The 57,671-nt window shown below is 56.5% G+C and carries 50 protein-coding genes and 1 pseudogene (1 of these 51 running past the window's edge); 19 read left to right on the plus strand and 32 right to left on the minus strand.

From position 1 onward, the window contains the following. Window positions 1-172, plus strand: a 172-nt coding sequence (locus BSF79_RS12595; RefSeq protein ID WP_175545323.1) for an ATP-binding protein, incomplete at its 5' end; no start/stop codon positions are given. A gap of 124 nt (window positions 173-296) precedes the next feature. On the opposite strand, the gene BSF79_RS12600 is transcribed toward BSF79_RS12595, so the two are convergent. The 5 genes from BSF79_RS12600 to BSF79_RS12620 all read right to left on the minus strand — a co-directional run bounded on the left by BSF79_RS12600 (window position 297) and on the right by BSF79_RS12620 (window position 5,650). Further along, window positions 297-1,616 carry a TRAP transporter large permease gene (locus BSF79_RS12600; protein WP_090270182.1) on the minus strand — a complete coding sequence of 440 codons (1,320 nt, stop codon included), beginning with the start codon at window positions 1,614-1,616 and terminating at the stop codon, window positions 297-299. A 2-nt stretch (window positions 1,617-1,618) separates the two neighbouring features. Further along, window positions 1,619-2,209: a TRAP transporter small permease gene (locus BSF79_RS12605; RefSeq protein ID WP_090270183.1), complete on the minus strand. Its 591-nt coding sequence runs from the start codon at window positions 2,207-2,209 to the stop codon at window positions 1,619-1,621. A gap of 70 nt (window positions 2,210-2,279) precedes the next feature. Further along, the gene (gene dctP, locus BSF79_RS12610; protein WP_139246438.1) at window positions 2,280-3,497 is read right to left on the minus strand and encodes a TRAP transporter substrate-binding protein DctP; all 1,218 of its coding nucleotides are present in this window, start codon (window positions 3,495-3,497) and stop codon (window positions 2,280-2,282) included. A gap of 25 nt (window positions 3,498-3,522) precedes the next feature. Beyond that, on the minus strand, window positions 3,523-4,722 hold the full coding sequence (locus BSF79_RS12615; RefSeq protein ID WP_090270185.1) for an acetyl-CoA C-acetyltransferase: 1,200 nt from the start codon (window positions 4,720-4,722) through the stop codon (window positions 3,523-3,525). Window positions 4,723-4,927: 205 nt separating this feature from the next. Further along, window positions 4,928-5,650, minus strand: a complete 723-nt coding sequence (locus BSF79_RS12620; RefSeq protein WP_090270186.1) for a response regulator — start codon at window positions 5,648-5,650, stop codon at window positions 4,928-4,930. Window positions 5,651-5,738: 88 nt separating this feature from the next. Between BSF79_RS12620 and BSF79_RS12625 the strand changes: the two genes are divergently transcribed. The 7 genes from BSF79_RS12625 to BSF79_RS12655 all read left to right on the plus strand — a co-directional run bounded on the left by BSF79_RS12625 (window position 5,739) and on the right by BSF79_RS12655 (window position 16,548). Then, on the plus strand, window positions 5,739-7,985 hold the full coding sequence (locus tag BSF79_RS12625; protein ID WP_175545324.1) for a hybrid sensor histidine kinase/response regulator: 2,247 nt from the start codon (window positions 5,739-5,741) through the stop codon (window positions 7,983-7,985). 220 nt (window positions 7,986-8,205) lie between these two features. After that, entirely contained in the window at window positions 8,206-9,279 is a 1,074-nt protein-coding gene (locus BSF79_RS12630; RefSeq protein WP_090270188.1) for a cytochrome-c peroxidase, read from the plus strand. 11 nt (window positions 9,280-9,290) lie between these two features. Beyond that, a complete protein-coding gene (locus tag BSF79_RS12635; RefSeq protein ID WP_090270189.1) occupies window positions 9,291-10,418 on the plus strand; it encodes a cytochrome-c peroxidase in 1,128 nt (375 codons plus the stop codon). Window positions 10,419-10,433: 15 nt separating this feature from the next. Beyond that, on the plus strand, window positions 10,434-11,021 hold the full coding sequence (locus BSF79_RS12640) for an arsenate reductase (azurin) small subunit (protein ID WP_090270190.1): 588 nt from the start codon (window positions 10,434-10,436) through the stop codon (window positions 11,019-11,021). A gap of 12 nt (window positions 11,022-11,033) precedes the next feature. Further along, the gene (locus BSF79_RS12645; protein WP_090270191.1) at window positions 11,034-13,709 is read left to right on the plus strand and encodes an arsenate reductase (azurin) large subunit; all 2,676 of its coding nucleotides are present in this window, start codon (window positions 11,034-11,036) and stop codon (window positions 13,707-13,709) included. 77 nt (window positions 13,710-13,786) lie between these two features. Then, window positions 13,787-15,955, plus strand: a complete 2,169-nt coding sequence (locus BSF79_RS12650; protein WP_090270192.1) for a hypothetical protein — start codon at window positions 13,787-13,789, stop codon at window positions 15,953-15,955. Then, a complete protein-coding gene (locus BSF79_RS12655) occupies window positions 15,952-16,548 on the plus strand; it encodes a DUF2478 domain-containing protein (protein ID WP_090270193.1) in 597 nt (198 codons plus the stop codon). The genes BSF79_RS12650 and BSF79_RS12655 overlap by 4 nt, the downstream gene beginning before the upstream one ends. A gap of 63 nt (window positions 16,549-16,611) precedes the next feature. Here the strand turns inward: BSF79_RS12655 and BSF79_RS12660 are convergent, their stop codons facing one another. The 11 genes from BSF79_RS12660 to BSF79_RS12710 form a co-directional block, all read right to left on the minus strand. Further along, window positions 16,612-18,066: a class I adenylate-forming enzyme family protein gene (locus BSF79_RS12660; RefSeq protein WP_090270194.1), complete on the minus strand. Its 1,455-nt coding sequence runs from the start codon at window positions 18,064-18,066 to the stop codon at window positions 16,612-16,614. Between the two features lie 58 nt (window positions 18,067-18,124). Further along, entirely contained in the window at window positions 18,125-18,946 is an 822-nt protein-coding gene (locus BSF79_RS12665; RefSeq protein ID WP_090270195.1) for an HTD2 family dehydratase, read from the minus strand. Further along, window positions 18,943-19,770: an HpcH/HpaI aldolase/citrate lyase family protein gene (locus BSF79_RS12670; protein WP_090270196.1), complete on the minus strand. Its 828-nt coding sequence runs from the start codon at window positions 19,768-19,770 to the stop codon at window positions 18,943-18,945. The genes BSF79_RS12665 and BSF79_RS12670 overlap by 4 nt, the downstream gene beginning before the upstream one ends. 7 nt (window positions 19,771-19,777) lie before the next feature. Next, on the minus strand, window positions 19,778-20,941 hold the full coding sequence (locus BSF79_RS12675; RefSeq protein WP_090270197.1) for an acyl-CoA dehydrogenase family protein: 1,164 nt from the start codon (window positions 20,939-20,941) through the stop codon (window positions 19,778-19,780). Between the two features lie 2 nt (window positions 20,942-20,943). Next, the gene (locus BSF79_RS12680) at window positions 20,944-22,140 is read right to left on the minus strand and encodes a CaiB/BaiF CoA transferase family protein (RefSeq protein WP_090270198.1); all 1,197 of its coding nucleotides are present in this window, start codon (window positions 22,138-22,140) and stop codon (window positions 20,944-20,946) included. Next, a complete protein-coding gene (locus tag BSF79_RS12685; RefSeq protein WP_090270199.1) occupies window positions 22,137-22,943 on the minus strand; it encodes a citryl-CoA lyase in 807 nt (268 codons plus the stop codon). Before BSF79_RS12685 ends, BSF79_RS12680 begins: the two co-directional genes overlap by 4 nt. Before the next feature lie 29 nt (window positions 22,944-22,972). Further along, window positions 22,973-23,878: an SDR family NAD(P)-dependent oxidoreductase gene (locus BSF79_RS12690; RefSeq protein ID WP_090270200.1), complete on the minus strand. Its 906-nt coding sequence runs from the start codon at window positions 23,876-23,878 to the stop codon at window positions 22,973-22,975. 53 nt (window positions 23,879-23,931) lie between these two features. Next, a complete protein-coding gene (locus tag BSF79_RS12695; RefSeq protein WP_090270201.1) occupies window positions 23,932-24,699 on the minus strand; it encodes an IclR family transcriptional regulator in 768 nt (255 codons plus the stop codon). Between the two features lie 80 nt (window positions 24,700-24,779). Continuing rightward, window positions 24,780-25,565 carry an enoyl-CoA hydratase/isomerase family protein gene (locus tag BSF79_RS12700; protein ID WP_090270202.1) on the minus strand — a complete coding sequence of 262 codons (786 nt, stop codon included), beginning with the start codon at window positions 25,563-25,565 and terminating at the stop codon, window positions 24,780-24,782. A 53-nt stretch (window positions 25,566-25,618) separates the two neighbouring features. Further along, on the minus strand, window positions 25,619-26,014 hold the full coding sequence (locus BSF79_RS12705) for a MaoC family dehydratase (RefSeq protein ID WP_090270203.1): 396 nt from the start codon (window positions 26,012-26,014) through the stop codon (window positions 25,619-25,621). A gap of 10 nt (window positions 26,015-26,024) precedes the next feature. After that, on the minus strand, window positions 26,025-26,435 hold the full coding sequence (locus tag BSF79_RS12710; RefSeq protein ID WP_090270204.1) for a hypothetical protein: 411 nt from the start codon (window positions 26,433-26,435) through the stop codon (window positions 26,025-26,027). 438 nt (window positions 26,436-26,873) lie between these two features. Here BSF79_RS12710 and BSF79_RS12715 point away from each other — a divergent pair, with 438 nt between their 5' ends. The 7 genes and pseudogenes from BSF79_RS12715 to BSF79_RS12745 all read left to right on the plus strand — a co-directional run bounded on the left by BSF79_RS12715 (window position 26,874) and on the right by BSF79_RS12745 (window position 34,541). Beyond that, the gene (locus tag BSF79_RS12715; protein WP_090270205.1) at window positions 26,874-27,494 is read left to right on the plus strand and encodes a TRAP transporter small permease subunit; all 621 of its coding nucleotides are present in this window, start codon (window positions 26,874-26,876) and stop codon (window positions 27,492-27,494) included. A gap of 110 nt (window positions 27,495-27,604) precedes the next feature. Next, window positions 27,605-28,876: a TRAP transporter large permease gene (locus BSF79_RS12720; protein WP_342741870.1), complete on the plus strand. Its 1,272-nt coding sequence runs from the start codon at window positions 27,605-27,607 to the stop codon at window positions 28,874-28,876. Window positions 28,877-28,983: 107 nt separating this feature from the next. Beyond that, window positions 28,984-30,102, plus strand: coding sequence for a C4-dicarboxylate TRAP transporter substrate-binding protein (locus BSF79_RS12725; RefSeq protein WP_090270207.1), 1,119 nt, complete (start codon window positions 28,984-28,986; stop codon window positions 30,100-30,102). A gap of 131 nt (window positions 30,103-30,233) precedes the next feature. Then, on the plus strand, window positions 30,234-31,496 hold the full coding sequence (locus BSF79_RS12730) for a CaiB/BaiF CoA transferase family protein (protein WP_217650064.1): 1,263 nt from the start codon (window positions 30,234-30,236) through the stop codon (window positions 31,494-31,496). A 98-nt stretch (window positions 31,497-31,594) separates the two neighbouring features. Then, window positions 31,595-32,740: pseudogene (locus BSF79_RS12735) on the plus strand (IS3 family transposase). Between the two features lie 255 nt (window positions 32,741-32,995). Continuing rightward, the gene (locus BSF79_RS12740; RefSeq protein ID WP_090270208.1) at window positions 32,996-33,601 is read left to right on the plus strand and encodes a TetR/AcrR family transcriptional regulator; all 606 of its coding nucleotides are present in this window, start codon (window positions 32,996-32,998) and stop codon (window positions 33,599-33,601) included. A 31-nt stretch (window positions 33,602-33,632) separates the two neighbouring features. Further along, on the plus strand, window positions 33,633-34,541 hold the full coding sequence (locus BSF79_RS12745) for an alpha/beta hydrolase (RefSeq protein ID WP_090270209.1): 909 nt from the start codon (window positions 33,633-33,635) through the stop codon (window positions 34,539-34,541). On the opposite strand, the gene BSF79_RS12750 is transcribed toward BSF79_RS12745, so the two are convergent. From BSF79_RS12750 to BSF79_RS12765, 4 genes are all read right to left on the minus strand, one after another. After that, window positions 34,538-35,245, minus strand: a complete 708-nt coding sequence (locus BSF79_RS12750; RefSeq protein ID WP_217650065.1) for an SDR family NAD(P)-dependent oxidoreductase — start codon at window positions 35,243-35,245, stop codon at window positions 34,538-34,540. The two genes, BSF79_RS12745 and BSF79_RS12750, sit on opposite strands and share 4 nt — an antisense overlap. 41 nt (window positions 35,246-35,286) lie before the next feature. Beyond that, window positions 35,287-36,108 (minus strand): enoyl-CoA hydratase/isomerase family protein, encoded by an 822-nt coding sequence (locus BSF79_RS12755; protein ID WP_090270211.1) that lies wholly within the window; start codon window positions 36,106-36,108, stop codon window positions 35,287-35,289. Window positions 36,109-36,184: 76 nt separating this feature from the next. Further along, window positions 36,185-36,742: an aromatic-ring-hydroxylating dioxygenase subunit beta gene (locus BSF79_RS12760; protein ID WP_090270212.1), complete on the minus strand. Its 558-nt coding sequence runs from the start codon at window positions 36,740-36,742 to the stop codon at window positions 36,185-36,187. Continuing rightward, complete coding sequence (locus BSF79_RS12765; protein ID WP_217650066.1) at window positions 36,743-38,083, minus strand: aromatic ring-hydroxylating oxygenase subunit alpha; 1,341 nt, start codon at window positions 38,081-38,083, stop codon at window positions 36,743-36,745. 308 nt (window positions 38,084-38,391) lie between these two features. Here BSF79_RS12765 and BSF79_RS12770 point away from each other — a divergent pair, with 308 nt between their 5' ends. Next, a complete protein-coding gene (locus BSF79_RS12770) occupies window positions 38,392-39,603 on the plus strand; it encodes an NAD(P)/FAD-dependent oxidoreductase (RefSeq protein ID WP_090270304.1) in 1,212 nt (403 codons plus the stop codon). A gap of 74 nt (window positions 39,604-39,677) precedes the next feature. Here BSF79_RS12770 and BSF79_RS12775 read toward each other — a convergent pair whose 3' ends face one another. Continuing rightward, the gene (locus BSF79_RS12775) at window positions 39,678-41,213 is read right to left on the minus strand and encodes an enoyl-CoA hydratase-related protein (RefSeq protein WP_090270214.1); all 1,536 of its coding nucleotides are present in this window, start codon (window positions 41,211-41,213) and stop codon (window positions 39,678-39,680) included. A 740-nt stretch (window positions 41,214-41,953) separates the two neighbouring features. On the opposite strand from BSF79_RS12775, the gene BSF79_RS12780 reads away from it, so the two are divergent. From BSF79_RS12780 to BSF79_RS12790, 3 genes are read left to right on the plus strand one after another with little or no spacing between them, the layout of a single operon-like run. Then, window positions 41,954-43,117: an acyl-CoA dehydrogenase family protein gene (locus BSF79_RS12780; RefSeq protein ID WP_342741869.1), complete on the plus strand. Its 1,164-nt coding sequence runs from the start codon at window positions 41,954-41,956 to the stop codon at window positions 43,115-43,117. 23 nt (window positions 43,118-43,140) lie between these two features. Further along, window positions 43,141-44,337, plus strand: coding sequence for an acetyl-CoA C-acetyltransferase (locus BSF79_RS12785; RefSeq protein WP_090270216.1), 1,197 nt, complete (start codon window positions 43,141-43,143; stop codon window positions 44,335-44,337). Window positions 44,338-44,347: 10 nt separating this feature from the next. Then, complete coding sequence (locus BSF79_RS12790) at window positions 44,348-45,610, plus strand: acetyl-CoA hydrolase/transferase family protein (protein WP_090270217.1); 1,263 nt, start codon at window positions 44,348-44,350, stop codon at window positions 45,608-45,610. Window positions 45,611-45,621: 11 nt separating this feature from the next. On the opposite strand, the gene BSF79_RS12795 is transcribed toward BSF79_RS12790, so the two are convergent. The 11 genes from BSF79_RS12795 to BSF79_RS12845 form a co-directional block, all read right to left on the minus strand. Then, entirely contained in the window at window positions 45,622-46,722 is a 1,101-nt protein-coding gene (locus tag BSF79_RS12795) for a CaiB/BaiF CoA transferase family protein (RefSeq protein ID WP_090270218.1), read from the minus strand. An 89-nt stretch (window positions 46,723-46,811) separates the two neighbouring features. After that, complete coding sequence (locus tag BSF79_RS12800; protein WP_090270219.1) at window positions 46,812-47,978, minus strand: ABC transporter substrate-binding protein; 1,167 nt, start codon at window positions 47,976-47,978, stop codon at window positions 46,812-46,814. 40 nt (window positions 47,979-48,018) lie between these two features. Then, on the minus strand, window positions 48,019-48,978 hold the full coding sequence (locus BSF79_RS12805) for a branched-chain amino acid ABC transporter permease (protein ID WP_217650067.1): 960 nt from the start codon (window positions 48,976-48,978) through the stop codon (window positions 48,019-48,021). An 86-nt stretch (window positions 48,979-49,064) separates the two neighbouring features. Further along, the gene (locus BSF79_RS12810) at window positions 49,065-49,937 is read right to left on the minus strand and encodes a branched-chain amino acid ABC transporter permease (protein ID WP_090270221.1); all 873 of its coding nucleotides are present in this window, start codon (window positions 49,935-49,937) and stop codon (window positions 49,065-49,067) included. Then, window positions 49,934-51,778, minus strand: coding sequence for an AMP-dependent synthetase/ligase (locus BSF79_RS12815; RefSeq protein ID WP_217650068.1), 1,845 nt, complete (start codon window positions 51,776-51,778; stop codon window positions 49,934-49,936). The genes BSF79_RS12810 and BSF79_RS12815 overlap by 4 nt, the downstream gene beginning before the upstream one ends. A 17-nt stretch (window positions 51,779-51,795) precedes the next feature. Beyond that, window positions 51,796-52,575 (minus strand): ABC transporter ATP-binding protein, encoded by a 780-nt coding sequence (locus BSF79_RS12820; protein ID WP_090270223.1) that lies wholly within the window; start codon window positions 52,573-52,575, stop codon window positions 51,796-51,798. After that, window positions 52,572-53,438, minus strand: coding sequence for an ABC transporter ATP-binding protein (locus BSF79_RS12825; protein WP_245776401.1), 867 nt, complete (start codon window positions 53,436-53,438; stop codon window positions 52,572-52,574). Before BSF79_RS12825 ends, BSF79_RS12820 begins: the two co-directional genes overlap by 4 nt. A 93-nt stretch (window positions 53,439-53,531) precedes the next feature. Further along, window positions 53,532-54,290, minus strand: a complete 759-nt coding sequence (locus BSF79_RS12830; RefSeq protein WP_090270224.1) for an NAD(P)H-dependent oxidoreductase — start codon at window positions 54,288-54,290, stop codon at window positions 53,532-53,534. Between the two features lie 88 nt (window positions 54,291-54,378). Further along, on the minus strand, window positions 54,379-55,533 hold the full coding sequence (locus BSF79_RS12835) for an acyl-CoA dehydrogenase family protein (protein WP_090270225.1): 1,155 nt from the start codon (window positions 55,531-55,533) through the stop codon (window positions 54,379-54,381). A 60-nt stretch (window positions 55,534-55,593) separates the two neighbouring features. Beyond that, window positions 55,594-56,949 carry a phytoene desaturase family protein gene (locus tag BSF79_RS12840; protein ID WP_217650069.1) on the minus strand — a complete coding sequence of 452 codons (1,356 nt, stop codon included), beginning with the start codon at window positions 56,947-56,949 and terminating at the stop codon, window positions 55,594-55,596. Between the two features lie 405 nt (window positions 56,950-57,354). Continuing rightward, on the minus strand, window positions 57,355-57,671 hold the final stretch of the coding sequence (locus BSF79_RS12845) for a F0F1 ATP synthase subunit gamma (protein WP_090270227.1). 541 nt of this gene lie beyond the right edge of the window; only the last 317 of its 858 coding nucleotides appear in the window; its start codon lies beyond the right edge, outside the window; its stop codon occupies window positions 57,355-57,357.

The raw sequence follows: 57,671 nt of genomic DNA on the forward strand, positions 1-57,671 counted from the left end.
ACGCGGGTCCATCATCATTACCTCGAACCTGCCCTTCGAGGAGTGGACCGAGGTCTTTGGCTCCGAGCGGCTGACAGGCGCACTGCTGGATCGCTTGACCCATCACGTCCACATTCTCGAGATGAACGGCGAAAGCTACAGGCTCAAACACAGCCGCAACAAACAACAATAATTAAAGCCCAATCCAGATCAGAACAATATTGGTCCAAGGGCCAACATGCGCTTTGGCACGCGTTAGCTATATGACAAGCACTCGCGCCAAAGCGCACGACAAACGATAACTCAGTGGACCAGTTTTACGCCGCGATCTGGCACCTTTTTACTCTGCGATTGACACTTAGTTCTGGGAAGGTGATCAGCAGTGCCATGATCACGACCTCGGCCAGCAAGAACCATGTGACGCCTTTGAAGATGTCCATCAGTGCGATCTGATCCCCAAGCACGCTTTTGACAACGAAAACATTCAGACCAACGGGCGGGGTTAGCAGCCCGATCTCGATCATCTTGACAACCAAAACACCAACCCAGATCAGGTTCATATCCAGTGCGGTAAACACCGGTAGCAGGATCGGCAGCGTGATCAGCATGATGCCGATCGGGTCCAAGAACATGCCCAGCACCAGATACATGCCGATCATGATCAGGATGATCACGAGAGGATCGGGATCAAGCTCGACGATCAGGGTGCCGACTTCGGCCGGAAGGCCGGTGATAGCGATGAATTTGGTGAACAGTGCCGCGCCGAGGGCGATGAAAAAGATGGTGGCCGAACTTTTGAGCGCATCCAGCAAGGAGTCGCGGATCACTGAAAAGTTGAGAGTGCCGCGCAGCAAGCAGAGCAGAAGCGTTGCAATCGAGCCGAGTGCGGCGGATTCCGTCGCGGTGGCAAAGCCGGTGAAAATGCTGCCAATAACCGTCAGGATAAGCAGTGGAACCGGCCAGATTTTTCCCAGAACAGCGAATTTTTCCCGCCACGAATATCGCGTATCGACGCGCGGCGCGATTTCGGGGTTCAGCAGAACGCGGCCAATAATGATGGCGATATAACACAACGCCGTCAGCAGGCCGGGAATGATGCCCGCGATCAGCAATTCGCCGATCGGCTGCTCGGTGTACCAGCCATAGATGACGAAGGCGATTGACGGCGGGATCAGCGCGCCAATCGTGCCCGACGCGGCGATCACTGAAGTGGCCAATGACGGGCTGTAACCTGCGCGCAGCATTTCTGGTGCGGCTAGACGCGACATCGCGGCGGTTGTTGCGATGCTGGAGCCAGAGGCGGATGCAAACATCGCGGTTGCGACATTGGTGGCGACGGCCAGTCCGCCGGGCAGGCGGCTGAGCCATATTTTGGCAGCCTCAAACAACGTGCTGGTCAGCCCGCCCCGATGTGCCAATGCGCCCATCAGCAGAAACATCGGGATCGCGCTGAGCGACCAGTGGGCGGCAAAGTCATACGGGATGCTGGCCATCGACGACCAGGCCGCGCGCGGGCTGCGCAAGATAGCGATACCGATGCAGGACAGCAGCGCCAGCGCCAGCGCAATCGGCATCCGTACCGCCAGCAGAAAGAAGAGAGCCGCGACAGCAATCGCGGTCGAAGTAAAAGGATCCATGCTCAGCGCCCCGTTTCAGTGGTGGAGGTGATGGCTTCGATCTCGTCTTGCGGAAAGCCGAAGCGGGAGATCGGTTCGGAAAGGGGGCGGCCTGTCAGAAGCAGGTGTCCGGCGCGAAATGTCGTCACCAAGAATGCCAGCGTCAGCGTGAGAAGGCTCAGCGCCAAAATCCATCGTGTCGGCCAAGTCAGTACTTCGAAAAACACTACGTCCAGCGTTTCATTCTGCGCGGTTTTGCGAAGCGCCAGTTTGATTGCGGCGTTGGTCCAGCCGGTGAGAAAGATAATGGCGACAGCGCCCACCGCAGTTTCGAGAAACGCCTTGGCCCGGGCCGAGGCGGACTGTGTGAACAGCTCTACCACGATATGGCCTGCATAAAGTTGTATCAGCGCGAGCGGTGGAAAAATCACACCGACCATATACCATGCCGAGACGATTTCGATGGTGCCGATAATCGGGCTGTTGAAAACCGTCCGCGCGATGACATCCGCGCCGATGTGAAACATCATCAGGATCATTGACAGCGCACCGACAAAGAATCCGGCAATCGCGACCGAGTAGACAGATTTTTCAAAGAGGTGGAAAGCGCGCATTGGGTATTCCAATCTGCTGATATGGCCACCCCGCTAGGGTGACCATGTCTGTGTTGTCAGGCTTGGCGTTTCAGGGCGCGCGCTTGTCGAAGATTTCCGTGCGCATCTTGTCGGCAAATGCCGCGTAGTCGTCGCCGGTCTCGTCGGCAATTGCGGCCCACTTATCCATCAGCGTGCGGAACTGAGCCGCCAGATCTGTCGCGTTGTCGATGCCCTTGGATTCCGCCTTTTCAATCACGCTTGTTGCGGCGGTGACCTGAGTGCGGGCGAAGGCTGCGACAAATGCATCGTCCGGTTGGATGTACTTCAAGCCACGCTCAACGGCCTGTGCCCGAATGCTTGAGGCTTCTTCAACCATCTGTTTGGCGATTCCAACGGTCATGTTGGGGATGTTGTCGTAGATGATTTTATGGGTGTCGGCGGACATGTCTTCCCAGACGTCCTGGTTGAAGACGACCAGATGAGCACCTTGGAAGGCGCCCAACGGCATATCGATGACGGTCGTCAAGGTGTCCCACAGGCTGTAGGATTCCAGCCAGAATTCCGCGCCGATTACACAATCAACAACGCCACGCTGCAGCGCCTCGAAGGTATCGGTAATTGGCATCGAAACCGGGGTCGCGCCCAGTTCGGCGGCGAACATGCCCCACGAGCTGGAGTAACGGATTTTCTTGCCAACAAGATCTGCCGTCGAGGAGATATCGCCATTACACATCATAAGGTAAGGCGAAATCGTACTGACCGCCATTGAAACGGCATTTGCATTTTCCAGATCTTCTTCACAGCCGGGGCAGTTCAGCATTTGTAGTTCGGTCATGGCCGCAGAACCCGCGAGAATACCTTTGCTTTCCATGCCCAGCCCATTGAGAAAGGCGCTGGTGGGCAACTGATCGGCCACATATGCGTCGGCCAGATAGCCGCTGGATACCAGCTCGTCGCCGATACCGGTCAGAACGGTTTTTGCGCTTACAACCGAGGATCCGGGTTGCGAGGTGAAGGTGATTCCACCGCCCGTTGCTTCGGTCACGGCTTTGGCGAAGGGATCGAAGCCGGACACAAGAATGCTGTGATTTATCGGCAGGTGCGAGCCATAAGTCAGGTCTGTGGCTTGCGCCGCGTCTGCGGACGCAAGGCCCAAGGAAAGTGTAAGTGCGGTTAGTAGCGCAGCCGAAGTCCGGCCCTTGGTCGCTGTTGTCATGGTTCCCTCCCAAAGTATTTCAGTATGGTGTGCAAGTATGTCGGACGCAGTTCTATGCGTGCTTCTTTCCCGATGGAGCGCTACGGCCAAAATGCTGCCGACGTTTATGGGCGTTTCAAATGCGTTCGATGACGGCGGCGCTGGCCATGCCGCCAGCAACGCAGAGCGTTACCAGGCCGATGGTTTTATTTTGGCGTTCAAGCTCGTCCAGAACGGTGCCGATTAACATCGCGCCCGTGGCGCCCAGCGGGTGCCCCAGCGCGATTGCCCCGCCATTTACATTGACGCGCTCTGGGTCGATCGCCAGCTCTTGCATCGCAAACAGCACGACCGAGGAGAACGCCTCGTTGATTTCAAAAAGATCGACGTCGGCAATCGTCATCCCGGCACGCTTCAAGGCCAACCGTGTGGCGGCGGCGGGGCCGGTCAGCATGATGGTTGGCTCTGATCCGATATGCGCCCAAGAGCGCAGCCGCGCGCGTTTTTCCGCGCCAATGCGTGCACCGACATCCGGCGATCCAAGCAAGACGGCTGCCGCTCCGTCGACGATCCCGCTGGAGTTTCCGCCGGTATGAACGTGGTTGATATATTCGACCGAAGGATAGCGCAGAATCGCACGTTGATCGAAACCCGACTGTCCGGGCGCGGCGAAGGCGGGTTTAAGCTTTGCCAGTGTGTCGACGGTTGTGTTCGGGCGGGGGTGTTCGTCCTTGGTCAGGGCAATCAGGCCCGCGTTATCGCTCACCGGGATGATAGATTTGTCAAACCGACCTTCGGAAATCGCGATCGCCGCGCGGGCTTGGCTTTGTGCCGCGTAGGTGTCGACGTCAATCCGGCTCATACCGTTGAGCGTGGCAATGAGATCAGCGCCGATACCTTGAGGCGCATAGTGGGTGATCAGCGTTTCACGCGGGTCCGAGGCCCAAGCGCCGCGATCCGAGCCCATTTCAACCCGCGACATATGTTCAATGCCAGAGCCGATGGCGAGCTCCAGCTGGCCACTGCCGATTTGCCCGGCGGCCGAACAGACCGCATCCAGCCCTGAACCGCAAAACCGGTTGACCTGTGATGCAGGCACTTCTTGCGGGTATCCGGCGGCGACAACGGCGGCTTTTGCGATGTCGGCCCCCTGCTCGCCCACCGGCACAGCGCAGCCCATTATGACGTCCTCGACCGGGGCGGCGGTAAAGTCATACCGCGTTGCCAGTGCGGCCAGTGGGGCCGCAGCCAGTCTAATTGGGCTGATCGGGGCCAGGCTTCCCATTCTTTTGCCGCGCGGGGTGCGTAGCGCATCGTAGATGATGATGTCAGTCATGGAATATTCTCAATGCAAATTACCGATCTGTATAGAGACGTAGACTCCACTCGGCAGTATTGCAACGCTAAAACCCAAAAGCATGGTGTTTAGGGTTGAAAACTCGCGCTCGCGCAGGAGCGCGCAATCGTTTTGCGACAGCACAAAACAGCGAGAGCGTCTTTGGAATTATCGGATTTAAATAAGCCGCACGACAGTCGTCGGGTCAGGTGGTTTCGACTGCGGTTGCAAAAACATAGCCTTCGCCATGAACCGCCTGAATAAGCGATGTCCCAGCGTTTTCCCCGTCAATTTTGCGGCGAAGGCGGGCGACATGTGCGTCGATTGCCCGGTCGGTCACGGTTGTGCTGTTGCCATAGAGCGCATCCATGATCTTGGCGCGTGCCAGAACTGTGCCTGCGCTTTCCGCAAGCGCCTTTAGCAGCGTGTATTCAGCGCCGGTCAATGGAATGGCGCGTTCATCGTCGATACCGCGCAGGCGGCGTTCAGAGATGTCCAGTTCAAGCCCCGCAAAGGTCATTTTTTGTGCGATCAAGGCCTGATCGGCCGCAGCATCGCGCAAGGCGGGTGCGCGGCGCAATACGGCCTTGATCCGGGCGAGAAGTTCGCGTGGCTCATAGGGCTTTGTGAGGTAATCATCGGCCCCGAGTTCAAGCCCGACAATACGGTCGAACACCTCGTCTCGTGCGGTCAACATAATGATCGGGGTCTGCGAAACCTGTCTGATTTTACGTGCAATTTCCAGCCCATCCTCGTCTGGAAGGTTCAGGTCCAACACGATCAGATCAAAGTCGGTGCGTGCCAAACTTGCATGGGTTTGCGCACCTGACGACGCTGTTTTCGCGGCGAAGCCGTGCTTGATCAGAAACCGGGACAAAAACGACGTAAGCTGCATATCGTCGTCAACGATCAGAATAGTTTGCGTCATGCTGCTTTCCCAATCTTCACATCGGATGCTATCATCGCACGTCCCGACCGTTTCGCAAGCGTTTCGCCGCAACTGCCCGAAAGCAAACATGACTTCTCAGGAAATTACCACCACGCGGTTCTATAATGTCGGCATTGCTGCGTTAATCTTGCTGTTGTTGACGGTGATGTTGGGTCTTTATCTTGGCGGCCAGACCCGTAGCCAGTTTCGCGAGGTTGAGGCCAGTTGGACAGACTATGACGGTGATGTCGGCCAAAAAGGTGTCTGGATCAGCTCTCTCCGGGGCTATCTGGGATACGGTGGGATCATCCACAACTTCAAAAACTATGTTCTTCGCGGCGCGCCTGAATATTTCGAGCGTACCGGCGAGCAGATCGAGCAGTTCAACGCCACCATGGCGCAGTATCTGGATGGCAATCCGCGCGAAGACGAGCGGACTGCTTTGTTGGCGATCCAGGCGATAATCGACCAATATGCGGCGAAACTTCCGGTGGCGCGTGACGCGGTGGCCAGAGGTTTGAGCTTGGAGCAGGTCGATGTGCTGGTTGCGGTTGACGATTCCAGGGCGATTCAGGCTCTGGTCGATCTTGAGGCTGTTTGGCAAACCTCGCGTGCTATCAGCACGTCGCGCATGTTCGCCGCGGTTGATCAGGGGCAGACGTTGATCCTGATCGGGTTCGTTTCGATTGGGTTGCTGGTTTTCGCGGCATTGTCGATTGGCGCACTTCTGATCATGATGTTGCGCGATATGCGGGGGTCGATGTCGCTGCTGTCGGATGAATTGGTCCGGCGGCGCAAGTTGGAACAATCCGAGGGCCGGTTGGCCAGCGCGGTTGAGCAAAGCCCATCAACGATTTTCATCACCGATACCCGTGGGCGGATACTGTATGCAAACCGCCGGTTTGCGCAGTTGACTGGGTGGACCAGCGCCGAGGTCGAGGGGAAAACGCCGAAGTTTCTGCAAACCGGTGACACCAAGCCCGAGGTGTACGAAGAAATCCGCAAGTGTCTGGGGCAGGGTAAGGAATGGCATGGCGTCTTTCGCAACCGCAAGAAGGATGGCGGAAGCTATTGGGTGGAAACCAAGATTCTGCCACTGATCGGGCCGGATGGGACCGTGCAAAACTTCATAGGTCTGGGTGAAGACGTGACCGAAAAGCGTCAGGCGCGCGAACAAGTGGCGCGCGCGCAGAAGCTGGAGGCGGTCGGGCTGCTGGCGGGTGGCATCGCGCATGATTTCAACAACGTGCTGACAACCATCGTGGGGGCGGCGCATCTGGCAGCACTGGATGCGCCCGAGGGGAGCGACATTGCGATGGAAATTGAGCAGATCGACATTGCGGCACAGCGGGCGCAAAGCCTTGTGCATGGTTTGCTGACCTTTGCGCGGCGCGAACCCGGTAAGCCTCAGGCCATAAACTTGTGTGATATCGTACGTGAAGTGACGCGCCTTTTGCGGGCTTCGTTACCGCCGACGATTCATATGACCTGTGCCGATGAACACGGGAAATTTCTGGTGATGGCCGACCATACCCACCTGCACCAAATCGTGATGAACCTGTGCCGGAACGCGGCCGAAGCGATCGGTGGGGCCGAAGGCAGCATCACGATCAGTGTGACAAAGCTCAGTCAAGGTTTGCTCGAAGATCAGAAGCCGCGCCCAGAGGGTTGGGTGCAACTTGAAATTCGCGACGATGGGCCGGGCATGTCTTTGGAAACCCGCAAGCATCTGTTTGATCCATTCTTTACCACCAAGCCGCTTGGCAAAGGATCTGGGTTGGGTCTTGTTGTTGTGGCAGGGTTGGTCGAAGAAATGGGCGGGACGATTTCAGTTGAAAGCGCACCCGGCGAAGGTGCGTGTTTCACGATTCGCCTGCCCGGAACGTCGCAGAGCGAGGCCGTTCCCGAAATCACGGCCAAAGATATTCCGCGCGGACACGAGCGGTTGATCCTTGTCGATGATCAACCCGAAATCGCAGCGACCTTCCGCAGGGTGTTGATGCGCCTTGGGTACCGGGTCGAGGCCTATACGTCTTCGGTAATCGCGCTCGAAAAAATGCGCGCCGACCCCAATGCCTTTGATCTGTTAATTACCGACATGGTGATGCCCGAGATGAACGGCGAGGTCCTTGCCAATCTCGTGCGCGATCATCGCGCGGATGTCCCGGTGATCATATGTACCGGATACAACCCATCCGGAATTTCGATCCAGGGGGCGCCTGTGATCGTTCTAAACAAGCCTATCGACCCGCTTGATCTGGCGCGGCAGATCCGGTGGGCACTGGATTCAGCCAAGGCTCATGCGGCGACGGTCCCCGCAGGCGCGCCGACCTGAGCGGTCACATTTCGTCACATCTTGTCACTCCCTGTCACGCTGACGGCAACATTTGTGCCTTTGGCCTGTCTTAGCATCGCTGTGAATGCCCGGCTCTGATCCTTTTGCGATCAGGCGGGCGACAAGGAAGGCGCTGCGGGCGTAAACCTGCCTGCGGTGTTTTCAAATCATAGCGGTCGATCGTGGATATCTTGCCACGGGGCCAGATTGGAGGCGCAAGATGATCCGAAAAATGACCCTAGTTGGCGCGATGCTGGCGGCCACAACGGCGGCGGCGCAGGATAGCGTGCCAATTCAGCCGATCGACGTGAACGCCGCGCGTGCCGAACTGGGCAAGCGCATGTTCTATGACACTCGCCTGTCAGGTGATACGAACTTGGCCTGTGCCAGCTGCCATGACCCGGAAAAGGGGTTCAGCGATGGCGAAGCCCTGTCGCAGGCCTATACCGGGGCCGGACACTTTCGCAACTCTCCGACTCTGGCCAACGTCGGGTACCGCGCTGCATGGATGCATGATGGCCGTTTGGGCACGAACCTGAACGACGTCGCACGCGAGATGATCACCGAAACCTACCTGATGAACATGGATATGCGCATCATGCAGGAGCGGATGAAGCAGGATCCCAAATATGTCGAGATGTTCGCCGCCGCAGGCATGTCCGAGCCGTCGAATGGCGGTGCGCGCAACGCGCTGATGGATTTCATGAAAACTATCGTCTCGCGCGGTGCGCCTGTTGATACTGGCGACCTGTCCGAGGCCGCCACCCGTGGTCAGGCGATATTCGAAGGCAAAGGCAATTGCGCCAGTTGCCACGTCGGCCCGCGCTATACCGACGATCAGCCGCACAACATCGGCGTCGCGGATAACCCTGACATCTGGGCCGATGCAGAGCGCCATTCGGCCTTCGTGACCTATGCCAAGTTCATGGGTGTCGAAAACTATATGAACCTGCGCGAAGATCTGGGGGCTTATATCCGCAACCACCGCCCCGAAACCAAGCGCAGCTTTCTGACGCCAACCCTGCGCGAACTGACGTGGACTGCGCCCTATATGCACAACGGCACCATTGAGACCCTGGCAGGCGTGGTTGATTTTTATAACGCAGGTGGCGGGGACGACCCCCTCAAGGATGAAAGTCTCAAGCCGCTTGGCCTGAGCGACGGCGAGAAGGCCGATCTGGTGGCCTATCTCGAGGCGCTATCGGGCGAGAGCTTTGACACCGACGCCTATGTCTGGCGCGAGGACGACTTCGATTACACGGTGATCGAAGACTGGCGCAACGTAAAGAATTAAGGAGCCGGACGATGAAAAAAACTCCCGCAATCATTCTGAGTGCTGCGCTGCTGGCAGCCGGGCCTCTTGTGGCCGAAACGGCGCGCCCGGATGGCTTGGCTGCACTTGGTCAGCCGCCTATTCCGGCAGATAACCCAATGAGCCCGGAAAAAATCGCATTGGGTGAAAAACTGTTCTTCGACCCGATCCTTTCGGGTAATTACAGCATGCCGTGTTCGTCTTGCCACCTGCCCGAAGCAGGGTGGGCCGTTCAGGCGCCTATCAGCTTTGGCTATCCAGGCACGACGCATTGGCGCAACAGTCAGACGGTCATCAACTCGGCGTATTACGGCAAGTTGTTCTGGGCCGGTTCTTCCGGTTCGCTGGAACATCAGGCGCGCTCGGCCGCGCGCGGTGGCGTGGCAGGCAACGGCGAAGATGACATGATGGAAGCGCGTCTGGCCTTTGTGCCGGAATATCGCGAGGCCTTTGCAGATGTCTTTGGCGATGACTGGCCGAATATTCGCCACGCCTATAATGCGATCGCCGCATATGAGCGTACGCTGGTGCAGACCGACACGCCGTTCGACAACTATATGAACGGCGACGACGCGGCCCTGACCGAGCAACAAAAACGCGGGATGGACCTGTTCACCGGCAAAGCGAACTGCGTGAGCTGTCACAGCGGCCCGCTGCTGTCGAACGAGAAGTACTATAACCTTGGCGTTCCGCCCTACAGCGGTTGGGACGATGATGAGATCGCCCAAATCACCTTCCGGTTCGAGCTTTATGGCAAGGGATCGACCGAAGAGATGTATCGTTCGACCAAGGACGATCCCGGTCTCTATTTCCGCACTAAGGAAAAGTCCGACAAGGGCAAGTTCCGCGTGCCGAGCTTGCGGTACACCAAATACACCTACCCCTACATGCACAACGGCATGCTTGAAACGCTGCGCGATGTTGTGGAGTTCTACAACGCCGGTGGGGGCGAGAATGAATTTGCCGCCAACAAGACCGCGATGGTTCAGCCCCTTGGCCTGAATGACGGCGAAATTGACGACATCGTGGCCTTCCTCGAAAGCCTGAGCGGCGACGAAATCCTGATCGAAGAACCCGATCTTCCCGAAATGCAGCCGCTGCCTGCGGCTGCCAATAATTGAACAGGAGCCAGTGAGATGAGCGAACTTGATCCGAAAATCGTCGCCGCCATCAATGGCGAAAACGGCGAGGCCCAAAAAGCGGGCACTCGTAAATGCCTGATGAGCCGACGGCAGTTTCTGCTGACCAGCGGGTTGACCACCACCGTCGTGATGGTCGGCATTCCCGGTATGTCTGAGGCCGAAACGCCGGCGGTGGTGTCGACCTATCCGCGCAAATTCATCGCCAAGCTGAGCGATCTGAAAACAGACGAGCCATTCGATTTCGAATACCCGGACGAGGGTCAATTTGCGGAATCAATTCTGGTCAAGCTTGGCCAGAAAGCTGGCGGTGGGATCGGCCCCGATCAGGACATCGTGGCCTTCAACTATACCTGCACCCACCAAGGCGGGCCGCTGCAAGGGACGTATCAGGCTGCCGACAAGGCGCTTGGCCCCTGTCCGCTGCACCTGACCACGTTTGATCTGACGCGCCACGGGATCTTTATCGCGGGGCAAGCCTATCAGTCGCTGCCGCAGGTGCTTCTCGAAGTTGACGGTGATGATGTCTACGCCGTCGGCATGTTTGGCCTGATTTACGGCCGTTTTGACAATCTTCAGGGCTAAGGAGGAACACCCATGTCCACACCATATTATGTCCCCGAAGAGTCTGTCCCTCTGCCGCCGGTTGATGCTGATGTGATCTCGACTGCCTGCGACTATTGCATTGTCGCTTGTGGTTACAAGGTCTATCGCTGGCCGGTGCGCGGGGGACACAACGGCGGCCCGATGGCCGATCAGAACGCCTTTGGCGAGGATTTCCCGGTCAACCCGCTGGGCCCGTGGATCGCGCCCAATCAGCACAATATCGTGCTGCACAATGGCGAGCCGCATCACGTGGTTATCATCCCTGACAAAGACGCCGAGTTTGTGAACCCGATGGGCAACTCGTCGATCCGTGGTGGTGCGATTGCGCAGAAGGTTTACAATCCGCAGACCCCAACACGCGACCGTCTCAAATCCCCAATGGTGCGCATGTTTGGCGTGCTGATGCCGGTGACCTGGGATTTCGCGCTGGATATTGCGGCCGAGGTTGGCAACTACGTACTGAGAAAACACGGCACCAATGCTTACGGCGTCAAGACATTCTCGTATGGCTATATGGAAAACACTTATGCCATCACCAAGTATGCTCTGGGCAATGTGAACACCGCGAATTTCACCTTCCACGACACGCCGTCGGATGTGACTTCGACCCCCGGATTCCGCGATGCGGGTTTCGATAACTTCGGCCCCAGTTATGATGACTGGGCCGAGGCTGACACCCTGATGATGTGCGGCACCGACCCCTATGAGACCAAGACGATCCTGTTCACGGATCACATCATGCCGGCAATCCAGAACGGTCAAAAGGCGATATTCATGGTGCCGCGCCGCTCTACCGGAACGGCATTCGCTGAAAAGAACGGTGGCATGGTGCTTGATATCCAGCCCGGAACCGACTTGCCGGTGGTGTTGGCCATCGCCCGCGTGATTGTTGAAAACGGCTGGCAGGATGACGAGTGGATCGAGAAGTGGGTCAACAACAAATGGGAAAGCTCGTCAGGCTTTGGTCAGGGTACCCGGAACACGCCGTGGCAATGGCGCACGACCTGGGGCAAATTCCAGACCAAGGGCTTTGAAGACTGGAAAGAATGGCTGTTGGCGCAGGACTATTCGGTGCCTGAAAAAGCTGCCGAGATCGCCCAGATTGATGTTCAGAAAATCTATACTGCTGCTGAATGGATGGCCAAGCCCAAGGCCGACGGCACACGCCCCAAGACTTCGATCATGATCGAAAAGGGCTTCTATTGGTCCAACAACACGGGCAACACTCAGGCGATTTCCGCTTTGGGGATTGCAGTTGGGGCTGGCGGACGTCCGGGTCAGGTTATCGGCCGGGCCGGTGGTCACCAGCGTGGCGGCCTGCGTGGTGGTGGATATCCGCGCAACAAGTCACCAGAGAAGCTGCCGGGTCGTCGCCGTCGCGCGATGGATACCGACCGGTATTTTATGGCGGGCCACACCCGTCTGGCACATGTCATCGGCACCACGTGGGTGCAGGCGATGTGCGGCAGCCAATCCTTGCAGGCCAAGTTCGAGGAACAGACCGTGCGCAACCCGCATCAGGTCATGTCGTTCGACAAGCAAGAGATCATCGACACCCTGAAGGCCCGCGCCGACAGTGGCGGCACGGTGGTCTGGGATCAGGATATCTATCTGGTTGATCCGATCGGTGCGCGCTATGCCGATATCGTCTTCCCAGCCTCGGGCTGGGGCGAGGATACGTTCACCCGCGCCAATGGCGAACGCCGTCTGCGGCTTTACCCGAAATTCTATGATGCGCCAGGCGAGGCGAAACCGGATTGGTGGATCATCGCGCAGCTGTCGAAGAAGATGGGTTTCGAAGGGTTTGACTGGAAGAACTCGAACGATGTCATTGAAGAGGGCGCGCGCCATTCGCGAGGCTCGCGTAAGGATTTCAACATGGTTCTGGTCGCGGCCCGTCGCGAAGGCAAAACCCTGCACGAGAAGCTGGGAGAGTTTGGCACCAACGGCATTCAGGGCCCGGTCCTGATGCTTGAGGATGGCTCGCTGGAAGGCACCAAGCGCTTGCACGACACAACGCGCAAACTGCCCGAAACCGGTCCTTCTGCTGGCAACATGTTCAACAAGAAGCTGACCCATTTCAACACCCAGACTGGCAAGTGCAACATTCAGAAGGCGCCGTGGGATCTGTTCAGTTCCTATTGGGAATGGCTGAAGCCGCGCGAGGGTGAGATCTGGATTTCGTCCGGGCGGATCAACGAGCGCTGGCAATCCGGGTATGACGACCGTCGTCGCCCCTATATCGTGCAGCGCTGGCCGGAAAACTGGATCGAGATCCACCCTTCGGTGGCCGAGGCTCGAGGCATCGAAAGCGGTGACTATGTGCAGGTCTATTCGGATCGTATCCCGGTGCAGACCGACACGATTGTTGGAGTCGAGGGCAGTGATTTTGACTTCGATTCGCTGTTGAAAAACGGTCATATCGAGCTGACCAAAGCGTCGATCACTGCCGTTGCCATCGTGACCCCTGCGGTCAAGGAGAACCTTGGTTACATGGACTTCCTGCATACCTCGCAGCCGGCGAATGCCTTGTCAGGGCGCGTGGTCGACTGGATTAGCGGCAACTACAACTACAAGATGGGTGTCGGCATGGTGCGCAAGATGGGTGAGAGCCCATACAAGTCGCAGTTTCGCTCGATGTCCTTTGCGCGTCGCGATATCGCCTGATCTGCGCTTCCGCATCTGGCCCCTTTGGGCCGGATGCCACTTCTTTTACAACCGATTGCGCAAGGAGGTTCGGCACCATGCTGACCCGGCTTTCCACTAACTCTGCTGAGCGGCCTGACCCGGTGCCTGCCTTTCTGGCGCATCTGGCCTCGGACAATGATGTTTTGCGTACGGGGGCCGTGCGCGCCTTGGCGGCCCGCGCCCCGAATGATGAACGCGCCCGCGTGGCCCTTTTGGATTCATTGCTGGATCAGGACGCGGATGTGCGTAGTGACGCAATGGAGGCGCTGGCCCGGTTTGCCCGCATCGAAGACGCAGAGACCATTCGGGCATCCCTGATCGGCGATCCGGTGCGCGAGATAAAACTGGCGGCGATCCCGCTTCTTGCCGCTTTGGGTGATCACGGCTCTGTGCCGCTGCTTCGCGCCCTGACCGAATCGCGGGACGAAGAAAACGTCGCGTGGGAAGACGACATCGGCGTCTGGGATGACTGGCTTGATGTGCAAAAAGCCGCAATCGCGGCACTTGGCGCTCTCAAGGCCGAGGACGCCATTCAAGATATTCTGAGTGCGCGCGACGACGAATTTGGCCAGAACCTTGATATCCCGGCGTTCCGCGCGTTGGCTGACATGGGTGGCGAAGGCGTTGTCTGGCTTTTGTCAGTTGCCAAGACCGAAGGTGGGCTGGCGCGAAAACGCGCGCTCGAAATTTTGGGTCAGGCCGATGCCAACGCATTGCGGGATCATCTTGATTTTCTGCTGGGTGATGACATGCCGGACGTGCGCCTGTTGGTCCTGCCTTTGCTTGACGCCAGCGATGATAGAGCGACGTATTTGGCGCTGAATGATCCGGATGCCAGCGTGCGCCGCGCCGCACTTGTGCAGTTCGGCGAGGAACGGCCCGAGCTTGCATCAGCCAGCCTTGCGGATCGTGATGAAGCGGTTCAGGCCGAGGCGCTTGCATTGCTCAAGCTGCCGCTGGCCGAAGATGTTCGGGCCGCGTTGGTCGCAAATATGTCCGCGTGGTTGTCCGTTGCGGATGCAGCATTGGCAACCGCAACGGCCAAGCTCTGGTTGCGGTTGGGGGCAGGTCAATCGACCGAGCCTCTGATTGAACTGGTTCGCAACACAGACCGCCCGCTCGAGGCGCGGATTGCAGCAGTGGATGCGCTGGCGGGTCTTGGCGATACGGTCGCAACCGAACGCATGATCTCATTCCTCGGGAATGAGGCGCAGCAGGTGCGCGCAGTCGCCCTGACGCACCTTGCGACGTTTGCCCGGAACGGCGACGCGACTGCGGAGCACGCGCTCGCGCTTGCAATTGATGGTGTACTTCTTGCCCCGGAAAAAGCTGTGATCACTCGCAAAGACGATCCAATCGGCACTGATGTCTCGGCTGCCAAGGATGATGATGCGGGCTCGCCACGCTTACGGATAACGCCCGAAGGAGATGTTGTTGATGCTGCGGATCTGCCTGCCAGATCTGATTTTCCGTCAACGCTTGAAGTCATCCAATTCAATAGGATCCAGCAATCGCCCAAAGACGATGCTGCAGACGCGGCAGAAGAGACACCTGAAGAAACCGCCCCGAAACGTCGTAAACGGCGCGCGGTTGAGGGGCCAGACATGGTGGCGGATGATCTTGCGCGCACTGCCCTTAGGATCGCGGCGGATGTTGCCGGTGCCCGCATCGACGCGGCGGTTCTAAGCGCCACAGAATCCGCAGATGATGCGCAGCGGCTGGAAGGCTACCGCGCACTTGCGAGCCGCGTCGCCAATATCGGGCTATACGATGCGGCGCTTGGTCGGGCCTATACCGGGATGATGGACCGGCAGGCCGCTGTCCGCTCGCTGGCGGCAAAAATTGCGACCTATGATACGGGATCGACTGAAGCGCTCGAGGCTCTGTTGAGCGACGAAGACCCGTTGGTGCGTGCTGTGGTCGTACGGTCTGTGCCCGATGAGAAAAGGCTCGCAGGGTTTCTTGCTGATCCAGCGCTGGTTGTGCGCAAAGCAGCATTGGCGCGACTGCTCAAGACCCCCGGTCCGACCGTGGCATCGCAAATCGTTGATCAGCTTCTGCATGCGGAACGGATCGATACGCTGAGTCTGGCGATCAACTTCTCACCGGACGTTCTTGATATGGCGCTGCACCGTATTTCGGACCCGACATTGGAGATTCGGAAAACACACGTGCTTTTGCAAAGCTTGGTGCAACCCGAAACGGCCGGTTCGGAGATGATATGAAAACCTCACTGTACCAGAGTCAGATTGTGACAGGCCCATATGCCGCCACAGTCTCGGATACCGCCACTTACGGTCAGTTTCGTGACTTGACCGCGAAATGGGTCACATTTCTGTCGGAGAAACGGGAGCTTATGCTCGTCGGGTTTCCGATGCCAAAGACGCACGATATTGATCAGGGGCTATGGTCGTTGGCGCGTGCCCTGCGCGATGCGGGCGTGCGGATCGAAGGCCATATTCAATTGCGGGGCGCAACGCAGGGCGACTGCAATTGCCGGGAAATGAACCTTGTCGACCTCAGCGATGACAGCCGAAGCCGGATTTCCGAAAACCGCGGTCCGCGGGCGCGGGGGTGCCACCTTGATTGGGCGGCCCTGACCGCAGCGGCGGCGGCGCTTCAGGCCCGGATCGCGCAGGGAACGGATATTGTTGTCGTCAACAGGTTCGGCCGCGCCGAGGCCGAAGGCGCCGGTATGCGCGGCGTCATTTCCGACGCCTTGTCCAGTGGCGCGAGGGTCGTGGTGGGATACCGACCAGACTATGCCGAGGCTTGGGCGGCCTTTCATGGCGGTATGGCGCAGGACCTGCCGATGTAAGACCAACTGGTGGCACGTAGTCATCATGAGGTGAATGGCGTGCAATTCTTGTGTAGCCGCGCTTCAGCGCTCCATCAGCGTTTCTTTGACCCGGCGCCGCATGATTTTGTTTGCACCGCTTTTGGGAAGTTCGGGCCATATCTCCAACGCGCGCGGGCGTTTGTATCCGCTCAGGTGGGTCTGTGCGTGCAGCAAAATCGCTTCGACCTCAAGATCGGGGCGCCCGGCCACCACGGCGACAACCCGCTCGCCCCACCGCTCGTCTGGTAGCCCGACAACGGCGGCTTCGACCACGCCGGGAAACCGCAAAAGAACGTCCTCAACCTCGGAGGGATAGATGTTGAAACCGCCCGAGATGAACATATCATTCTTGCGGTCCACGATATAGTAGAACCCGTCTTCGTCCATATAGCCAATGTCGCCGGTCCGCAGCCAGCCATCGCGAATGGCCTCGGCAGTTTTTTCGGGTCGATTCCAATACCCAGCCATCAACTGAACGCCTCGGCATACGATCTCGCCGCGTTCATTTGGCGGCAACGGCTGATCATTTTCATCGAAAATCGCGACGTCAACCATCGTATAGGGCCGCCCGCAAGAGCCGACGCGATCATGGTGTTCCGGGGCAAGTTGGGTGATGGCCATCGGGTTTTCCGCCTGGCCGTAGGTCTGCGCCAGAACGCGGCCAAACCGCTGCTCCAACCGCTCCACCAACCCGGAGGAGATCGAAGAAGCACCATAGACGATTCTGCGAAATTGGTCTTTGCAGCTGTCAACTTTGGGATCTTCCATGATCATGGCAAGCATGGTCGGAACCAGAAATGTCATGCTGGCGCCGGAACGCTCGGCCAAATCCAGAAAATCAGATGTGTTGAATTTCTGCATAACCAATGAATGCGCGCCGCGGCAAATACAGGGCAGAAAGAACGCTCCCGACGCGTGCGAGATCGGTGCCGCATGCAGGAAAGTATCGCCCTGACGCAGATCGGGGATAAGGTCCGTCAGCAACGCGCTGATCTCCATCAGCTCGCAGCGGGTGGTCAGGTTCACGGCTTTGGCTTTGCCGGTCGTGCCGCCGGTGAACGCAAATCGAAGCGGGGCATCGAGCGGGCGTTCGATCTGGCAAGGGGATGGATCGCCCGTCGAAATCATGTCACGAAGCTGCTCGAGGTTGATCTGGAAGTCGGCGGTCAGATCGGGAAACCCGGATTGGATGATGGCGCGCGCGCCGCCTTCGCTTAGTTTGTGTTCGTGATCCGTGACCGCTTCGCGCGCGTTCAACTGAACCCGGACAAGACCCGCCTTTGCCAGCGCGTAATAGGCGACCAGGCAGTCAATCGTGTTGGGCAACAGAACACCGACGCGGTCCCCCGGGCGCAACCCAATGGCACTAAGTGCATTTCCGACGCGATCCGTCGCTTGGTCGAACTCCCTGAAGCTCAGCGTTCGATCATCCTCGGTGATGCAAGGTGCGTCGCCAAAGTTCACACCGGCACGTCGGATCAGGGCCCCAATTTCCATTCTGTCTGTCCTATCGGCTTAAAATTCGGCCGCAACGGCGGCATGTTTGTGATGTGGCTCAGCTGTAGGTTGCCTGCATGGATTTGCGACCGCTGTGATTGGCGCACCACACTTGGCTTTGCCCGTCTGTCATCGCGTTGCCTAGGTAAAATGGTGTACTGTCGATCAGTGGGGCCAGACCGCGATAGCTGAATGTCGCAGGCGCGCCGCCCTTCAGTTTGGCAGCCTCGTTCATAAGCAACGTGGCTTGCAGAGGCCCGTGAACGACAAGCCCGGAATATCCCTCTTCGCGGATCGCATAGTCGCGATCATAGTGAATGCGATGACCGTTGAACGTAAGCGCGGAGTAACGAAACAACATGACGGGATCAGCGATGATCGCGCCGGGCTGTGCTGGGTGGGTTTCAGCGGCAGGCGGCGGGGCGTTGCTTTTGTCCTTATAGACGATGTTTTGGATTTCGCGGGTCGTCAGAGTGTCGGCAACCATGCAGTCGTGTTCGACCGTGACGAAAACCAAAGCGCCGCTTTTACCGGTTTTCAAGGATACATCGGTGATGCGCGAATGGCGTGTAACGTGGTCTTGATCGCGTAGTGGTGCATGAAACTGCACCTCGCCACCGGCCCACATCCGCGACGGCAGGGGCACCGGCGGCAGGAAGCCACCGCGCTTGGGGTGGCCATCGGCACCGATTTGAGTGGGTGGTGCGGTCATCGGGGCAAGACACCAATGCAGCCCAAGTGGCGCGGTGTCGCCAGTTGGGTAAAGGTGGTCGCCAAAGGTGGCGCGAAACCGGCCGATCAACGAGGCGGTGATGACATCGCTATGCGCTTCGGTCTTGCCGATCCAGCCGCGTAGGTGGTCGATATCAAGCGGTGTCATTTCAAGGCCTCCATCCGGGCGATGATGTTTCTGGCGCGCATGATGACGGGGGCGTCAACCATGGTGCCATCCAGCACGCGGGCGGCGCCGTCTTGACTGCTGTCCAGCACACGCGTGGCCCAGTCCAGCGCCTCGGGCTTGGGTGCGAAGCCTTGTTTCGCCGGGGTGATCTGGGCCGGGTGGATCAGCAATTTCCCAGCGAAACCCAGCGAAGAGCCATAGGCGGCATCGCCCTGAATTTCCGCCGCATCATTGATAGAGGTTGTAACTCCATCCAACGGGCTTGGCTGATCCGCCAGACGCGCGGCCAGCACAACCTGAGACCGGGCGAAAAGCAGTGCCTCGCGGCTGTGTTCACACCCAAGATCGGCGCAATAATCGATGGACCCGAAGGCAATTCGGTCGGAATTTCGCGCAATGTCGCGCACGTTATCCAGCCCTCTTGCGGTTTCGACCAAGGCAATCAGGTATTGGTCAGACGGCAGGGCAGCGCGGACCCGCGCCAGCCCAGCGGCGGTTTCTGCCTTTGGCAAGACCACGCCGGCAATCGCCAGATCCGAGATCAATGCCAGATCATCTTGATGCCAGACGGTATCGGCGGCGTTGATCCGCAGGAACGTTGCCACCGGATGGGCCTCCGACAGAGCGGCCCTGACCTGCCCTCGCGCCGCCACCTTGCCAGCCTCGGCAACAGCATCCTCCAGATCGACAATGATCGTGTCGGTTCCAGTGGCGCGCGCCTTGGCGATGCGTTCGGGTCTGTTCCCCGGTACGAACAGAGGAAACGAAAATGCCGGGAGCGGGGGGCGAGAGGGCGTTGTCATTGCTTGCTCAGAACGATCTGGGCAGGCCGAGGATATGCTCGGCCACATAGGACAGGATCAGGTTGGTCGAGATCGGCGCGACCTGATACAACCGGGTCTCGCGGAACTTGCGTTCGATGTCATATTCCTGCGCAAAGCCGAAACCGCCATGGGTCTGCAAGCATGTATTGGCCGCCTCCCATGACGCATCCGCCGCCAGCAGTTTGGCCATGTTTGCCTGCGCTCCACAGTCAACGCCCGCATCAAAGCGGCGGCATGCCTCGAAGCGCATGAGATTTGCCGCCTCGACATTCACATAAGCCCGCGCGAGCGGGAACTGCACGCCTTGGTTCTGGCCGATGGGCCGATCAAAAACGATGCGCTCACCGGCATAGGCCGTGGCTTTTTCCAAAAACCAGTAACCGTCGCCAATACATTCGGCGGCGATCAGCGTGCGTTCGGCGTTCAGCCCCGACAGGATGCAGCGAAAGCCCTTACCCTCTTCGCCGATCATGTTTTCGGCCGGGATTTCAAGGTTGTCGAAGAACACCTCGTTGGTTTCATGGCCGACAAGATTGGAAATCGGCTGGATTGTCATGCCGTTGCCCATTGCTTGCTTCAGATCGACGATGAAGACCGAAAGCCCATCGGATTTGCGCTTCACGTCGGCCAGCGGGGTGGTGCGTGCCAGAAGGATCATCAGGTCGGAATGCTGGATACGGCTGATCCAGACCTTCTGACCGTTTATCACATATTTGTCGCCCTTGCGCACAGCCGTGGTTTTCAGCTTGGTCGTGTCGGTGCCTGTTGTCGGCTCGGTCACGGCCATGGATTGCAGGCGCAGTTCGCCGCTGGCAATTTTTGGCAGATACAGCTTTTTCTGTTCTTCCGATCCATGGTGCAGCAGCGTGCCCATATTGTACATCTGGCCGTGGCAGTGACCCGCGTTGCCGCCGCCACGGTTGACTTCTTCCATGATGACCGAGGCTTCGGTAAGCCCCAACCCCGACCCGCCATATTCCTCGGGGATCATTGCGGCCATCCAGCCGGCCTTGGTCAGCGCATTGACGAATTCCTCGGGATAGGTTTCTTCGGCGCCGTGCTTGCGGTGGTACTCGGCGGGAAATTCGGCGCAAAGCGCGCGCATCGCATCGCGCAGGTCATCGTGATCGGTGGGGGCGGATGTTTGCAAGGCTATGTCTCCTTTGAAGGGGCCAGTCGGGCGCGGGTCTCTGCGCTCAGCCCAAGTTCTGTGAAAATGTCTTCGGTTTGATCACCCAGACCGGGAACTGCCTCCATGACAGGAGACCAGCCCTTTCCAGTGATCGGGGTCAGGGCAGGCACTTCGCCTGCGCTGGTTTCAACGTTTTGCCACCTGTCGCGCGCGCTCAGCTGTGGGTGGGCCCATAATTCTTTGATCGTACGCACCTCGGCGGTGGCGATGGCGGCGCGGTTCAGCCGCTCCATCGCGCTTTTCGATGTCATCTGGGTTAACGCGGCATTGATCGCAGCGGTGATCGCCTCGCGATGCGTTGCCCGACCTTCATTGCCCCGAAATCGGGGGTCATCCGCCATCTCTGGGTTCTCCAGAACCTCATGGCAGAAAGACGCCCACTCACGGTCGTTCTGGATGCCGAATAGAACTGTGCCATCCTGTGTGGGAAAGGGGCCGTAGGGAAAGATCGAGGCATGTCCGGCACCCGCGCGGGGCGGCGGTGGAGCGCCATCGTAACCGAAATACATCGGGTACCCCATCCATTCGGCCATCGCCTCAAGCATAGAGACCTCGATGTGATCGCCGACGCCGGTCCTGGCGCGGTTCAGCAGCGCCGCAAGAATAGAATGATAGGCCGTGACCCCGGCGGCAATATCCGCGACCGAAATTCCAGATTTCGTGAGCGTGTCGGGCGTGCCCGTTACCGACAGAAACCCTGCTTCGGCCTGAATGAGCAGGTCATAGGCCTTTCGGTCCCCATAAGGTCCGTCTTCGCCGAAGCCCGAAATCGAGCAGGTTACAAGGCGCGGGTTATTCGCACGCAATTCCGCTTCGTCCAGCCCCAGACGATTGGCGGCACCCGGCGCGAGGTTCTGGATAAACACATCGGCCCGCGCGATCAGCTTCTTCACGACAGCAACCGCTTCGGGGTTTTTCAGGTCCAGCGCCAGACTTTCCTTGGACCGGTTGCACCACACAAAATGACTGGAAAGCCCATTCACGCGGGTATCGTAGTGTCGAGCAAAATCGCCGCCGTCGGGGCGTTCAACCTTGATCACCCGCGCGCCCTGATCGGCCAGCATCCGCGCACAATAGGGGGCGGCGATGGCCTGTTCGATACTGACAACAAGGATGTCGTCCAGCGGGCGCGGCCCGATTGGCGGGGCTTGTGTCATTTTGCGGCGCCGTGTGCAGATGGACCGCTGGCTTCCAGGATCTCTTCTTCGGTGCGTTGCCAGAGCTCGAATGCGATGGGGTTGGTGGATTCCTCAAGTATATGTCCGACCAGCCCGATGGACCGGGCCATGACCCCAAAGCCACGGACGATTTCCCAAGGAAATCCAAACTCGCAACATATCGCGCCGATGGCGCCGGTGGCATTGATTGGCAGTGCCTTGCCCGAGGCGGCTTCTGCCTCTTTCTGGATCAGCTCGATAAGCGCGATATATTCACCCGATTTTCCGTTCTGCGCGGCAATCTCGAACAGGCGCGGCGTGCGTGGATCGACGGGTTTGTGCAGTGGATGCCCCAGCCCCGGCACAATCGCTGCGCGCGCGCGAAAGTCGGCAACCGTCTGCTTAGCGATCACCTCAAGGTCGGCGCCGGTGCCCAGTTGGTCGGGCGGAAGTACATCATAGAGCATCTTTGCCGCGCCCTCCATCGAGCCGACAAAGACCGATCCCAAACCGCACAGCCCAGCCGCGACCGCCGCCTGAAGCGATTCTGGCGCTCCCATATAGGTGATGCGGGCGGCCATCGCTGAGGGGGTGATGCCATGCTCGACCAGCGCAACCAAGATGGCGTTGAAAACGGTGGATTCTTCGGCGCTGGGTTGGCGATGGGCCAGCAACAAGAAGGCCATATCGCCGAGGTTCATATGCCCCAGAATCTCGCTTGGCAGATCCATCCCCCGGACATTGATCTGGTCGGGTGTACTCCAGCCGATATCCGAAGTTAGTCTGTCTGTGCGCTTTGGCATCTGCGATACTCGCTTTCGGTTGACCCGGGTCAGATGGGATCCCAAGAGAAGACGTCCGCCGACACGTCAAGATCGTGAAAGCTGGCACGCAAGGCGGGAATCGCATGGTCGGCGATGCTGTCGGCCGACCAGCCGTCAGAGCGGTGGACCGAGCGGACGGGACGCGGCTGGCTGATCAGGAATATCTCATTGTTGCGGACCGAGAAAATCTGACCGGTGACATCACTGGAGCGGTCGCCGGACAGATAGATCACCAGCGGCGCAATCTTCGCGGCTTTCATTTCCTTGAGCTTTGCCACGCGGGCCTCTTGCTCGGCGCTGTCGACCTTGATGGCAGAAGTCATCCGGCTCCAGGCGAAAGGTGCCACGCAATTGGAGCGCACGCCCCAACGCTGCATATCCAAGGCGATGGATTTGGAAAGCGCCGCAATCCCCATTTTGGCGGCAGAGTAGTTTGCCTGCGCCAAGTTGCCGATCAGCCCGGAGGTTGAGGTCATATGGATGAACGAGCCAGACTGCTGAGCCTTATAGACCTCTGCAGCGGCGCGGCTGACGTTGAAGCTGCCATAGAGATGGACCTTCAGCACAGCGTCGAAATCTTTTTCATCCATCTTGTGGAAAAAGCCGTCGCGGGTGATGCCAGCGTTGTTGACCACCGAATCCAGTCGTCCATATTCAGACATCGTTTCGGCGATCATGTTGCGGGCGGCTTCTGGGTCGCTTACGCTGTCAGTATTGGCCAATGCTTTGCCGCCCATGGCGGTGATTTCATCGACTACCGCCTGTGCTGCGCCGCCTGTCAGGGTGTCGCCACTCAGGCTTGCACCGATGTCATTCACCACAACAGCAGCGCCTTCTGCCGCTGCCGCCAGCGCGATATCTCGCCCAATGCCACCGCCTGCGCCTGTCACCAGAATAACTTTGCCGTCCAACATGCTTTTCTCCTAATTCTTCGTTTTTATCCGGCACGCACTGGGCCGTTTGGGCTTTATGGGCGGGGAAGTCTGCCCAGAATGTCTTTTTCCAACCGACCGGCTGTGTCACGCAGCGCGATGGCTGCGGCTTTCATTGCCGCCTCGTCGGCTTGACCCGAGATGCTGATCGCGCTGAGGCCAAATCGCGGTTGCCCCTCGGCATCGCATGCGATGGCGGCAGAAATATTCAGCCCGACAAAAAGGTTTCCGAAATCAAAGGCGAACCCGTCAATTTTGGCGGTCTCTACGTCAGCCCAGTATTCGTCAAAGCTGGGTGGGTTCTGCCAGCGAAGATCATCAAAAGCTTTGCGGATTTCCAATTTGGACTTGGTGGATTGTGCCGCCACACACCGCCCGATCGCGCCGGCCAACGCAGGCAATCGTGCGCCGAGCTTCATATCGGCATGCACGAGGTTTTCAGGCGCGAACCGTTCGCTTAGCACGATGCGCCCGTTGGGATTTATACGCCAGAACGCGATGAGAGCATGATGCGCTTCCGCCAATTCGGCCAGCAAAGGGCGGATCAGGTCGTTCGGGCTTCGGCCCAACAGCGGGACGGACAGTTCCAGAACGCCCATCCCGATGGAGTAGGTCTTGTCCTGTGGATGGAAGGCAACCAGCCCTTCCTTGGTCAGCGTCTTTAGGATGTTGAAGGTCGTCGACGGGTTCAGGTCGGTTTCGCGGGCGACCGAGGCAGCACCATCAGGCACACCCCGACCGGCCAGATAGCGCAGAATCTTTACTGCATTCTCGACGGCTCCGACGAACTTTTGTGTTTCCATCTGCACGGCTTTAATTTCTCACTGTAGAATTGTCTTCTGAATAGGGAATTGTACTGAGGGGTGCAACAGGGTTTTGTCCCTTAGCGGTCAGTGAACGACGGAGGTCGTTTTTCACGAAACGCCGCACGCCCTTCGGCTGCATCGTCGCTCAGAAGCAACTCGGGCTGCATCATGCGCTCAAAGTCGAGAACGCGATTGATGTTGCAAGCGTAATATTCCTTGATGCCGCGGATCGCGCGCGGCGCGATTGACGACAGGCGGTCAGCTTTGGCCAGGGCGGCCTCAAGCGCGGCGCCGGGGTCGGTAAGTTCGTCTACCATTCCAATGGCGTATCCGGTTTCGGCGTCGATCGGGTCAGCATAGAGCAGGATCTGCTTCGCGCGCCCCAGGCCGACGCGTTGCGGCAGGGTTTCCAGCAGCCCATAATCCGGAACAAGGCCGACTTTCGGAAAGCTTGCCACAAAACGGGCTTTGCGCGACGCAATCACCGTGTCTGCCAGCATGGCAATGGAAAATCCCGCGCCGGCGGCCCAGCCTTCGACGGCAGCAATGACCGGCACCGAGGCGCCGATGATCTGGCCCGTGGTTTTCTTGGAATTGGTAAACTGAAGCCGCTTTGTGCCGCGTGTGGCCTCCATCGCCGAGATGTCGCCGCCAGAGCTGAAATTCCCACCATCACCAGTCAGAACGACAGCGCGAATGGTCTCGTCGCATTCTTGCTGCGCAAAGGCATCCTGAAGCCCGGAGGCGACTTTGGCGTTGATCGGGTTGCGCCGCGCCGGGTCCGAAAGCGTGATGACGAGCGTTGCTCCATGGCGTTCGGTTCTGACGTAGTCCGGCGCGCTGGTATCTTGGGTCGGTTTCACGGTGTCATCCTTTTATGCTGGGATTCCATTGTGCCTGCTCTGGCAACGATGTTCTACGGTGCTTCTTTGCGGGACAGGCGCATTGTCCCTTCCAGCACGTTCACGCCGTCACTGCGCGTGACGCTGACCTCATATTGCCCGGTCGCAGCATCTGTCAGCGTGGCCTTAGTGCGTAAAGCTTCTCCGACCGGGGTTGGTGCCACGAATTTAATTGCAACATCCTGAACGGTCAGCGCAGGGGTGCTGATCCGCGCGACAGACTCGATCAGCAGGTTGAGCGACATCGTGCCATGTGCGATCGGCTGCCCAAACGGTGTTTTGGCGGCGAACGCGGGATCAAGGTGCAGCGGGTTGAAGTCGCCGGTCAGCTCGGCATAGCTCTGTGTCGTCGCGGCGCTTGTGCGCAGCGTCATCGACGGAAGTTCGGTTGGATAACTTGTATTGCTCATCGTATCCTCCTCATGCGGCCCAGATCGAGCGGATCTTGCCGGTCATCGCCACGCGGTCACCTGCCCGAACGGTCACATCGAAATCCACCCAGCGTCGTTCGCGCTTCAGCTCCTTACTTCCGATACTGAAATCAAGAGACAGCATGTCACCATATTGTGGCATGAATCCCGAAAAGTTCAGCGACTGCATCGCATGAATATTGCCGGGTGGGCGGGGTTGGATTGCCTTCACATATCCATCCATCATTATGGCCACCAAAAGCCCCAGGGGCGCTTCTTCGGGGTTCGCCTCGCGGGGGCCATAGACATCCTGCCACAGCGCGCCCCGGTGCTGGCTTAGTTCTATTTCAATCGTGCCAAGCGAGGTGCCGATTTCAAAATCGTTGAACGTCCAAACGGCATTCGGGTCCGATGCTGTCATTCTTTCTCTCCCCATCGAGTATTCTCGTTAAAGAATACATCTCTCTATGGAGAGAGTTATCATGCGTTCTGACGCCATGCAAAGAGGTTTTCTGTCGCTGGAGGTTTGGGTGAAGCCGTTCACTCTGTGAAGCATCTCGGATTCCCACCCCACCCCACGCGACCGCACCTAGCGGTAAAAATGGCCCCGAGCCATTCGCGCTACAGAGGCGGTGCCCAACTCAATCTGTCCAGAGAAATCAGAGCCGCGATCGACAGACGATTTTCGCAGCAAAGCCGGGTCAACGGTAGGAAAAAGATTGCTACAGTATGATAAGTTAGTTTTATATGCGGTGACGAAAATAAGCCTAGATGCTCTAGAGACGATGAGATCGGTCTAGTGGGGTCAGGGCGACAAACAAGATGCTGTACAGTTGTTCGGCACATTCGGGATAGAAAATTGACCACGAACGAGACCTTAGACGGCAGCACGATTGTTAAGAAGTTCGAGGCGTTTGACCGCTTGGCGCTGCACGCCATCAGTTTGATAAGTAAGTTTCTGATGCTCTTTGCCGGGGTTGCCCTTGTCTTGATGATGACCCAAGTCACAGTCGATGTTGTGGGAAAATTCCTGCTCAACCAACCCGTGCCGATGACGTTGGAGTTGGTCTCGAACTACTACATGGTGGCCGTGGTGTTTCTGCCGCTTGCCGCAGTCGAGTTGATTGATGGCAACATCAAGGTCGATCTGATCTATACTCATCTGCCACGTGTCATGAAGCGCAGCTTGGATCTGGTCGCCTATCTGTTTGCGACGTTCCTGTTCTGGTTTCTTACCACGAGCACTTGGAATGTCGCGGTCAAGAAATACCACGTCGGGGAATTCATTATGGGATCGTATTCGGTTCCCATCTGGCAAAGCCGGTTCCTTGTCCCAATTGGCTGCGCATTGGTTTGCGCGCTTTTGATCCTGAAACTCCTGCGTACCGCCTTGCATCTTATCCGTCCTGACCTGGATGACGCCGATGGCCCGAATGCACGCCCAAGAGACGATGATCCGCTGGCAGGCACCGCAATTTAAACAACACAAATTGGATCGGCGGCATTTTGGGCTGCCTCCCAACTGACCATGAGAAAGTGTGACTCTTGGAACTAGCGAACGAGACCATCGGATTTATCGGCATTGCTGCGTTGCTTGCCCTTATCTTTCTAAGAATTCCCATTGGCGTTGCGCTTTGCAGTGTGGCGGTTATCGGAATCTACGCCATTCTGGGCGAACGCGCGACGTTGGGGATTTTGGCCCAAATCCCGTATGATTTCACTGCGCATTGGACGCTCAGTTCAATTCCGATGTTTCTATTGATGGGCTATTTCTGCTTCCACGCAGGGCTGACTTCGGGCCTATTTCGTATGGCGCGGTTGTGGTTGTCATGGTTGCCAGGGGGGTTATCCGTCGCAAGCATCTATGGTTCGGCACTCTTCGCTGCCGTGACTGGGTCGAGCCTCGCCTGCACCGCCGCCATGGGGCGTATCGCGGTTCCTGAAATGCTAAAGGCCAACTATGATAAAGGGTTGGCAACCGGCACAATCGCTGCCGCAGGCACGATCGGGTCGATGATTCCGCCATCAATTCTGTTAATCATCTATGGGATCTTCGTCGAGGAATCGATCTCCAAGCTGTTCATGGGCGCTCTTATTCCTGGCATAATGACTGCCGTCTTCTACTCGGTGATGGTCATTACTCGTGCATGGCTGAACCCCAGCCTGGCCCCGCGTGTGGTTGAGAACGTCACGTTCCTTGAACGGATTTACGCGATAAAGGACACGTGGCCAGTGGTCGCGTTAATTGTTGGCGTTTTTGGCGGGCTTTTCAGCGGGCTGTTCACGCCAACCGAAGCGGGCGCAGTTGGCGCGGCCCTGTCTCTTGTGATCGCGTTGATAAAGCGCGCAATGCACTGGAATATTTTCAAACTGGCCGTGTCAGAAACGTTGCGCACAACTGCCTCGATCTTCCTGATTGCCATTGGCGCGCAGTTGTTGACCCGCTTTTTCGCGCTGTCGGGCACGACGACGATCGTGGCCGAGCTCATCGCCTCACCCGAATACTCGCAGCTTCAGGTGATCCTGATTATCTCGGCGATTCTGGTGCTGCTGGGAATGCTGCTGGACCCGATTGGCATCATGCTGTTGACGATCCCGATCTTGCTGCCGGTGCTCGAGGCGCGGGATATCAACTTTATCTGGTTCGGCGTTCTGATGGCAAAGTTTCTCGAGATCGGTTTTATCACACCGCCAGTCGGTTTGAACGTGTTCGTCGTGAAGGGGATCGTCGGAGACGCCGTTCCGATTCACAAAATTTTTCAGGGCGTTTTCTGGTTCGTCGTCATGGATTTCATCGTGATCACACTACTGATCGCATTCCCCGAGATCATCCTGTGGCTCCCTGCGTTCGTCGGAGGGTGACGGCATCGTTCCCAACTCGAACCATGAATTTTGGCCATTTAGGCAACCAAACGCATAAACGACCCGAGCAGAAATTCGCTTGGTAAACCAAAAAAGGGAGAGAGAATATGAAGACAAAATTCACAGCAGCGGCGGCCGTGGCAGTCGCACTTGGTATCGCGACCCAAGCAAGTGCCGATACCAAGATTACGATCAGTAACTGGATCAGTCCCAAGCACCCCGTCAGCGCTGCGGGCTATCATCCGTTTATCGAAAAGCTCGAGGCTTCAGGCTTTAAAGTGAGCGCTTTTGAGGGCGGTGCGCTTCTTGGCGCAAAGCCGGCTTTGCCCGGGATCGGCGATGGCGTCGCGGATATGGGCATGCTTGCCATGACCTACTTCCCGGCCGAATTCCCCAACGCGCAACTGGTCGCGGATATGGGCCTTTCGACCCCCAACAGCCTTACAGCAATGGCCGCGGCGGCAGAATATAACCTACTGCATTGCCCGGAATGTCTGGCTGAATACAAGGCCGCAAACGTCGTATATATGGGGACCTATTCCTCCTCGCCTTACTCGATCATTTCGAAAGAGCCTATTCGTTCGACCGCTGACCTGAAGGGCAAGAAAATGCGCGTTCCGGGGAGCTTGTGGTCTCGTTGGGCAGAGTCTGTTGGTGGGATCCAGGTAAATGTTCCGTCGTCAGAAATGTTCGAGGGCCTCGACAAAGGCGCGCTGGATATCGCAATTCAATCGCCGGGCGCGCTTCGCTCATATGCGTTGTGGGACACAGCAAAATACGTGAACAACCTGAATTTGGGCACATACCACTCGTTGTCTCTGATGACGATGAACCGCGATTTCTGGGCCGATCTGTCTGACGAGGAGCGCGCGCTTATTCTTGGCGAGGCTGCGAAGATGAGCGTTGATGTCACGGAATACTACCTCAACTCCGAAGAGGAAGTGATCGCGTTGATGGACGAGCACGGCGTAGAAATGATCGACGCGTCCGCCGAGATGGTCGATACCAAAGCGCAATTTGTCGCCGGTGACGTTACAGCGATTATCGATACCGCCAAAACAAAATACGGTATCGCTGATGCAGAAGCCAAAGTTGCCAAGCTTAACGAGCTGATGGCCAAATGGAGCGGTATTGTTGCCGAAACTGGTGGCGATCGTGATGCGATGATCGCCCGGCTTCAAAGCGAAGTGTATGACAAGCTGCCCGCAGGTTTCGGCCTGAACTAACATCACATCATGGCGCGCTCTCAGCATGGGTGCGCCATGACGTCCTCAGCACATACGCGTGGTGAAATTTGTCGTGCGTCTAGTGCGTCTGAATTTGCAGCGCGCGTAAATTCAATATCGAGAAGTTAAACTTGCCATCCCAAAGTTCATCCGTCGCCACCGCCAACTCTGGCCCTCTGTCCGGTATTCGTGTGCTCGACCTAAGCCGTGTATTGGCCGCTCCTTGGGCCGCTCAAATCCTTGGGGACCTGGGGGCTGATGTCATCAAGGTGGAACAAACCACCACAGGCGACGACACCAGAGCGTGGGGGCCACCGTTTTTGCAAGACGGAGATGAGGCAACATTTGCTCCATATTTTTTGGCATGCAACAGAAACAAGCGATCAATAGCGATTGATTTGGCGAAACCCGAAGGCGCCGAGATTGTCCGCAAGCTGGCCGCTCAAAGCGATGTTCTGATCGAGAACTTCAAGGTCGGAGGGTTGGCGAAGTACGGGCTGGACTATGTGTCGATCAAAAAGGCGGCTCCCAATATCATATATTGTTCTGTTACCGGTTTTGGTCAGACGGGGCCCTATGCGCCGCGTGGCGGCTATGACTTTCTGATTCAGGCAATGGGCGGCATCATGAGCGTGACCGGCCCAGCCGCAGATACGCCAGGGGCTGAGCCGACCAAAGTTGGCTTGCCCGCCGTGGATCTTTTCACCGGGATGTATGCGGCCATCGCAATCCAAGCCGCCCTGCGCCACAAGGACCAGACCGGCGAGGGCCAGCACATTGATTGCGCCCTTTTGGACAGCGCGGTTGCCATGTTGGCCAATCAATCGGCGACGTGGCTCATGGGTGGCCCGGTGCCACAGCCGATGGGCAACGCGCATCCCAGCATCGTCCCATACCGCACATTTCCGGTTTCCGACGGCCATATTGTGGTGGCTGTCGGAAATACGAAACAGTTTATCGCGCTCTGCGATATTCTGGGGCGACCTGACATCGGCGCCGACCCACGGTATCAGTCCAGCCCCGGCCGCAAAGAGCACCGGGATGAGCTGGAAGCCGAGCTGACGCAGGAATTCGCCAAATGGACAAAAGACTCGATCATTGCCGCCATGTCGCAAAATGATGTCCCAGGGGGCCCGATAAACACCGTCGATCAGGTTTTTGCCGACCAACAGGTTGTCGCCCGCAAGATGCTTGAACCGACGCCGAGTACCGCCGGGACTGAATTGCCATTGGTACGTTTCCCCGCGATTTTGTCAGCTTCGCCCGCAACCATCCGGCGCGCGCCGCCACAGCTGGGCGAACACTCTGTCGAAGTTTTGTCCCAGGTGCTGAAGTTACCCGCGGATGAGATCGCCGCCCTGTGCAAAAGGGGCGTCATAGGGGCTGACAAGTGATAATCGATACAGGTGCTACTGAGCTCCCCCCGAAAATCGGACACTGATGTAAGCTACGATTTGTTTTCTGCTGATCTTCGACGAGAAGGAGATCAGAGATGTCGAAACGGAAGCAGCATGCGCCTGAGTTCAAGGCAAAAGTGACGCTGGAAGCGCTGAAGGGTGAACAGACGGTGGCCGAGCTGGCGAGCCGTTTCGGGGTTCACCCGACGATGATCCACACATGGAAGAAAGCGCTTCTGGAAGGTGCATCCGGCGTGTTCGAGCGTGGTGGCAAGCCCCCCCCCGAGATTGACGAGGAGCAGGTCAAGGAGCTGCACGCCAAGATCGGGGAGTTGGCTGTTGCCAACGATTTTTTGTCCAGAAAGCCCAAGCCGTGGAACGGAAAGTGAGGCGGGAGATGATCGAACCAGCCAATCCGGATCTGCCCATCGGCAGGCAGTGCCAACTGCTGTCGATCTCGCGATCCTCGTTCTACTACCAGCCCAAGGGCGAGACGGCGCTGAACCTCGCGCTCATGCGCCAAATTGATGAACAATTCCTTGAGACATCGTTCTTCGGTGTCCGGCAGATGACCTGACATCTGCGCAACGAAGGGCACCCGGTGAACGAGAAGCGGATCAGACAACTGATACGCCTCATGAGCTTGATGCCGATCTATCAGAAGCCCAACACCAGCAAGGCGGCGAAGGGGCGCAAGACCTATCCTGCGTGGTCTGCGGGTGACTCGGCCCAATCAGGTCTGGGCGGCGGACATCACCTATCTGCCAATGCGCAGGGGCTTTCTGTATCTGGTCGCGATCATGGACTGGCACACGCGCAAGGTTCTGGCTTGGCGTATCTCGAATACGCTGGAGGCCGACTTCTGCGTCGACGCCCTGAACGAAGCGATCCACAAGTTCGGCCCGCCTGACATCATGAATACCGACCAAGGCAGCCAGTTCACCTCCTTCGCCCGGACCGACCGGCTGCGGCGATCTGGCGTGCGCCTCTCAATGGATGGGAAAGGCCGGTTCCTCGATAACATCTTTGTCGAGCGGCTCGAGCGCTCGCTGAAATACGAATGCGTCTACCTGCATGCCTGGGAGACAGGATCGGAAGCTAAGGCGAGTGTCGGGAAATGGATCGAGTTTTACAACCGCAAGCGCCCCCATTCCGCCCTTGGCGGCGGGCCACCAGCCGTGGTCTATTGGCTGAGAAAAAACGAAACCCAAACCGGTCAGCAGGAGCAAAGAGTAGCTTAAATTACGCCAAAACCTGTCCAAACATTGGGGAGTAGCTCAGTGCGGCCAAGGCCACTGGAAGTCCGATCATGTTCAGGCTGCGCAGCAAGAAAGATTCGGCCCGAACCTGAACCTCCTACAGCTACAATTGACCTTCTCAGGTTAAATAAATACGGTCATCACGCATATTAATTCATTGCGACTTATGGCAAAATGGTTCGATGTCGGGTAGTGTGCCGAACTTGTTGGAAATGCTACTGAAATGGAAACGTCGCCTTGGCCAGAACTCAATCCAAACACTATCCCGAGATACGTGAAGGGATTTTGAAATCCGCTGCAAAGCTCTTCGCAGAAAAAGGATATGCAACCACCACGATTGTGGATCTGGCAACAGCTTGTGAGACCTCACGCGGTGCGCTTTACCACTATTACAGCTCAAAGGAGGATATACTTTTCAGTATCATCCAAGAGCATGTGGCGACGATGTACGAGACTTTAAACCGTGCAGCGGACCAAGCTGCAGAACCAGAAGAACGGCTAAGGGCTGTGGTTCGGGCGATGGTGGCGCTAAACGCAGATGGCAAATACGAGCAGATCGTTCTCTTGAACGAAATCAATCAGTTAGATCCAGAGCAACAAACGTCATTGCGTGCATTGCAACGTGAGATCGTGATCAAAGTGCAAGATCTGATTGCAGACGTCAGCCATGCCGATCAAATTTCGCGCGACAAGATGAAGGTTCTTACGATGATGTTCCTAGGCATGATCAATTATACCTATGTTTGGTATGACCCCCAAGGCGCAGTTACGCCTGACGAATATGCAGAAATGTCAGTTGACGTCTATTTGGGCGGACTTCTTGCCAAGGTTCGCGAAAGCTGAACGCGCGATCTCAACTTGAAAAGTGTTATCCATGACCGACGCGAAATTAATGAGCAATGTCCTTCAGCGGCTGGCAAAGACCTTTGACAGTTGGGGGGCGACAACGACGTTGGCGCAAATGCGTGCCGACTTTGATACGCTGCTGCAATCCGATGTCGTGGCAACCGCTCACCCTGTCAACGCAGCTGGTATTGACGCAGCTTGGCTATTTCCGGCGCAGGACAGCGACAATGTTGTTCTGTATTTCCATGGTGGCGGATATCAACTCGGGTCGATTTCCTCGCATCTGGATTTGATGTCGCGCCTTTCACTGACGTCGCAGGCGCGGGTATTGGGCTTTAATTATCGGCTTGCTCCGGAACACAAGTTTCCATCTGCGGTTGAAGATAGCGTCTTGGTTTACCGATGGTTGCTGGATCAAGGGATCGAGCCGAACCGGATTGCATTTGCCGGAGATTCTGCTGGTGCGGGATTGGCTGTCGCCACTTTGCTGCAATCTCGTACCGAAGGGTTGCCGATGCCGGCCTGCGCTGTTCTTCTTTCGCCCTGGTTGGATATGGAAGCCAAGGGCGAAACATTTGTTTCACGCGCAGCAGTTGACCCGCTTACGCAGCGCGACAAACTGCTCTTGATGGCACGAACCTATTTGGGGCGCGGAGGAAACCCTTTGGATCCGCTTGCCTCGCCCATTCACGGGGATTTGACGGGGCTACCGCCGATGCTGATCCACGTTGGGGACCACGAGACCATATTGGACGACTCCCGCGCATTTTTGCCTTTGGCCAAGAAGGCCGGTATCGAGGTGGAATTGGTGATCTGGCCAGAGATGATCCACCATTTTCAGGTGTTCCCTGAACTTCCAGAGGCGCGCCAGTCTGTTGAGCAGATTGGGAGCTATCTAAACCAACAGTTCGCTAGGGGCGTCAACGGCCGGGTCTAGGACGACCCGAGCGCCATTCCGCCTGAGACGCCAAGTGTTTCGCCTGTGATATATCCGGCTTCGGAAGAGGCCAGAAATGCAACAGCTGCGGCGACTTCGCCTGTTTCCCCCAAACGGTTCAGCAACGTCGCACCCTCCATTCCCTTCAACAATTTGTCGCCACCTGCCGCGACTGCTGCCTCAAGCAATGGCGTGCGAATAGGCCCTGGGGTAACCACATTTGCCGTTATCGCAAATCTCGCATTTTCCAGTGCCAGGGATTTGGTGAAAGCAATCAAACCGCCCTTGGCCGCCGAATAGACCGCCCCACCCTTGGATCCCATCCGCCCAGCTTCGGAGCCAATGTTGACGATCCGCCCATACCCTGCGGCCTGCATGGGGGGCAAAACGGCCAGAGTGACGGCAAAAACCGATTCCAAGTTTATGGCAATCAGGCGCCGCCAATCCGCCGGTGTCGTTTTGGTGAAAAATGCGTGCTGATCGACTCCCGCGTTGTTCACCAGAACATCAAACGGGCCCGCCGCGCTGACCTCCTGCGCTACAGCTTCAAAATCGGTCAGGTCTAGCCGCAAAAATGCTGCACCCGTTTCGGCAGCGAGATCGGCCCCAGCCTGAGCATCAATATCACAGAACGTGACGGCAGCCCCTTCTTGCACAAACCGCCGAGTGATCGCCGCTCCGATCCCTTTTGCGCCGCCAGTCACGAGGGCGGATTTTTCATGCAAACGCCCAGTCATTGTCACGACTATTCGCCCGTAAATACGGGCGCGCGGCGCTCGATAACGGCTTGCAACCCTTCAAGCGAGTCTTTGGTACCTGATAGTGCCGAAACTTCACGGGCCTCATCGGGCAGGCTCGCCTCGAATCCGCGCCCCATGCCGTTCCACATCAAACGCTTCGTGGCGGCTTGAGCCCGAGGCGCGCCCGCTGCGATCATGCGCGCCATTTTCCAAACCTCGGCATCAAGATCTTCATCTGGAACGGTACGGGTAACCAGACCTATACGCTCCGCCTCTTGAGCCTCGACAAAACGGTTTGTGAGCACCAGATCCATTGCCCGCCGGAACCCAACCATCTTGGTCAAAGTCGCCGTCGCGCCTGCATCAGGTGCCATGCCGACACGGGTGCCGCCAGCCATGAACTTGGCGCTGTCTCCGCAGATCACAAGATCAGCGATGCCGATCAGCCCCAGCCCTGCCCCGCCGGTTGCAAAGCCCTGGACTTTGGCAATCACCGGTGCTTCGAGGTTAACCAACCCAGACACGCAAATTTGCAGATAGGCTGTGGCCATGCGCAAGAAGTTTGGAAGCTCTTCACCTTTGGACAGAAACTCTTTGACATCGCCTCCAGCGCAAAAAATCTTGCCATTCCCTGACAGGATCACCGCCCGCACCCGTTTGTCGCCGTGAACCGTCATAATCGCCTCTTGCAGCGCCTTCATCAGGTCTATGTTGAACCCATTGGCCGACTCTGGTCGGTTCAACTGAATATTCGCGATTCCTTCCCCATAGGTCAGCAAAACCGGGCCGTCGCCAATAATCATTTCGCGGGCATCTTCGGTTGTCATATTATCATTTCCTAGCGTCAAATTCCGGGTAAAATGCGCCCAAAAAGAACTTGGGCTTCCGTGTCTTTCTTGGCCCCTACACGAGGAACGACAGCGTGTAGATCGCCTTGTTATTGTTTACTAACACGACCTTTTTATACGCCATCTTCAGTGCACCATCGACCCGGCGCAATGTGTACTCGTTGCGGGCAGCCCACATGGTATCGCCCCGCAAATTGGTCTCGAATATCTGAGCATTGCATACAACTTTGATGTCGTCGGTCGCCGACTTGAGAAACTCGAAATTCGAAATGATCCGCGCCAACTGCGAAGGTGGCGTTTGCGAATGCCGCCGTCCTGTTTTGAGCTGCCGGACCCGTAGCGCGATGCGTGAGCGATTGTCATAGACCATCGACATTTGTGTTTCGGGATCGATGTCGGTGCCATTGGCAGGCACCCAGTACAACGCATCGTCCGTCCACAGGTCCTCCCATGCGTCATAGTCGTGGATGTCCTGCAAACGGGCTTCGCGGAAGATAAACTGGCTGACTTCGTGATAGAGCTCTGGATCGAATTTTTTTTCAAATACGCGATCAGCACCGATCCATGCCTTGAGGATTTCGGGACCTGCAATGGCTTCTTGTTCCGTAGTCATTTATTTGTCTTCCATCAAAGAGCGGTAGTGTTTCCAAATCTCGCGCGACGGCAAATCGTCGGTGGCATGACCGATCAGGTATCCGTCTTCGTCATGCCGCTCACGATGCTCACCGCGCTTGAGATACAGATATTCTGGATCGCGAATTTCCAGACCGCGCTGATTGCGCTCGTACATCTCGGTGTCGTCTGCCAGCAGGAACCCCGCAGGGCCGACAGACCCCATGGTCTGCTGACGCAGGCGCCGGTTCATATCCGGCGCGCCCTTAAACTGCAGAGCCGTAACATGCTGAATGGATTCATTTGCGGAAACCGGCTGAATTACAAAAATCTGGATTTCAGCGATGAACAGGTTTGGGAAAATCATGATATGCGGCGTACCGTCAATCATGATCTCACGTGCCCTTTCAGGGCCGTAAGCCTCATTCATCTGTTGCACGTAGTCGGGCAGACGCTCGGGCTTGGTGTTAAACCAGCTTAACGGCTTGTCGCGGCGGCGAAACTCTGGGCGCGGATCAACCTCGGTGTGACCATTTCCAAAGCTCCGGGTAACCGCAACAGCATCCGCACCATAAAGATCCGTAATCCCGCTGTCTGCGACAGAAAAGATAGACGAGTGAACAAAGGCCGGATGATAGCCGTCGCATTCATTTTCCAGAATGAATTTCCAGTTGGCCTTGGTCCGATGCTGGAGGAATCCCGCAGTGATTTCGACCTCTCCGGTCGGGGAATTGTCGCACAGCCGATCCAGCGCAGTGATCGCCCCGCCAAGATGTTCTTCCAGTGTTGGCCCCTCGGCAGCCATAGATCCGAAAATGAAACCACGATAATTTGCAACGCGGGTGACTTTTGACAGACCCAGCTCTGACTTTTCGGCCTTTTGGTATCCGTCAGGAAAGGCATATCCGATCAAGGCGCCGTCGTTTGAGAAGGTCCAAGAATGGTATGGGCAAGTAAAGCTTGCCTTATTTCCCTTTTCCAACACGCACACGGCATTTCCGCGATGCGGGCAGCGGTTCAACAGAAGCTGCACCTCGCCTTTGCGGTCGCGAGTCATCAAAACCGGCATCGGGCCGAGCGCCTTTGTCACAAAATCATTGTTATTGGGAACTTCGCTTTCGTGACCGATATAGACCCACGTGGTGAACCAAATCTTCTCGATTTCTTCCTTAAAGATCGCCGTGTCATAGTACAGCGACCCGTGAACGCGGCCGGGTTCGATCAATGCATCCCATTTGTCAGCAAGCACTGGACCATCCATTTCGACTCTCCTTAAAAAAATTGAGTCTTTGCAGACCATTACGTGACCGCAAAAAACTTCAATAATAAACCAGACGTCCAACTTATAAAATGTAGAGCCATTTCGGTCAACCCTCATCACGGTCAAACCGCAACAAACAACAGCCCTCCAAGAACGGTAGCCTCTCGTTTGTGAGTGACACCTACGCCCAGCCGTGTCGGACAACGAAGCTGACCCACTATTTTTGGGTAGGCAACGAAATTTTGTTCTCGTCTTTACTTAATACGATCAGCCGGTTTATTAATTTTCCACAAGTGAACATGAACGCGTGCGAATAAGGTTGAGACCCAAGCACGCCGACAAATACTCAATCGAAAGGGCGCTTCGCGTTGGCACAACCACACAGGAATATTGAAAAAATCGTAATAGTCGGCGCCGGCCAGGCAGGCTTTTCAACGGCAACACGCCTACGCGCCAATGGCTACAAAGGGCACCTTACTATGATTGGTGACGAGGCTGACTTGCCGTATCAGCGCCCGCCCCTGTCGAAAAAGTACCTCACCGGTGAGATGGAGCGAAGCCGTCTACATCTGCGCCCGCAGGCTTTTTTTGATGAAAACGACATAGATATAGTGCTAGGGACACGTGTCACGCGGATCGCCCTCCAGTCCAAGACCGTACATTTTGACGGCGAGAGCTTGGAATATGATGCATTGGTATTGGCCACCGGGTCCACGCCACGGAAATTGGAAGCCGCACAAGGCGGCTACCTCAGTGGAATTCACTATATGCGGACCTTGTCAGATATCGACGCGATGGAAGCCGCTTTCAAAAAGGATGCGCGCCTGTTGATCATCGGCGGTGGGTATATCGGGCTTGAGACGGCTGCAGTCGCGGCGTCAAGGGGCGTTAAAACCACCATTGTGGAGGCCGCGCCTCGTATTTTGCAACGCGTCGCCTCTGACGCCACCGCCGATTTTTTCCGTCAGCTGCATAAGGCGCACGGCGTCGACATTCGTGAAAACACTCAGTTGATCAAGTTGACAGGTACCAATCACGTCAACGGCGCAGATCTTGGTGACGGAACCCATCTGGAGGTCGATTTTGTCATCGCAGGAATCGGCGTGCTGCCAGTGACATCTTTGGCCGACGAGGCCGGACTCGAGATTGAAAATGGGATCAAGGTCGACGGGTTATGCCGGACGTCGGACCAACATATTTTTGCAGCGGGCGATTGCGCATCTTTCCCTTATGCGGACGGGCGAATTCGTTTGGAAAGCGTTCCAAATGCAATTGACCAAGGCAACATCATCGCTGACGTACTTTTGGGCTCAAAAGACATCTATGTGGCCAAGCCGTGGTTTTGGTCCGATCAATATGATGTCAAATTGCAAATTTCCGGCCTAAATTCAGGCTATGACCACATTGTGGTGCGGGCCGGAGAAAAACCAAACACCCAATCAGTTTGGTATTTCACGCAAGGCCGCTTGATCGCGGTTGAAGCGATGAATGACCCAAAGGCCTATATGACGGGAAAGCGCTGGATCGATGCGGGAAAATCGCCCCGACCAGCCGATATCGCAGATCAGACCTACCCCCTAAGGGATATCGTTGTGCAGTGAGGGAGGGGGCAGTGGACTCATCTGAAGCTGAACCACTTGGTACCGAGCACTGAATAGCCCCTCCCCCAATTTGCTTACGCCAACTCAAGCAACAAATTCGGCAGCGCGAAATTCCCACCATCATTCGCCTGAAAGGCCAGGCAGTCTTCGGCGAACTTTGCATCACCGATACTCTCAAAATACGAATAAACACCACCTGTATGGCGGGCGAAATTCCAACCCAAAATCGATTGCACATCAGCCTCGGCTGGGCTCGCAATCACGCCTTCCTCCAAACACCGCAGAGCCTCCAGTACCTGCGCATGCAACAGTCGCGTCCGTACCTCGGACAATTCAGGCTGCGGGGAAGCAAGCGCAAACAGACCCGGCAGCCCGCTCCACAAACGCACCTGATCCGCTTCGTGTTCATAAAACCCTTTCCCGCCGACTTTACCCGCGCGGCCTTGTACGACCATTCTCTGAAACGGCTCAACATCCAGGCCGGTGTCTTGCAGCCCGATTTGGTCGGCAAGCAGCAGCGGACCCAATGACATACCAGCAGCCCGCGCCGCATTTTCGATAAGCGTCGGCGACACGCCATTTTTCAACAGCGCGCAGCCCTCTCGCAAATACGCCCGAATGCATCGATCCGCAAACAAAGCGCCTTCTTGGTTCAACACAACAGGCAAGGGGGCTGCCCCAGATCCATCATAACCAAGGTGGACCTGAATATCCTTGCGGTTGTCGCGGGACGACCGGAGTATCGTGCGGATCATGTTTTGCGCCACATCGCCAGAAACGACAGGGATCACTTGTGCCAGCTCAACCTTCATCCCAATGTCGAATGGCACGCGTAGCCCTTCGTAAACGCACGACAAAATCGCATGGGGTGCAGGGAAATTCCCACCCGTTCTGGCGTGGACGCTACCGGATAGCCCCATAAACAGGCGATGGGCAGACACGCTATTGATATCGATCCCGGGGACGGAGAAACCGCGCTTGTCCCACGATTGCGCGGTGGGATTGAGGCTGGAAAGCACCCAGTCATGCGCGGCACTTTGCAACAAATCCGGCGCTACGAGTTGATTGACCAGGCCCATTTCGTGCGCCTCAGCGGCGCTCACTTCGGTGCCGGTAAGCAAGAGAGGCAACGCCCTTTGGATCCCGATAAGCCGGGGCAGTCGCTGGGTCCCGCCGAATGACGGCACCAAGCCAAAGATCACCTCAGGAAAACCAAATACAGCGCTATCATTTTGCGCCGCAATCCGTCTGTGACAGGCCAGCGCAATCTCCAGCCCGACCCCCGACGTCGTTCCCGGCAGGGCCGCGACCACCGGCTTGCCCGAGGTTTCCAATTCACGCAAAAAAGCGCGCAATGGTCCGAAAAACTCCGCCACATCGCGTGGGGCCACGCCGCGCAATTCCTGAATGGCGCGCAGGTCAAATTGCTCCACAAAGCTATCCCCGCTCGCCGCAATAATGATACCGACAATTGCCTCATCGTTCAACAGTTCGCGCCCGGAAGCTATGAAACGCGCGATGCCATCAAGGCCCAGAGCGTTGCTTGCTGAGCCCGTCGTATCCAAAGTAATTGTGGCGACACCGTCGGCGCTAATCCGTGTTTCTGACAATAACCAAACTCCTTGATGAGAAAGAATAGTTCTATAATTCTAAGGGTAGAATTTCCGCCCTTTTTTCTCGGAACATCTTATTATTTCGGCCCTCTCGTCGCAATGAAAAGTGGGGGACATTTCGTTCTAACCACATGCTTTTCAGCACAAATATGACGATGGCCCACCCCCTCTTTCTCTGGGCAGAGCAGTCACACCGCGACGTCTGTGACGGGAATACTGAGCGCCATTTTGCATGGCAGCACACACATACATGTTGGCGGCCCACCCATCGAAAGCTGGGCCATATCTCACCCGCAAGCGCCTTGCTTCTTGCCTCCATATCGACAACGGCCAGTTGCTGCGCAGAAGAAAGCGCAGCCTTGCCAATTCAGCACCACCAACATCTATCACCACAAGACACAGGCATTTTTTTTTGCAAGACGCCGCCTTAGCATCTCCGCCGATTTCTAATGCATATTAGTATTAGTGCGAAAGGCACCCGTCAATCAGCAATATCGTCCATTTCCTCACTCGCCGCTCAAACCGATAATGGCTCTGCAATACCCATCCCGTCGGACTGTCATCACTGTTGTGGACGCGCAGAACCCCCTTGCCACCATTCTAATGCTCATTATAAACATAGCCAAGATTTTGCCCCATGAAGGTCGATCTGGCGATCGCCATCCACCAACTCAGATCCGTGGCGAGTATTCCCGGACCTGCCCGGTGGCGCAGGACATCAATGTAAGGGCCCAATGATGCAAACGATCGACGACGACACATTCGAACTACTGCTCGAAACAGTTACCCGGTTCACAAAAGAGCGGCTAATTCCTTGCGAAGAACAAGTCGAGGAAGAAGATGACATTCCGACTGCGATCATCGAAGAGATGAAAGAGCTTGGGTTGTTTGGCTTGAGTACCCCGGCAGAATATGGGGGGCTGGGGCTGACCACCTTGCAAGAGGCGCGCGTGATCGAGGCTCTGTGCTATGCGGCGCTGTCGTTTCGATCCCTGATCGGCACCAATGTCGGTATCGGTGCAAAAGGCATCTTGATGGACGGCACTGAAGAGCAAAAACAAGCCTATCTGCCGATATTGGCCACAGGCGAGATGATCGCATCATTTGCACTTACAGAACCAGACAATGGCTCGGACGCGGCCCATATTAAAACCATGGCAAAGCGTGACGGTGGTGACTTTGTAATCAATGGCACCAAACGGTTTATCACCAACGCCACCCGCGCCGGTGTCTTCACGCTATTGGCGCGAACCGATCCTGACCAAAAAGGCGCGAGCGGCGTGAGTGCCTTTATTTTGCCTGCCGATACGCCCGGCATCACGCTGGGGCCTGTTGATCGTAAACTTGGGCAGCGTGGGACAAAAACCTGCGATGTAATATTGCGCGATGTTCGCCTCCCAGCCTCAGCGATCATCGGCGGTGAGGACAATCTCAATCGTGGATTTCGCACCGCAATGAGGGTTCTGGACCGGGGGCGCATCCACATATCCGCGATGGCGGTGGGCACTGCGCAACGGATGCAGGACATCGCGACGGACTATGCGATCGAGCGCAAGCAATTTGGCGTTCCGATCTGCGACCATCAATTGGTGCAAGCGCTACTTGCAGATAGTCAGACAGATATCGCTGCGGCGCGGGCTCTGGCACACGCGACCGCAGCCCAACATGACCGCGATGGCAAAGCTATCATGGAAGCCGCCTGTTCCAAGTACTTTTCGACCGAAATGGCAGGCCGTGTCGCGGACCGGGCGCTTCAAATTCATGGCGGCGCGGGGTATATGGCAGACTATGCAATAGAACGTCTTTACCGCGATGTTCGCCTATTGCGGATTTACGAGGGAACAAGCCAAATTCAACAGCTTGTCATTGCCCGCAACGTGATTCAAAACAGACGCGCCTAAGCGCGATATCAAGGAGAAATACCATGAAACGCGCCGCAATTGTCGCCCCAACCCGCAGCCCAATCGGGCGCTTTGGCGGGGGGCTTCGTGACTTGGCAGTCGAGCATATGGGCGCGGCAATCGCTCAGTCTGTTTTTGAAAAAAGCGGCATCGATCCCTCCCTGATCGAAGACGTCGTATTTGCGCAGTCCTATGCCAACAGTGAGACACCTTGCGTTGGCCGCTGGATCGCGCTGAGCGCCGGGCTGCCAATTGATGTTCCGGGGATGCAGCTTGATCGGCGGTGTGGCGGTGGGCTTCAATCTATCGCCACTGCGGCGATGATGGTGCAGACCGGTGCTTGCGACGTAGTTCTTGCAGGCGGCATCGAAAGCATGAGCAACATTGAGCACTATACCACCGGTGCGCGCTGGGGCAAAAAGATGGGCTCTTTGACGCTGCATGACCGGCTTGACCGTGGGCGCGAGCGCTCGCAACCTGAAGAGCGTTTTGGCAAGATCTCTGGCATGATCGAAACTGCGGAAAATTTGGCGACCGACTATAATATCTCGCGCGAAGCCGCCGACGCCTTCGCCGCGCGCAGCCACGCACGCGCTGCAGCGGCATGGGACAGCGGAAAATTCACCGCCGAGGTCACTCCGCTGTCGATCCCCCAACGCCGGGGTGATCCGGTGATTGTGGATCGGGACGAAGGCATTCGACCTGAAACAACACCAGAATCATTGGCCAAATTGCGGGCACTCACACCCGGCGGCTGTGTTACCGCTGGGAATGCGAGCCAGCAAAACGATGCCGCCGCCGCTTGCCTCGTTGTCGCCGAAGACAAGCTGGCCGAGCTGGGGCTTGAGCCTATCGGCTTCCTGACTGGCTGGGCCGCTGCGGGATGCGACCCAGCGCGCATGGGAATTGGGCCAGTTCCAGCCACCCAAAAGCTTTTGAAAAAGACCGGGCTAACGCTTGAGCAGATGGATCTGATTGAGGTGAATGAAGCCTTCGCGTGCCAAGTTCTATCTGTCTTGCAGGCATGGGATATTGGCGACGACCCGCGCGTCAATGTCAACGGCTCAGGCATCTCACTTGGTCATCCAATCGGCGCGACGGGCGTGCGCATTATGACAACGTTGCTTCACGAAATGCAGCGGCGCGGCGCGCGGTACGGCCTCGAAACAATGTGCGTTGGTGGCGGCCAGGGAATGGCCGCTATTTTCGAAGCAGCGTAGGCATCGCAATATGTGTGTTGAACTCGACCTGAGTGCGTTGCGTCTGAGCGACTATATCAGACCCGGCGATACCTTGTGTTGGGGCCAAGCCGCAGCGGAGCCACTGAACCTGACCAAGACCTTGATCGACCAGCGCCATAGCATTGGCCCGATCAAGGCCTTTATCGGAATAGGGTTTTCGGAAACGCCCGATCCGGCGCTGTGCGACACGATCCAGTTTCAATCTTATTGTGGCACGGGCACCAATAGGAAGCTGATTGCAGCCAATTGCCTTGATATCCTGCCGATCCCGTATTCCTTTTTTCCAAAGGTGCTTGCGCAGCGCGTGGATGTATTGCTTTTGCAACTCGCCCCGACAGGCACAGAGGGCGAGTTCAGTTTTGGAATGGCCTGCGAATATCTTCACGCCCTTGTTGGGCGTGCGCGCGTGGTCATCGCCGAGGTCAACGACCAAGTGCCAGCCACACGGTCGGACTGGACCATCAGCGCCGCAGATATCGACGTTCTGATCCGTAGCTCCACCCCTGTGAGTGAGGCCACCTCGCCGTCGGCGCCGACTGCCGTCGACTTGGCCATCGCGGAGCATGTCGCAGCCCTGATCGATGACGGCGCGACACTGCAGGTCGGTTTGGGAACGCTGCCTACGGCCATTTTGAATGCATTGTCCGGGCACAGGGATTTGGGTCTTCATTCCGGCATGATCAACGATAGCCTTTCCCGCCTGATCGAAAGCGGCGTGATCACCAACGCCCGCAAAGGCCGCGATGAAGGCATCAGCATAGGCGGTATGCTCACAGGCGATGCGCGAACCCGGGCCTTTTGCCACAACAACCCGGCCATTCGACTGGCGCCGACAGAATACACTCACGCGATCAGGACTTTGGCGCAACTCAACAAGTTCACAGCGATCAACTCTGCCATCGAAGTTGATCTTACCGGACAAGCCAACGCCGAAGTCGCTGCTGGGCGCTATGTCGGAGCTGTGGGTGGCGGTACTGATTTCTTGCGCGGCGCCGCTGCTTCGGAGGGTGGGCTGCCCATCTTGGCCTTGCCTGCTGCACTCACCACAAGGTCGGGCAAGCTGATCAGCAAAATTGTAACCAAGCTGAGCGGTCCTACCAGTGTTTCGCGGGCTGACGCAGGCATTGTCGTGACTGAATACGGTGTCGCCGATCTGCGCGGCCTTGGCTTGGCTGCGCGGGTCGAAAAAATGATCTCAATCGCCCATCCCGACCTGCGAGAGCAGTTGAGCCGAGACGCGGTGCCAAGTTGACGAAACGCCCCCTATAGGGCCGTTACACCCCAATCTGACATGACCTCATCATTGTGCTCGCCCGCGTTTGGTGGGCGGCGACCAATGCTCCCCGGTGTACGGCTGAACCTTGGCGCAGGGGCGGGCTGCACAACATCATGTACCGTTACAAAGGTCTCTCGTGCCTTGTTGTGCGGATGCTCGGGGGCTTCAGCCATGGTAAGAACCGGCGCAAAACAAACATCCGTCCCTTCCAGCAACTCACACCAGTCTTGGCGGGGCTTCGTTAGAAACAGCTCGACAAGAAGTTGCTTTTTTTCCGCCCAGCTTGCTCTGTCCATCTGATTAAGCATTGTAGGATGATCGGAAAACCCGACCTTTTCCAAAAACAATTTGTAAAACTGTGGCTCGAGCGGACCTAGAGAGACCCAGCTTTCGTCAGCGCATTTGAATGTGCCATAGAACGGTGCGCTGCCATCCAACAGATTTGAAGCCCGCTCATCTGACCATCGGCCCGCGTTTTTCATGCTATACATCAAAGACATCAAATGCGCAGCGCCATCGGTCATAGCGGCGTCAACAACTTGGCCCTGCCCCGACGATTTGGCTTCAAGAATGGCGCTCAGAATCCCGATCGCCAGATACATCGACCCACCGCCGAAATCTCCAACAAGGTTCAACGGCGCGACCGGGCCCGACTCCGCCGTCCCGATGGCAGCCAGGGCGCCAGTTAGCGAGATATAGTTGATGTCGTGGCCCGCCGCATTGGCCAATGGGCCAAATTGGCCCCACCCAGTCATGCGCCCAAAGACCAATGCGGGGTTGAGCTCTAAACACACCTCAGGCCCCAAACCTAGACGCTCCATTACGCCGGGTCGAAATCCCTCGATCAAAGCATCGGCTTTCGAGATCAGTTGAAGCGCTGTATCCACGCCTTCTTTGGATTTCAAATCAACAGAAACAGACCGACGCCCCCGAGAGAGAACATCGTAAGCGCTCTCTTTGCTGGCGCCGTTCTGAGGACGCTCCAGCCTTACAACGTCCGCCCCCAAGTCAGCCAACAACATTGCGCAGAAAGGTCCCGGCCCAATGCCAGCCATTTCAATGATCTTAATTCCGTTCAGCGGGCCCATATAACGTCATCCTATTCGGGCGCTTTTCACGGGGCCCATACGGTCAAAAAGATGCCCCACCGATTTCGCGGCGGGGCATTTGATTTGATTTATTTGACTGGCTCGAATGCCAGTACGTCGACATTGGCCTTCATCAACCCCAGCTCCAACCGCGCAAAGTGATCGTCCGCGCTAAAGCTGACCGGCGAAGAAATGCCGGTTTCGAAATCGGTAAGGCCCTCAAGTTTTTCGATGGTGCAGTCCCAGGTCGGTTCTGCGCCACAACGAGAAATCGCTTCGAACATTGCCCGTGCCGCGATGTAGCCGGTGAAGGTATAGCGGTTCGTCGCTGCCATTTCGTCTTCGGTCAGAAACCCGGAAAGTTTTTCCAGAAATGCGATGCCTTTTTCGGATTGTTCCGGCACGACATAATCGGTCGCATAGAGATTGCTTCCTGCATCCCCCATCAGCTTCAGGATCGCAGGCACACGCCCCACGAAAGACGACCCAAGCGGGATGTCATAGCCCAGACGCTCAAGCTCTTTTGCCATGCCGACGTTTTCGGCGATAATCCCGCCCATCATGAACAGCTCGGCGCCGGACGCCTGAAGGCGCAGCATTTCGGACGAAAAATCGCGCTGACCCCGGGTGTATTTGTCGTCGTAGGCAACGTCAAACTTCAGATCGGCAAGCGCGCGATCAAAGCCTTGATGCGTTAGCGAACCATATTCATCGTCCTGAACGATAATACCCCAGGATTTTCCTGGGTTCAGGGCCGACAGCTCTCGCACGATGGCTTCGGAGGCAGCGTCATAAGTGCTCCCGACCACGAAAATATTCGGGACAAGAGGCGTATGAAGCTCTTCTGCGATGCCGATTGGCGAAATCGCAGGAATACCGCTGTCCCGCACAAGTGGAAGCACCGTCAGGCCCTGCGCAGCGCCCGAAAGCGACGTGAGGGCGAAAACCTTGTGCACGGTCAAAAGCTTACGGACCCCCTCGACCGTTCTTGAGTTAACATAGCCATCATCTTCGACGATGATACGGATCATGCGCCCGTTAATGCCACCTGCGGCATTGATCTCGGCCGCTGCCGCTTTCACACCCAGAGTGTGCGCAAACCCGAGCAAAGCAGGCGGGCCGGACACGGGCAGCACCTCGCCGATCAGGATTTCGGTATCAGTGATGCCTTGCTGCTCGGCAAGTGCCCCCGTTGCTGTTCCCAGCAAGAGCCCCGCGACTAGACCAAGCGTTGTTGGCAGAGACTTAATATTCATTTGGTTTCCTCCTCGTTGATACTTCGGCAGTCCTTGGCTCTTAATACTTGAGTGGCCAATTCACCCATGTGCGCTGCACATCCTTCCAAATCCCGACCAAACCGGTAGGATCAAAGCGTAAAAATCCAATTATAATAACACCATAGAGGATATTTCGAACCTCAAAGGCTTTGGTCGCCATAACCTCTTGCGCGGCGTCGCCAGTCAGGCTGAGCAAGACGCCTGTGATCTCGGGGAGCAGCACAATCAAAATCGTGCCCAGAACCACCCCAAGCGCCGACCCCAAACCGCCGACAACCAAAATGGCCAAAGCCTCGATCGTGAGATGGAAAGTGAAGCCTTCAACGGTGACAAAGCTAAGATAAACGCCAAACAAAGCCCCCGCGATGCCGGTCATAAAGGCGCTCATGACAAAGGCCAGCAGCTTGTAGGCGATCAGGTTGATGCCCATTGATTGCGCCGCAATATCATTGTCTCTGATGGCCATAAACGCACGTCCGATCCGCGAACGCCGAATGTTCAGGGTGACGGCAAGCGCAGCTACGGCAAAAAACAGGCACAGCCAGTAAAATGCGGCATCAGATTTGAAGCTGATCCCAAACATTGTCGGGCGCGGCAAAAAGATTCCACTGGATCCGTTGGTGATAAAGTCCGCTTCAAGAATTGCCGTATTGATAATGAATGCAAAAGCCATCGTCGTGATCGCCAGATAGATACCTTTGAGCCGCAACGACGGTGCCCCGACGATGACCCCCGCGATCGCGGGCACGATACCCGCCATCAGGAACCCCAAGAGCGGGTGCAGGCCATGAATACCCACCGTCACCGCGTATCCATAGGCACCCAGGACGAGAAATCCGACATGCCCCAGCGAAACCAGACCAGTATAGCCCATCAAGATGTTGAGCCCCAAGGCGCCCACCAGCGTGAACAAGATCACGGTCACGAGCCCTAATAGATGGGCGTCCAGAACCATCGGCGCGCCGATAAGCGCAACCATCAACAGGCATGACCACGTTGCAACCGACTTTGAGTCTGTCAGCGCAATGAGTTCGCCAACGTTTTGTTTGAAATTTCCGCTGCGCATTAGACTCTCTCAATCTCACGTTGACCGAACAAGCCCGAAGGTCGGATCATCAAGACGCCAACGATCAGAACGAAGCCCGAAATTTCTTTGATGGTGGATGACATATAGCCACCGGTCATATTTTCGATCAGCCCAACAATGATGCCACCGAAGGCGGAACCAAGAACCGCGTCCAAGCCACCCAAGATAGCAGCAGGAAAGGCTTTAAGGCCGATTGAGTAGATATCAGGGGAAATGTCGTACAGCGCAGCAAAGCAGACCCCAGCCATGCCGGCGATTGTCGATGAGGCGGCCCAAGCAACGGCTTGGACCCGTGCAGTGTTCACGCCCATCAAAAGCGCAGTCCGGTCGTCATCGGCCACCGCGCGCATCGCTATCCCATAACGGCTGTAACGGAAGAACGCCCACGAGGCGACCAACAGCGCGCCCATAAGGCCAATCACAAAGACCTGCCCAGCGCGCATGTTCAGATTGCCGATACGTATCAATTCGCTGGCGGCCTCAATTCCCATTGGGTGTGGCGACGCATCCCAGATAAGCAGAACAAGCGACCGCAGGATCACTGCCAAACCAATTGTGACAAGAACAATGGAAAAGATCGGTTCACCCATCATTGGGCGGATCAGAAGCCTTTCGATGACAAGCCCCAAAACCATACCCGCAACAATCGTAAACACAGCGACCCCAATCAGCCCGCTTCCGAACTGACCAGCGAAGGCCCAAGTCAAATAAGCCACCATCATGGCAACTTCGCCTTGGGCAAAATTGATAAGCCCCGTAGATTTATAGACCAATGCAAAGGCCATCGCGATCAGGCCATAGATGGCACCGATAGCGATGCCCGTCGCGGTGAGCTGGATTAAGTAATTCACGCCTTTGTCCCCCCGTAAATATACGCAATTTCTGCTTCAAACTTGGTTTCGATAATCGCGCGCCTCACCTTTTGGGTTGCGGTCAACTCGCCATCATCCTGATCCAGTTCTTTCTCTAGAAGAGCAAATCGCCGTATGTTTTCCACCCTCGCGAACCGACCATTCACTTCATCGACAATGCCTTGGATCAGCTCTCGCGTTTCCGGAAGTTTGGCCAGCGACGTAAATGTCGTATAGGCAATGTCATTGTCGCGCGCCCAACGGCCAACGTCGTCGTATTCGATCTGAATGATTGCACCGAGGAACTTTCGGCCTTCGCCGACGACTATCGCCTCTTTGACGTAAGGGCTGTCCTTCAACGCATTTTCAATTTCAGACGGCGCGATATTCTTCCCGCCGCTCGTGATAATGATTGATTTCTTTCGATCGACGATAGCGATCTCGTCGCCCTCCAGAACCTCGACGATATCACCAGTTGCCAGCCAACCGTCCTCGGAAACGGTGTCCTTGGTTGCTGCGTCGTTATAGAGGTAACCAGAAAAGACGCCCGGAGATCTCAAAAAGATCTCGTTGTCTTCGCCCAGCTTCCATTCGGTATTTGGAAAGGCGCGACCGCTACTGCCGGTTCTGAAATAGCTTGTATCCGTTTGCACAAAAGCAAGTCCGGCAGATTCAGTCTGGCCATAACCCTGCCCGACCGGCAAGCCAATGATATCAAAAAAGCGCAGAGTTTCCGGAGAAATGGACGCACCACCGCACATGCGAACCCGCGAGTTTTGAAGCCCCATAAACCGCTGCATATTGCGGAACATGCCCCAATACAGCAGTTTCGACATGACCTTGTCCCCAAAGGATACATCCCCTTTGGTCGCAATCCGTCGATCCGACAAAACGCGGCCCTTGGCCATCGCCCAATCATAGGCTTTTTTACGAATTTTACCGCTGTCGTTTACCCGAAAGACAAAGCCCGATTGCAGCTTTTCCCAAATGCGCGGCACGCCCAGCATATAGGACGGCGCAATTTCACGGACATTGGCGGCGACCGTGTCGATGGATTCAGCAAAATTGATCTTGCCAGACATGACGAGATGCATCACCGGGCCATAGCAGCGTTCGGCGACGTGACAGAGCGGCAGATAGCTGACCGTCTCGAGGTCGAGCCCCTCCAACCCAACCATTTCCGCATAGGCGTGGGTTGCATAGATGATCCCACGGTGGCTCAGAAGCGCTCCCTTGGGTTTGCCCGTGGTGCCCGAGGTATAAACTATGATTGCCACATCGTCAGGCGTGCCCTCCGTAATGGCGGCATCCAGCCATGCATCAGCTTCGGGATGTTCTGCGCGATAAGCATCGCCTAGCGCCAACAAGTCGTCAAAGCTGCCAAGGTGATCCTCAGTATATTCCCGCATTCCCTTGTTGTCGACGCAGTAACACTTGAGCAGATCGGGCATTCCGCCCTCAAACTTCAACGCATCCAGCACCTTGTCAGTTTGTTCCTGATCCCCGGTGATTGCGACCTTGGCCTTGCAGTGTTTCACGATATATTGCAATTCCGGCCATGGGTTTGTGGGATAAATCCCGGTCACCCGCACCCCAATCATCTGAGCACCCAGATCCGCATACAGCCACTCCGGCGTGTTCTCACTGGCGATCGCAATCGTGTCTTCTTTGGTCAGACCAAGCGCCCAAAGGCCAAAGGCCACGCGGCGCGCTGTTTGGTAGTAGTGGTTCCAGTCAGCCCCCTGCCACAGACCGAACTTCTTCTCCCTCAGTGCAAGTTTTGATCCATGTTCGGCAGCGTTTTGGCGCAACATCTTGGGCAATGTTGTTTCACCAGCCATCAGCACTTCTTTTGCAATCATTTCGCCGCTCCTTCGCTCTCGCCAAGATAGGCTTTGATGACGTCAGGGTTTGCTTTGATCTCATCCGGCGTTCCGCTGGCGATTTTGCTGCCAAAGTTGATCACATGGATGTAGTCAGAAATATCCATCACGATTTTCATGTCGTGCTCGACCATCAAAATCGGGATTCCCAATTCTTCACGGATGTCCAAGACAAATCGGGCAATGTCTTCACTTTCTTCGTGATTCATCCCCGCGACGATCTCGTCCAGAAGTAAGATTTTTGGATCGCAGGCCAGGGCGCGGCCAAGCTCGACGCGCTTTTGCAATCCGTATGACAATCCACCGACGGGCATATCGCGGATTTCCTCAATCTCCAGAAAATCGACGATTTCCTCGGCGCGCTGACGCGCCGCCATTTCTTCCCGGCGCGCACGCCCCCAGAAAATGGCCGCATCCAGCGCGTTTGACTTCATATGAACATGGCGTCCGACCAGAATATTTTCGATCACGGTGCCCTGCGAAAACAACGCAAGATTCTGAAATGTCCGGCCAACACCGGCTGCGGCATATTTCCACGGCTTCATATTGGTGGTGTCTTGGCCGTCAAATATGATTTTTCCAGCACTTGGCCGCAAGACACCACTGATCATGTTGAACAAGGTCGTCTTGCCAGCGCCATTCGGACCGATCACAGAGCATATCTGGCCACGTTCGACCGTCATGCTGACATCATTGACAGCCTTAATTCCACCAAAGGATTTGGAGAGATTGGTGATCTCTAAAAGCGCGCTCATGACAGCCACCTCTTGCGACGTTTATAGTGCTTCACATCCCGCATGCTTTTTCCTTCGCTGGCCTCGCCCAGCCCCAGATAAAACTCTTTCACATCACGGTTGTTAGCCAACGCATCTGCGGCTCCATCCATCACGACCCGACCGTTCTCCATGATGTAGGCGTAGTCGGCGATCTCGAGGGCGCGATGGGCATTTTGCTCAACCAACAAGATCGAGGCCCCGTTTTCATCACGCAGCTTGCGCAACACCTTGAAAATTTCGTCAATGATTTGGGGGGCCAAACCAAGTGAAGGCTCGTCCAGACACAGCAGCTTTGGGTCACTCATCAAAGCGCGCCCGACGGCAACCATCTGCTGTTCCCCACCCGACAGATATCCAGAGATATGTGATGCCTTTTCTTTGAGGCGCGGAAACAGCTCGAAGACGAACTCCAAACGCTCTGCAAGCACTTTACTGCCGACCAGATGCCCCCCCATCACAAGGTTTTCATGCACGGTCAGCGGAGCGAATAGCCGACGCCCCTCAGGCACCTGCACCAACCCGCGCCCTACAATGAGGTCGGGCATAAGCTCCGAGATATTTTCGCCCCTGAAGTTGATACTGCCGTTTTCGATCTCACCATCTTCGGTAAACAATACCCCAGATACACCTTTGAGGATTGTCGACTTCCCAGCTCCGTTGGCACCGAGTAACGCCACGATTTTCCCTGCGGAAACCGATAGAGATACATCACGGACTGCCTCGATCGAGCTATTGTAGACAACCTTGAGATTTCGAATTGAAAGTAGGTTTTCACTATCGTCCAACACTGCGGTGGACTTGACAGCTCCGCCGGTCACGGAATGATGTTGATCAGTCGTCAACTTGTTGCTCCCCCCTTTTGACTGCGTCAAAACTTCGCAGTCGTTCGCCTCTAATAACAAAACCGGACGTTCGGTCCAAGTTTTAAATTCGCATTAATGTGTTTTCTCCCCATCCCGTCGATGCCCCACCGAATTGGGATTGATTTCGCCCTTCATGCGCCAATCTGGGCCGAAGTCCTCCAAGGGATGAAAAAACATCGGCTCCTCCGTCGCGATCGTCGCCAGCCTGGCCTCATACTCGTCAAGATACTCTGCCAGCTTTGCAGGATCGGAGTAGTGAATGGACCACGCGACGAATGGCTCCAGAACCTCGAAACCAGTGTAGGCAAGGGTGCCGCTATGAAGGTGCCAAAGGCTGATCTTCAGATCCCCGAGCAACCCATCAGGCGCGACCATGTCAGGATAGCAACCCGAGGTCAGGCTGAGCATCGCACGGCGCCCTTTCAGCCCACCGGTGTTCATTCTTTTGCCTTTGCCATAGGCGACACCGTTCACCAGCACGCGATCGATCCAGCCCTTCATGATCGCCGGGACAGACCACCACCACAACGGAAACTGCAAAATCAGCGTGTCGCACCAAAGCAGCTTGTCGATTTCGGTTTGAATATCCTGCGCGAATGCGCCCTGCTCATGGCTAAATTTCTGTTCGCGATCATACTGAAGCGCATCACTAAAACGGCGCGATTCAAAGTCATCAGCGGAGGCAACAGGGTTGAACCCCATCTCGTATAGATCGGAAACACGGATTTCATGCCCTGCCTCGGTCAAGCATCTGATCGACCTCTCCAACAGCGCCGCGCTGAACGATTTTGGCTCGTTGTGGGCATAGACGATTAAAACTTTCACTCTCACCTCCTAAGCGTGGGTTCGGTGTCAGGTATTTCGGCTCGTCCAGGCGGGCACCAGAACTGCGCCGCCAAACGAAACTCCGCCTGCCGCCTCACAAGCGTTTTGCGACCTCTTCAAGCATCAGCTCAGTCGCTCCGCCTCCGATTGTTAAGATACGCGCATCGCGCACCATCCGCTCAATCGGAGTGCCGGTAATATAGCCGATCCCACCGTGCAGTTGCAGGCAGCCGTGCAGAACCTCTTGCAAGCCTTCACACCCATAGGCTTTGAGCATCGACACCTCACGCACAGTGTCCTGTCCGTCTTCCATCATCTGCGCGCAAGTATAGACATAGGACCGTATCATCGCGGCCTTGGATGCCCACCATGCCAGCTTGTTCCGCACCACGGGTTGGTCCCAAAGCGGTTTGCCAAAGGCTTTGCGCGTCCGCAAATAGTCCGCAGTCAGTTCAATCGCCTTACTCATTTGACCCGCCGCCATCGCCCCAGCGACCAAGCGCTCATTCTGCAAAGTGCTCATCAGATAGTGAAACCCTTTGCCCGCCTCGCCGAGCAAATTGTCATGCGGCACACGCATGTTTTCGAATATTAATTCGGCTGTGTCTGATGCGCGCCAACCATGCTTGTCGAACTTGGATATCACTTCAAACCCCGGCGTGCCCTTTTCGACAATAAACAGGCTCAGGCCGCGGCTGGGCTTGGCATCGGGATCAGTGCGCGCCGCGACGATATAGATGTCGCCATAAACGCCATTCGTAATAAACGTCTTGCCGCCATTGATGACCCAATCGTCACCATCGCGCACAGCCTTGGTGGTCAGTCCAGCAACATCCGATCCAGCCCCTGGTTCGGTAATACAGACACAACCAACTTTTTTGCCGCTGCATACATCTGGAAGAAACCTGCGCTTTTGCTCTTCAGTCCCGCGATGCGCAATATGGCTCATCGACATATCGCTATGAACGGTTACCGCCGTTGCAACGCCACCGTAGGTCGAGCGGCTAAGCTCTTCGCCCAGTATGACCGACGCCATCGGACCAAGGCCGCCGCCACCGTATTGTTCTGGATGGCGCATACCCAGCAGGCCCAATTCGCCCAACTTTAGAAACAGATCACGCGGAATATGACCCTGTGCTTCCCACGGTTCTGCATTGGGAACAATTTCTGTTTCAACAAAGCGACGCACCTGTTCGCGCAGCATACGAAATTCGTCTTCCAAGCGATTTGGCTCACCGAACTCAAACATTCACCCATCCTCCCTTCACCCCTCGAAAGAAGGGCCATTGCTTTAAAATATTGCGGTTGCTCAGGCGGGTTGGCGCGCCTCGCCGAGAATACCATCGACCACAACTTTTGCGGTTTCAGCGCATGCTTGCGTACCACCGTTGCCGTAAATCTTGACACCATCGCCCACGGACCACAGCCCCTCGATGCCGGTCTCCTGCTCCATGTCGAAACCAGCCGCGGCACGTTGCGCTGGCCAGTCATCCCGCATGACGCGCACAGACAGCATCTTGGTCTTTTCATCGAAACCGGGGAATTGCTCTCGCAGATCCATCATGCCTTCTTCGACTTCTGCGTCACTATCGAAGTCCCCGGTACTTGGAATTGGCACGGCATAAGCAACATATTGATGCCACCCCTCCGGGGCGATCTCTGGGCACGTGGCCGTCAGGTTTGCGATATTGCACAATCGACGGGTCTTGCCGAATGTCATGATACCTGGGACTTTCATCAGCGGCTCGCGCGAAGCAAAGTTATAAACGATGTTCGCGGCTGGCCGCAGAACATCGCGAACACGCTGCACATAATCGGCCGTGAAATTGTCCTCACCGGCCAAAGCGACAGTCGCCTTTGGTCCAGCGTTCGAAACAATGACGTCCGCCGACACTCTTACAGGCACGCCATCGCGCATGACATGCACAGCCACGGCACGACCGCCCTGTACCTCAATGGATTGCGCCGCAGTGCTCAACCAAATTTCGCCGCCATTAGCAATGACCGACGCGCCCAGAGCATCCCATGCCCCCATCGTTCCCTCCGGATGAAAACCAAAGCGCTTGAAGGCACCTTTGGAGGTAAAATAGGTTAGAAAGGCCCGCGCCGGAATTTCATCTGCGTTCGTTGCAAAAATCGACGCACATAAATTGCGAAAAATGGCGTGAACGGTCTGGTTCTTTGTATAGCTCCGCAACCAGTCGTCGGTCGACTGACCGCCATCGGGCATACTCCCACTTTTGGCCTTGGCGAACTGATCCAGAACTTTAGAGGCCTGCTTCGTCAAGCCGCCAAGCAAGAACCCCCAACCGCCTTTGCTAACGTCAACGACCTTCTTGTCCAAATAAAATACTGCTGCCGGCTTCGGTTCCCGGACATCCAACGGAGCACCGACCAAGGCAAATGTTTCTTCAAAAACGCCGCCCAATTCCAAAGCAATTGCTCCGATATTGACTTTGTGACCATCAATGACCTCGGTGCCGGCACGACCGCCCAAATAGTCGTGATCATCAATCAGCAGAGTTTTCTTGCCGAAATGCGCCAGTCGCGCCGCGGCACAACACCCGCCCGCCCCAGCCCCGATAACGATAGCATCAAACTCATTCCCCGTTACCATTCCGGCCACTCCCTTTTCTAACAAGACGAAGAATCTCCATCGGCTCATATATAAACCGTCCCGACGGATTATTTATAGGAAGACTGGAAAAACAGCAAGCATTTCCAAACTTTTTGCGCGCGGCGATGGGCGGAAACGTACGATATTTTAATGGAGCATAGATTTTATGGAGAAACTGGCGGCCGCATCGAACGCAGTATGAAAGAAGTCAGCAAGGCCTTTGAGGTAGTTTCTCCCGCCGCAAGGGGCCATTTGAGCACCCGACACACTGCGCTGACGCAGCGTGCCAACCAGACATCAAAACAACGGTATCAAGCGCGCGGCCACGGCCAGCGGCAGGGTCATAATCCTGCAAGGCGGCCGTCTCGTTGCCCCCATAGCCGACTTTAGCACCTCGCAGGCCAGAGAATCCCGTCTCGTCGAAGGGGCCGAGGCCTCGCCCCATCGCGCCCGTCAGGTGTCGTCATTCGACAGTTCAATGATTTCCGTCGTGGTTTGCTCCTGCCGCGCCTGTGTAAATTGCGTGCGCAGGTCCTCGCGGATTTGCCGAACATTGGTGCGGGCCCGTGACATTGCCGACATACGCGCATCATTTTCGGCCGCGAACCCCAGCATCAATGCTTCGCAGATTTCGGTGAAGACATATTCCTCAACAAGGTGAGTCACCAGAACCGAGGGCAACAGTGTGATCAGCGGGGCATCGCTCCGCGCGGCTTTTTCAAACCGCGAGAAGTCAAACGGCATAAGGTGCCGAACCGTCAAGCTTTGGT

The sequence above is a fragment of the Thalassovita taeanensis genome (genome assembly GCF_900110775.1).
In the GTDB taxonomy this organism is placed as follows: Bacteria; Pseudomonadota; Alphaproteobacteria; order Rhodobacterales; family Rhodobacteraceae; genus Litorimicrobium; species Litorimicrobium taeanense.

Excerpts from the sequence above, each read along its gene's own strand:
- BSF79_RS12600 (WP_090270182.1), bottom strand. The coding sequence starts at position 1,616 with ATGGATCCTTTTACTTCGACCGCGATTGCTGTCGCGGCTCTCTTCTTT.
- BSF79_RS12605 (WP_090270183.1), bottom strand. The coding sequence starts at position 2,209 with ATGCGCGCTTTCCACCTCTTTGAAAAATCTGTCTACTCGGTCGCGATT.
- BSF79_RS12615 (WP_090270185.1), bottom strand. The coding sequence starts at position 4,722 with ATGACTGACATCATCATCTACGATGCGCTACGCACCCCGCGCGGCAAA.
- BSF79_RS12620 (WP_090270186.1), bottom strand. The coding sequence starts at position 5,650 with ATGACGCAAACTATTCTGATCGTTGACGACGATATGCAGCTTACGTCG.
- BSF79_RS12625 (WP_175545324.1), top strand. The coding sequence starts at position 5,739 with ATGACTTCTCAGGAAATTACCACCACGCGGTTCTATAATGTCGGCATT.
- BSF79_RS12630 (WP_090270188.1), top strand. The coding sequence starts at position 8,206 with ATGATCCGAAAAATGACCCTAGTTGGCGCGATGCTGGCGGCCACAACG.
- BSF79_RS12635 (WP_090270189.1), top strand. The coding sequence starts at position 9,291 with ATGAAAAAAACTCCCGCAATCATTCTGAGTGCTGCGCTGCTGGCAGCC.
- BSF79_RS12640 (WP_090270190.1), top strand. The coding sequence starts at position 10,434 with ATGAGCGAACTTGATCCGAAAATCGTCGCCGCCATCAATGGCGAAAAC.
- BSF79_RS12645 (WP_090270191.1), top strand. The coding sequence starts at position 11,034 with ATGTCCACACCATATTATGTCCCCGAAGAGTCTGTCCCTCTGCCGCCG.
- BSF79_RS12650 (WP_090270192.1), top strand. The coding sequence starts at position 13,787 with ATGCTGACCCGGCTTTCCACTAACTCTGCTGAGCGGCCTGACCCGGTG.
- BSF79_RS12655 (WP_090270193.1), top strand. The coding sequence starts at position 15,952 with ATGAAAACCTCACTGTACCAGAGTCAGATTGTGACAGGCCCATATGCC.
- BSF79_RS12660 (WP_090270194.1), bottom strand. The coding sequence starts at position 18,066 with ATGGAAATTGGGGCCCTGATCCGACGTGCCGGTGTGAACTTTGGCGAC.
- BSF79_RS12665 (WP_090270195.1), bottom strand. The coding sequence starts at position 18,946 with ATGACACCGCTTGATATCGACCACCTACGCGGCTGGATCGGCAAGACC.
- BSF79_RS12670 (WP_090270196.1), bottom strand. The coding sequence starts at position 19,770 with ATGACAACGCCCTCTCGCCCCCCGCTCCCGGCATTTTCGTTTCCTCTG.
- BSF79_RS12680 (WP_090270198.1), bottom strand. The coding sequence starts at position 22,140 with ATGACACAAGCCCCGCCAATCGGGCCGCGCCCGCTGGACGACATCCTT.
- BSF79_RS12685 (WP_090270199.1), bottom strand. The coding sequence starts at position 22,943 with ATGCCAAAGCGCACAGACAGACTAACTTCGGATATCGGCTGGAGTACA.
- BSF79_RS12690 (WP_090270200.1), bottom strand. The coding sequence starts at position 23,878 with ATGTTGGACGGCAAAGTTATTCTGGTGACAGGCGCAGGCGGTGGCATT.
- BSF79_RS12695 (WP_090270201.1), bottom strand. The coding sequence starts at position 24,699 with ATGGAAACACAAAAGTTCGTCGGAGCCGTCGAGAATGCAGTAAAGATT.
- BSF79_RS12705 (WP_090270203.1), bottom strand. The coding sequence starts at position 26,014 with ATGAGCAATACAAGTTATCCAACCGAACTTCCGTCGATGACGCTGCGC.
- BSF79_RS12710 (WP_090270204.1), bottom strand. The coding sequence starts at position 26,435 with ATGACAGCATCGGACCCGAATGCCGTTTGGACGTTCAACGATTTTGAA.
- BSF79_RS12725 (WP_090270207.1), top strand. The coding sequence starts at position 28,984 with ATGAAGACAAAATTCACAGCAGCGGCGGCCGTGGCAGTCGCACTTGGT.
- BSF79_RS12745 (WP_090270209.1), top strand. The coding sequence starts at position 33,633 with ATGACCGACGCGAAATTAATGAGCAATGTCCTTCAGCGGCTGGCAAAG.
- BSF79_RS12755 (WP_090270211.1), bottom strand. The coding sequence starts at position 36,108 with ATGACAACCGAAGATGCCCGCGAAATGATTATTGGCGACGGCCCGGTT.
- BSF79_RS12760 (WP_090270212.1), bottom strand. The coding sequence starts at position 36,742 with ATGACTACGGAACAAGAAGCCATTGCAGGTCCCGAAATCCTCAAGGCA.
- BSF79_RS12780 (WP_342741869.1), top strand. The coding sequence starts at position 41,954 with ATGCAAACGATCGACGACGACACATTCGAACTACTGCTCGAAACAGTT.
- BSF79_RS12785 (WP_090270216.1), top strand. The coding sequence starts at position 43,141 with ATGAAACGCGCCGCAATTGTCGCCCCAACCCGCAGCCCAATCGGGCGC.
- BSF79_RS12790 (WP_090270217.1), top strand. The coding sequence starts at position 44,348 with ATGTGTGTTGAACTCGACCTGAGTGCGTTGCGTCTGAGCGACTATATC.
- BSF79_RS12795 (WP_090270218.1), bottom strand. The coding sequence starts at position 46,722 with ATGGGCCCGCTGAACGGAATTAAGATCATTGAAATGGCTGGCATTGGG.
- BSF79_RS12800 (WP_090270219.1), bottom strand. The coding sequence starts at position 47,978 with ATGAATATTAAGTCTCTGCCAACAACGCTTGGTCTAGTCGCGGGGCTC.
- BSF79_RS12805 (WP_217650067.1), bottom strand. The coding sequence starts at position 48,978 with ATGGTTGCGCTTATCGGCGCGCCGATGGTTCTGGACGCCCATCTATTA.
- BSF79_RS12815 (WP_217650068.1), bottom strand. The coding sequence starts at position 51,778 with ATGGCTGGTGAAACAACATTGCCCAAGATGTTGCGCCAAAACGCTGCC.
- BSF79_RS12820 (WP_090270223.1), bottom strand. The coding sequence starts at position 52,575 with ATGAGCGCGCTTTTAGAGATCACCAATCTCTCCAAATCCTTTGGTGGA.
- BSF79_RS12835 (WP_090270225.1), bottom strand. The coding sequence starts at position 55,533 with ATGTTTGAGTTCGGTGAGCCAAATCGCTTGGAAGACGAATTTCGTATG.
- BSF79_RS12840 (WP_217650069.1), bottom strand. The coding sequence starts at position 56,949 with ATGAGCCGATGGAGATTCTTCGTCTTGTTAGAAAAGGGAGTGGCCGGA.